We start from the raw sequence: 42,526 nt of genomic DNA, 5'->3' as shown, positions 1-42,526 counted from the left end.
CCTCCTGCGAAAAGGACCACGCCGTCGTCGCGGTGCAGGGCGATCAGGTCGTGGGGGGGGGGGGGGGGCGCGCCCCCCCCCCCCCCCCCGGGGGGGGGGGGGGGGGCGCCCCCCCCCCCCCCCCCCCCCCCCCCCCGCGCCCCCCCCCCCCCCCCCCCCCGGCCCCCCCCCCGGCTCGTGGTCTGTGGGGGCGCTGAGCCCGCGGTCTCAGCCGAAGTACCAGCCCGGCGGTACCCAGGTGGCAGGCACGGCGTGCGCGGAGAAGTCGTCGCAGCCGGAGCAGAAGTACGTCACTTCTCCCAGGCGGTTGATGGAACCGTCCCGGTGGTGCGTGGCGGGCACAAAAGTCTCAAGGTAAATGAACTCGTCCGTCCCGCAACGTTCGCAGTACGGGTTTCCGACGTATTCGGCCTCAGTCAGGGTTGTCGGGTGCGGATCGAGGCGTCCGCGGCTGGGGTGGTGCGCGGCAGGGCCGCGTTGCACGACTTGGGAGAGCGGGGCCACCGGTTTATGGCTCCGGGAAGCCGATGCTGCGGGAAGATGTGGTCGGTTCATGGCTGGCGTCACTGTCGGCCTATCCCGAACGCTTCCGGTGAGTCGCCGTACGGCAGACACGTAGGACAGCGTTCGTAGTTTGAATCGTTGTCGCAGGCCTCTGCTTGACCTTCAACACACTCAGGATAAGCCACGAATACGGGTGGATCAATGGTATGCGTAAGTACGCAACCCAAGTAGGTACAGCTGGGAGTACTCAGACGCCGCTAGCTCGTTAGGGGCTGGTGCGGGTACTCCGGCATCCGCTGCTGGAATTGCAGCACCTCGGGGTTGAGGACGACGCCGTCGCGGATTTCGATCGCGCGGCGGATGGTCTCGTTCGACGTCCAGGCTTCGGGACCGGTGATGACGGTTTCCAGGAAAGGCAGCAGCGCCTCACTGATTTCCCAGCTGGCGGAATTCCACAGATAGGACGGGCTGTGGTCCACGGCGTAGTAGTCGATCTCGTCGCCGACCTTGAACATCGGTTCGGCGAAGGTCGTGGTTTTCGCCCAGCTGAAGCCCATGCCCTCGTCGCAGGAGACATCCACGATCAGGCTGCCGGGCCGGAACGCGTCGAGGTCCTCGGTGCGCAGATACGTCAGCGGCGCGTTCGGGTCCTGCAGGGTGCAGTTCACCACGATGTCACTCCCGGCCAAGAACGGGGCGAGGGGCACCCGGCCACGCTCGGTGATGACCTCGCTGAGGAACGGCGCTTTGTCGTCATGGTCGAACTGGGCGATCCGCACCGAATGGATGGGGGAGCCAACTGCGGCAACACCGCGGTTGGTCAGCACCTGGACATCATGGATGCCGTGGGCGTTGAGCGCCGTGACCGCACCGCGTGCCGTGGCCCCGAAGCCGATGACGACGGCGCTCAACCGGCGGCCGTAGTCCCCGGTGGATCCGGTCAGGGCCAAGGCGTGCAGCACTGAGCAGTAGCCGGCCAGCTCGTTGTTTTTGTGGAAGACGTGGAGGCCGAAGCCGCCGTCGCTGGCCCAGTGGTTCATCGCCTCAAAGGCGATCAGCGTCAGCTTCTTGTCGATCGCCAGCTGGGTGATCGCACGGTCCTGGACGCAGTGCGGCCAGCCCCACAGGACCTGCCCGTCCCGGAGTTCGGCGAGGTCGTCGGGCTGCGGCTTGGGCAGGAGAACGACGTCGGCCTCGGCCAGCAGCTGTGCGCGCGGAACGATGTGCCCCACCAGCGGTGCGAGGTGGGCGTCCGATACGCCGAAACGCTCGCCATAGCCCTGCTCCAGGATCAGCTGCTGCCGGAGTGCCGGGGCAATGCGGTCCACATGGAGGGGATGGATCGGGAGGCGGCGCTCGTCGGGTTTCCGGGTGCCGGCAAGGATTCCGAGGGTCAAGAGGTTCGCGCCGGATGCTGCTTGACGGGGGGATTTGTCGGCCATGATCGCTCCTGTAGCGGAACCGAGAGGTTCCTGACTCCGAACGATACAGGCAGCGGCCCAAGGCCGGGGACGGCCGATGAGCGGAGGTGGGCAGGAAATTGGAGCGGCTGACGGGAATCGAACCCGCGTATCAAGCTTGGGAAGCTAGCGCTCTACCATTGAGCTACAGCCGCAGTGGGACCGTCCGAAAAGCCGGACCTGGTCCCGGGGAACAACGAGATTTACCTTACCCCAGTCGGAAGCCATCCCAGAACACCCGAACCAGTTTCTGATCGCGTCCATGGCACACAGCAGGTGAGCTCGGGGCAGAAGATCGAGGGAGGAGCGCGGGACGGGTCACGCCCCTCCCGGCGCCGTCAGCCGCCCCGGCGTGCCATGTGGCGCGCACCGCGGAGACCGAACACGACGGCGGGTCCGATGGTCGAGCCCGGACCAGGGTAAGTCCGCCCCATGACGGACGCGGAGTTGTTGCCCGCCGAGTAGAGGCCCTCGATGACGGTGCCGTCCTCCCGCAACGCCCGGGCCTCGGCATCGGTGACGACGCCGCCCTTGGTGCCGAGGTCTCCGATCACGACCTTGAAGGCGGTGAACGGGCCCTTCTCGAGCGGGCCGAGGCAGGCGTTGGGGTGGACCGTCGGGTCGCCGTAGTAGCGGTCGTAGGCCGAGTTGCCGCGGCCGAAGTCGCCGTCGACGCCGGCCCGTGCGAAGCCGTTGAATCGGTGGATGGTTGCCTCCAGCCGGGCGGGATCCATGTCGAGCTTCGCGGCGAGTTCGGCGAGCGTGTCCGCCTTGACCATGATCCCCGCCTTCCTCATGGCCGTGTTGTTCTTCGGATCAATCGCGAAAGTGCGCAGGTAGCGGCGGGCATGCCGCACGTCGCCGACCATCCAGTACGGGCCGTCCTTGTCGTGCTCGAGCATGTGGTGACCGAGATCGACGTAGGACTCGGACTCGTTCGCGAACCGGTCACCCTTGGCGTCGAGGATGACCGAGTAGGGCAGGGAGCGCTCTCCGACGATGAACGCGGGGCCGTGACCGGGCGCGGCGGCGATCGATCCGCCCCACCACGCGTCATCCATAAGCTCGAGCGCGGCGCCGTTGTCCTGCGCGATCTCGATGGGGCGGCCCAGGTTGCCCGGAGCGCCCGACGGGTCGCCGTCGATCCCGTGGTGCTTCTGGCGGAGGTCCTTGTTGTGGTCGAAGCCGCCGCCGGCGAGCATCACGCCCCGCGTCGCGCCGATGGTGACCGGCCTGCCGTCGCGCGTAATCCGCACCCCTACTATACGGCCGCCCTCGACGACGAGGTCCTGCAGCGGGGCATTCAGCCACAACTCAGCACCCTGCTTCTGCACGACGACATCGAGGAACGCCGCGGCAACCCGGCGCCGATGCCGCCCAGCTTCTTGCCGGTGACCGCGCCGCCGAGGGCGCGGAAGACGAGCTGTGCCCCGCGGACGAGGCCGGCCGGCGTCGACCAGGCGCGGCCCAGGAGCCACACGTCGTCGGTCTTGACCGGCAGCGCGGCGGGCGCCTGGCACGTCTGCCACCAGCCGCCGATCTTCTTGATGTCGAACGGCTTCACCTCGAGGCCGCGGCCGATCTTGCCGCCTGGGAGCTCGGGGTAGTAGTCGGGGTAGTCCGCCGCACGCACGAAGGTCACACCGTACTTCTCGGCGGTGGTGACGAAGTCGGCGACGCCGTCGACGAATGCCTCCTTGCGGGCCCGCATCGTGGCGCGCCCCTCGTCGCCGACCGTCGCCTCCAGGTAGGTCAGCGCCTCCTCGCGGGAGTCACCGGCGCCGTCGCGCTGCATGAGCGGGTTGCTGGGCATCCACATTCCGCCCCCGGACATGGACGTGTTACCGCCCCATCGGCCAGTGCTTTCCAGCAGGAGGACCCGCAGGCCCTCGTCTGAAGCGCCCATGGCTGTCGCCAGTCCCGCGGCACCGGTGCCGACGACGACGACGTCATAGCTGTGGTCAAAAAACTTCGACTCTGACATGCCTTGCTCCTTCGCTTCCCGGACCCCTATGTCCGCGTGGAACGCTGCCGGACAGCTGCCGACTGCTTTGCGTCACTCTATGACATAAAGAGCTTTGCGACTAGGGTGCTGAGATGACCAACGCCAGGACAACGCGGGCAGCCGACGCCGGGACACCGCAGGCAACCCGCGGGCGCCCGATCGTGGTCACGGCTGAACACATCGAGGCCGTCGCCCTGCGCCTGTGGTCCGAGCGCGGATTCCACGAGGTCTCCGTTGCCGAGGTCGCCGCCGAAGTGGGCGTCACCGCGCGAACGATTTTCCGCCGGTACCCGACGAAGGCGGACATCGTGTGGGGCCCGCTCACGGCCTCGTTCCAGATCCTCACGGAAGCGCTCGAGCAGACCTCGCCGCGGGCGCCTCTGCTTGGGCGCGCGCGCACGGCCCTCGTCGGCATGATCCGCGACGGTGACACCGACCCGACCGCCCGCCACCGGATCCGCATCGTCGGGCGGACCCCCGAGCTGCAGAGCAGCACCTCGGCCCCGTTCCTGCTGTGGCGGCAGAGCCTCTATGACTTCGCCGTCGCACAACCGGGAGTCGACGACCTCCGCGCCCAGGTGTTCGCCTGGTCGGCGCAGAGCACGGCCCTGGCCGGGCTCATCTGGTGGGTCACACAGGATCCGGGAACGGCTCCCTGGCAGGCCGTGGACGAGGCATTCGCACACCTTATGGACTGAGTGCGAGCCCGCCGGATGCGGTATGGCGGCAGGTCGCGGAGCGTCCTGGCCGTGGCGGCGCGCGGACCTCTATAGCCTAGAACCATGACTGTTTTGCTGAGGGAAGACCGACGGTGCTAGAAAACCCCGCGCCGCCGCTGGGCGACGGACTGGACTCCGATCCGGCCGCCGGAAACGCCGTTCCCCGGCCGACCCCGCGGCACCAGCAGCTCATTGTGACGATCTACGGCCTGTACGGGCGCTCCAACGGTGGCGCCCTGCCGGTCTCGGTGCTGATTTCCATGCTGGATGACCTTGGCGTCGAGTCCTCCGGGGTGCGCTCGTCCGTGTCCCGGCTCAAGCGTCGCGGCGTGCTGGAAAGCGTCCGCCAGGGCGGAGTGGCCGCCTACCGGCTGGCCCCCAACCTCGAGGATGTCTTCCAGGAAGGCGACCGCCGCATCTTTTCGCCGCGGCGGGCGACGGCGGCCGACCGCTGGCTCCTCATCGCCTTCTCCGTCCCGGAATCCCAGCGGCACCTCCGACACCAGCTGCGCAGCATGCTGACCCGGATGGGTTTCGGTTCCGTGACCCCGGGGCTTTGGATTGCCCCGGGCAACACCTATGAGGACATCAGCCACCAGCTGGAGCGGGCGGGGCTGACGGAATACGTGGAGTTCTTCAAGGCCGAGCACCTGACTGCCGGCGACGTCAAGGACAAGGTCTCCCGGTGGTGGGACCTGCCCGCCCTGGAATCGCTCTACGCGGAATTCATCGAGCGCTTCGCGCCGGTGCTGGCGCGCTGGGAGGCGGAGGCGGCGGCGCCCGGGCCCGACGCCGACCGGGCGGCCTTCGCGGACTACGTCCAGCTGCTCACCCAGTGGCGCCGGCTGCCGTATCTGGATCCGGGACTGCCGGCGGAGTTCCTGCCGGCCGGCTGGCACGGGCTCACCGCGGAGCGGATCTTCGCGGAACTGCACCGCCTCCTGAACGGCCCGGCCCGCCAGCACGCCGAGCGGCTGCTGGCGGCCACGGGCACGTCCGGTACTGCATAAGCCGGACCGGACCGGGCCCCTGTCCTAGCCCTGGCCCGAGACGACGGCGACGGCCTGGATCTCGATCAGCGCCTCGGCCTGCCAGAGCCGCGTGACGCCGACGCCGGCCATCGCGGGATAGTCTGTGCCCGCCATTTCGCGCCAGATCCGCCCGATTTCGCGGCCGTTCTTCTGGTAATCCTCGACGTCGGTCAGGTAAATGGTGACGTTGACCAGGTCCGACGGCATGCCGCCGGCTTCAGCCAGCGTGGTGAGGACGTTGGAGAAGCACTGGCGGAACTGCTCCACGATGCCGCCGGGGACGATGTCGCCGTTGCTGTCCATGGCTGTCTGGCCGCCGAGGTACACGGTGTTGCCGGCCAGGACGCCGTGGGCGAAGCCCGAGGGTTGGGCCAGGGCTGCGGGGTTGATGACCTTGTGGTTCATGGTGGCTCCTCAGTGAGTCGGCGGTGCTGGGTAAATGCGAAGGTACACGCGGGCGGATTCGGGACAGCTGCCGGCCTACCCAAACCGGTGAATTCGTGTTAACTTGAGCATATGTGACGACCGTAAAAATGTCGACATATCCCCTCGGGGAATGGCACAGTGGTCACGTCACCGGAACCGGCAAAGGGGCCGGCTCCGCCGTCGAAACGGAAGTGGAAGAATCATGCGCCTTGCGACCCTCATTACGGCAGCCAGCGACGCCGCGGGCGACCCCGCCACCCGCGCCGCCGTGCAGTCGGGGGACCGTTACGTGCTCCTGGCAGCGCAGGACCTCAGTGAACTGCTGGGACGTCCCGGCTGGCGTGAAGAGGCAAAAGCCGCCGCGGAAGCGGCGGGCAGCCAGTCCGAAGACCCCATCGCGGTTGGCGACGCCCGGTTCGCCACTGTGCTGCCGCGCCCGTCCAAAGTCATTTGCTGCGGCCTGAATTACGCCGACCACATTGCGGAAATGGGCCGGGAGGTGCCGGAGTACCCCACGCTGTTCGCCAAGTTCGCGGACACCCTGATCGGCGACGGCGACGTCATCGACGCCGCCGGGAACGGCGCCCGGCTGGACTGGGAAGCGGAACTGGCGGTCGTCGTCGGCGCCCCGCTCAAGAATGCCTCGCCGGAGGAAGCCTCCGCCGCGATCGCCGGCTACACCGTGGCGAACGACATCTCCCTGCGCGACTGGCAGAGCCGCACCCTGCAGTGGTTCCAGGGCAAGGCCTTCGACCGCACCACCCCGCTTGGCCCGGTGCTCGTCACCCCGAACGAATGCGATCCCGAGGCCGGCGTCCGGGTCCGCGGCCTGGTCAACGGCGACGTCGTCACCACCGAGGTCGAGAGCATCGGCACACTCACCAACACGGTCCGTCTCTAAGCCACGCACCGCCACACCGACCCGCAAATACAGAGAGGCATCACCATGACAGAGCAGATCAGCCGGCAGTTGACCCCCCAGATGACGCACCAGGGTGTCCCCGTCGTGACCCGCAAGGGCGCGGAGCACCGCGACACCGGCCAGTCAGGCGGAGCCGTCCGGATCTCAGGCGTCAGCACGCAGCACACCCCTGCTACAAAGATTTGGTACGGCCAGGTCAGCAACGAACCCGGCTACCGATCCTTCCCGCACCACCACGGCGAGGCCGAGACCGGCGGCTACGTGCTGCGCGGCCACGGCCGGATCTACTTCGGCGAGGACTACAAGGAATTCATCGACATGACCGAGGGGGACTGGGTCTTCGTCCCGCCCTACATGCCGCACGTAGAGGCCAACATGAGCATCACCGAGGAACTCGTCTGGCTTACGGCGCGCACCCCGGAGAACATCGTGGTGAACCTCGATGACGTCGAGGACTCCACCCTCGAAGGGTACCGCCGGGCATGAATCCCACCTCGGAGATCCTCCTGTCCGCCCTCGAGCTGACGCCGGTCGAGCCGGACTTCCTCGACGAGGCCTACACCGCCACGACGCAGTATGTCCCGTGGCCCAAGGCCTACGGCGGCGACATGGTGGCCCAGGCCGCCGCCGCCGCGATGCGCTCGGTGGGGGATGACCGTTCGCTGCACTCGATGCACAGCTACTTCATGCGTCCGGCGGACATCGGTGCCGAGGTCCGCTATGAGGTGGAGCGGCTCCGCGACGGGCGGGGATACTCCACCCGGCAGGTCCGCGCCTACCAGGGCGGCAGGACCGTCTACGTGGCCATGGCGTCCTTCCATGCGGAGGAAGCAGGCGAGGAATTCGCCCGTGCCATGCCGGCCGGAGTCCCGGAACCGGAGTCGCTGCCGTCCTCCGCCGACGTGCTCGACGGCGTCGAGGGCGACGCCGCGGCCTACTGGTCCGGCGGCCGCAGCTTCGACATGCGGCACGTTCCGGGATCCGTGTACCTCAGCGTCGAGGGGGAGCAGGTGCCGCACCAGGCGGTCTGGGTGAAGGCCTTCGACCGGCTGCCGGACGACCCGGACCTGCAGCGTGCTGCCCTGGCCTACGTCTGTGACTACACCATCCTCGAACCGGTGCTCCGGGTGCACGGCTACGCCTGGGGCGACCCGGGCCTGGTCACGGCCAGCCTTGACCACGCCATGTGGTTCCACCGGGAAGGCCGGGTGGACGACTGGCTGCTCTACGTGCAGGAAGCCGTCTCGGCCCAGGCCAGCCGCGGCCTCGCGCAGGGGCACTTCTACGACCGGCAGGGCCGGCTTCTGGCCACCGTGGTCCAGGAAGGCATGATCCGGATGTCGACTGCTCCGTAACTGCCCTTTTGGGGTGCCAAAACGGCCGATTCGGAGCACTCGATGGCCCGCACCACCTCCTATCAATGACGATACGAAAGGCTTGCAATGGAACTGACGCCCTCGGCGCACCAGGACACCTTTGCGCGTGACAACCTGCCCCCGGCAGCGCAATGGCCGAAACTTGAGTTCACGCTCCCGGAACTGCAGTACCCGCAGCAGCTCAACGCCGCCACCGCACTGATTGACGACGCCGTCCGCAGCTTTGGTGCCGAACGCCCGGCCCTGCTCACACCCGGCGGCAGCGTCTGGAGCTACGGGGAGCTGCAGCGCCGCGCCAACCAGGTGGCCCAGGTCCTCGTGGAGGACTGCGGGATCGTCCCCGGCAACCGCGTGATGCTGCGGTCGCCGAACAACCCGTGGCTCGTCGCGGCCTGGCTCGGGGTGCTCAAGGCCGGCGCCGTGGTGGTCACGATCATGCCGGCTTTGCGTGCCAACGAGATCCGGACCCTGATGGAGCTGACCCGGCCCGCAGCCGCCCTGTGCGACAGCCGTTTCCTGGACGATCTGGCCGAGGCAGCCGGAGACGGGGTGCCGGTGCTGGCCATTGGGGGCAGCACCCGCACGGACCTCGTTGCACGCTGCGCCGCCAAAAGCGGCGAGTTCACCGACGTCCCGACGGCGGCGGACGACGTCGCGCTGCTCGGACCGACCTCGGGCACCACCGGGACGCCGAAGATCACCATGCACTTCCACCGCGACATCCTCGCGAACGCGGACACCTTTGCACGGCACATCCTCCAGCCGACGCCTCAGGACGTCTTCGCTGGGTCCCCGCCGCTGGCCTTCACCTTCGGGCTGGGCGGCCTGGTGGTTTTCCCGCTGCGCTTCGGGGCCGCCGCGCTGCTGACTGAACGCGCCACCCCGCTCGAGCTGGCGCAGGCCGTGCATGCGGCGAAAGCCACCATTCTGTTCACCGCTCCGACGGCGTACAAGGCCATCCTCAAGGAAAGCGCAGAGGGGCTGCTCACCAGCCTCCGGACCGCCGTGTCGGCGGGGGAGCACCTGCCGCCGGAGACCTGGCGGGCCGTCCACGAACGCACCGGCCTGAAGCTGGTCAACGGCATCGGCGCCACCGAAATGCTGCACGTCTTCATCTCCGCGGCAGGGGAGGACATCCGTTCCGGCGCCACCGGCACCGCTGTCCCCGGCTACCGGGCCACGATCCTTGACGAGGACGGCCGGGAACTGGGCCCGAACGCCGTTGGGCGCCTCGCCGTGATTGGCCCCACCGGTTGCCGCTACCTCAACGACTCCCGCCAGGCGGACTACGTCGTCGACGGCTGGAACGTCACCGGCGACACCTTCAGCCGGGACGAGGACGGCTACTTTTACTACCAGGCGCGTTCCGACAACATGATCGTGTCCTCCGGGTACAACATCGGCGCACCCGAGGTCGAGGCCGCGATTGACCAGCACCCGGACGTGATGGAAAACGCCGTCGTCGGCCGGCCTGATGAGGACCGCGGCAGCGTGGTCTGCGCCTTCATCGTGCTGCGCGAGGGCGTCGCGGCCGACGACGCGAAGCGCAAGGAAATCCAGGATTTCGTCAAGCAGACCATCGCCCCGTACAAGTACCCGCGCCAGGTCAACTTCGTCGACGCACTGCCCCGCAATCCGAGCGGCAAACTCCAGCATTTCCGGCTGCGCGCGCAGCTGGCCGCTGACACCGCCACCCCCGAACACCAGAACGCTTGAGAGGCACCACATGAAAATCGCAATCATCGGCGGCGGTCCGGGCGGACTCTACTTCGCCGCCCTCATGAAGCAGCTGGACCCGAACCACGAGGTCACCGTCTGGGAACGCAACGCCGCGAGCGACACCTTCGGCTTCGGCGTCGTCTTCAGCGACGAGACCCTCGGCGGCATCGGCAACGCGGACACCGTGACCGCCGAGTACATGTCCGAGCGCTTTGCCCGCTGGACCGACATCGACATCCACTTCCAGGCTCAGCAGCACACTGTCGGCGGCCAGGGCTTCGCCGCGATGAGCCGCAAGGAGCTGCTCGAGCTGCTGCAGCGGCGGTGCGCCGAACTCGGCGTCGACCTGCGCTTCAACACCCTGGCGCCGGACGTCGAGGAACTCAGCCGGGACTACGACCTGGTCCTCGCCGCGGACGGCCTGAACTCCGCCGTCCGGTCGCGCTTCGCCGAGGTTTTCCGGCCCAGCCTGGACGTCCGCAAGTCCAAGTACATGTGGCTCGGCACCGACTTGGTCTTCGAGGCGTTCAAGTTCTTCGTCAAGGACACCGAGCACGGCGTCATGCAGATCCACGGCTACCCCTATTCGGACGAGGGCAGCACCTTCATCGTGGAAATGCACGAGGACGTCTGGCGCAGCGCCGGATTCGACGCCACCGAACACCAGGCCTTCCGGCCGGGCGAAAGCGACGAAGCGGCCGTGGACGCGATCCGTGCCCTCTTCGCCGCGGAACTTGAGGGCCACGAGGTCCTGGTCAACAACTCCAAGTGGCTCAACTTCACCACGGTCCGCAACGAGTCCTGGCGGCACGGCAACATCGTGCTCCTCGGCGACGCAGCCCACACCGCGCACTTCTCCATCGGCTCCGGCACCAAACTGGCCATGGAGGACTCCCTCGCCCTGGCGGCCTGCCTGCACGAACACGCCGAGCTCGGGGCCGCGCTGGAAGCCTACGAAACTGAACGCCGGCCCGTCGTCGAATCCACCCAGCGCGCCGCCCAGGCCTCGCTGGAATGGTTCGAGAACATCGGCATGTACAAGGACCAGAACCCGGTCCAGTTCTGCTTCAACCTGCTCACGCGCAGCCGCCGTATCACCTACGACAACCTCAAGCTGCGGGATCCCGAGTTCGCCGCCCGCGTGGACGAGGAGTTCGCGCGCACGCAGGGGATCGCGGGCAGTGCCCCGGCCATGTTCCAGCCCTACCGGATCGGCGGGCTGGAACTGAAAAACCGGATCGTCGTCTCACCGATGGACATGTACTCCGCCACCGACGGTGTGCCGGGCAACTTCCACCTGGTCCACCTGGGCAGCAAGGCCCTCGGCGGCGCCGGCCTGGTCATGACCGAGATGGTCTGCGTTTCGGAGACCGGCCGCATCACGCCGGGCTGCAGCGGCCTCTACAACGAGGCCCAGCAGGAGAGCTGGCGCGAGATCGTCGAATTCGTGCACAGCCGTTCGACGGCTGCCATCGGCGCCCAGTTGGGGCACTCCGGCCGCAAGGGCTCCACCAAACTCATGTGGGAAGGCATCGACGAGCCACTGCCCGAGGGCGGCTGGGAGCCGGTGGGCCCCTCGGCGATCCCCTACGGCCCGGGCAGCCCGGCGCCGCGCGAGATCAGCCGCGCCGAGATGGATCAGGTCCGGGACGAGTTCGTCGCCGCGACCGTCCGTGCGGCCGCCGCCGGTTTCGACCTGCTGGAGCTGCACTGCGCGCACGGCTACCTGCTCTCCTCCTTCCTCTCGCCGCTGGCCAACCGCCGCTCCGACGACTACGGCGGATCGCTGGAGAACCGGCTGCGGTATCCGCTGGAGGTGTTCGACGCCGTCCGTGCAGCCTGGCCGGCGGACAAACCGCTGACGGTCCGGCTCTCGGCCACGGACTGGTCACCCGGCGGCAACGACGAGCACGACGCCGTTGCCATCGCCAGGGCCTTCGTGGAGCACGGCGCCGACGGCGTGGACGTCTCCTCCGGACAGGTGGTCAAGGAGGAGAATCCGGCGTACGGCCGGAGCTACCAGACGCCGTTCGCGGACCGGATCCGGCAGGAAGTGGCGCACAAGGCCGGTGTGGCGGTGATCGCGGTCGGCGCGGTGTCCTCCTACGACGACGTCAACTCGATCCTGCTGGCAGGCCGAGCGGACCTCTGCGCCCTCGGCCGCACGCACCTGTTTGATCCGCAGTGGACCCTGCACGCGGCGATCGAGCAGGACTACCGCGGGCCCGGCGCCGACTGGCCGCAGCAGTTCAGGGCCGGCAGCCGGAAGCCGCCGGCGGCCCGCACTGACGCGGTCCGGCCCCGCCTGGCCCTGGTGCGAGAGCCCGAGATCGCCGACCTGCCGACCCACCTGCGCTGGACGCCGGCCAAAGTGCCGGCGTCGGTCTAGCACCGGCAAGGAATCGCTGCCCGGCGCCTCAACGGCGCGGTGCCGGGCAGCGTCCGGGGCGGGACTAGTTCGGGCCGTTGGCCTCGCGGGCGGTGACTTTGGCCGCCAGCTCCGCTGGCCACGGGGTGGCGGCCGTGCCGCCCTGGGCGACATGGGCCGTCACGAAGGACCCGTGGGCGGCAAGGGCGCGGGGTTCGCCCCGGAACTCCTCGCCCCACACCTCAAAGCTGAACGTCATGGACGTGCGGCCGATTTTCTCCACCACTACGGTGGTGGTGACCTGCTGGCCGAAGTACAACTTCGCCCGGTAGTTGAGCTCGTGGCGAACCCGCGGAGCCGACGGGAAATACTCCGGCAGATCCAGGTCCCGGAACAACTTGGCCTCGCATGCCTCGACAAAGCGGAGCACCGCCGAATTGTGCTGGTGCCCCGCGGCATCCGTATCCACCCATTCAATGGTCCGTTCCAGAGTTGCCATCGTGGCGGTGTTGGGGAGGGACTTTACGGGGTTCATGGAGGCCGCCTGGAAGGTCGAAGAGCAGTCAGCAACAGCGCAGGACCCAACCGCTGCAGTACTCAATGGAAGGTATGTCCATGGTAGTAGCTTCACACGTTTCCCCCGGCGCCCCCGGCGCCACAGAGGTTCCCCGCGGGACCGCCGACGCGGCCAGGGAGGCCCCCGGCGGCCCGGTGCAGCGGCCCCCCGCGACCGTCGCCCAGCTCGTGGGCCGGACCCTGGCGGAGCTTGGCGTCGGGCACGTCTTCGGCGTCGTCGGCAGCGGGAACTTCGAGGTGACCAATGCCCTGCGCCTGGCCGGCGTGCCCTACACCGCCGCCCGGCACGAGGGCGGCGCCGCCACGATGGCCGACGCCTACTCCCGGATGTCCGGCCGGGTGGGCGTCGTGAGCACCCACCAGGGCTGCGGGCTGAGCAACGCCGTCACCGGGATCGCGGAAGCGGCCAAGAGCCGCACGCCGCTGATCGTGCTGACGGCCGACACCCAGGGCTCCGCTGTCCGGTCCAACTTCAAAATCGACCAGGACGCCCTCGCCCGCAGCGTCGGAGCCGTGAGCGAACGGATCCATTCCCCGGCCACGGCCGTCGCCGACACCCTCCGGGCCTTCCGCACCGCCCGGAACGAACGCCGCACCGTGGTGCTGAACCTGCCCCTCGACGTCCAGTCGGCCCCGGCTGCCACCCAGGAAGCAGCGGCCCGGACAGCCGCCGTCGCAGACCCCCAGCCGGTCCGTCCTGCCGCCGCCAGCGTCCGCCGCCTCGCGCACCTGATCAACGCCGCGGAGCGCCCGGTCTTCGTGGCAGGCCGCGGGGCACGGAAAGCGCGGGCGGAATTGCTCAGCCTGGCCGCGCACGCCGGGGCGCTCGTGGCCACGTCCGCCGTGGCGAACGGCCTGTTCCATGACGAGGAATTCGCCCTCGGGATCTCCGGCGGATTCTCCTCACCGCTCAGCGCCGAGCTGATCCAGGGCGCCGACCTCATTGTCGGCTGGGGCTGCGCCCTGAACATGTGGACCATGCGGCACGGGCACTTGATCTCGGCCGGCACGGCCGTGGTCCAGGTCGACGTCGAGGACGCCGCGCTCGGTGCCAACCGGCCCGTCGACCTGGGCGTGGTGGGGGACTCGGCGCTGACCGCGGCGGACGTGCTCGCGGAGCTGCGGACGCTCCAGCCGGCACCGGCGGCGAGGTACCGCACCGCGCAGAACGGGGCGGCCATCGCAGAACGCTCGCGCTGGAACGACGTCGAAACGCCGGATCTCTCCGGCGGCGGGCGGATCGATCCGCGCGTGCTAAGCCGCGAGCTGGACACCATCCTGCCCGCAGACCGGATCGTCTCGATCGACTCCGGCAACTTCATGGGCTACCCCAGCACCTACCTGAAAGTCCCGGATGAGTTCGGCTTCTGCTTCACCCAGGCCTTCCAGTCGATCGGTCTGGGTCTCTACACCGCGATCGGAGCCGCGCTGGCCCGGCCGGACCGGCTGCCGGTCCTCGGAGCCGGGGACGGGGGCTTCCTGATGGGCATCAGCGAACTGGAGACCGCCGTCCGGCTGGAGCTTCCGCTGGTCTGCATCATCTACAACGACGCCGGCTACGGGGCGGAGGTCCACCACTTCGGCGCGGGCGCCGAGTCCCAGGGCCGTCCGGCCGACGGGGATCCCGCCGTCGACCTCAGTACCGTCACCTTCCCGGACACGGACATCGCCGCGATCGCCCGGGGCTTCGGTGCGGACGCGGTGACAGTCCGGAGCGCGGGGGATCTTGCGGCGGTCCGCACCTGGCTGCAGGGGAGCCCCAACCGGCCGCTGGTCATCGATGCCAAGATCGCGTCCGACGGCGGCGCCTGGTGGCTCGCCGAGGCCTTCAAAGGCCACTGATTCACCCGCCTACTGCTGACGATCGTTACACAAACAAAATATGCTGATTTGTTTACTGTCGGAATCAATGCGTGACACAGTGGGCACAGCATGTGAGCTGTCACACAAATCTCAATGAAATCCCAACGAGAGGTACATCCATGACGCAGTCAATGCCGACTGAGTTACGCACCGAGGCCACACCTCGCTGGAAGGGCCACGCGGTCCTGATCCTGTGCTTTGTGGCCATCGTCTTCGATGGTTATGACCTGGTGGTCTACGGGTCCACCGTTCCCACGATCCTTAAGTTCCAGGAGTGGGGCGTCACGCCCGCGCAGGCCGGGCTGATCGGCAGCCTCGCCCTGGTCGGCATGCTGATCGGCACACTCTCGGTCGGCATCCTGACGGACAAGCTGGGCCGCCGACGCATCATGCTGGCCTGCATAGCGTGGTTCTCCACCTGCATGCTGCTCACGGCGTTCTCGCCGTCCGCCGAGGTTTTCGGCTTCCTGCGCTTCCTGACGGGCCTCGGCCTGGGCGGCATCGTGCCCACCTGCATTGCGCTGACGGTCGAATTTGCCCGCAAGGAGCGGCGCCAGATCGCCAATGCCGTGATGTTCAGCGGCTATTCCGTGGGCGGGGTCGGCGCCTCCCTCCTCGCCATCAACCTGCTGCAGCACATCGACTTCCGCTGGATGTACGCGATCGGCGCGCTGCCCCTCGTCACCCTTCTGCCGATCGCCTGGAAGCTCCTGCCCGAATCGGTGGCGTACCTCGCCCGCAAGCAGCGCATCGAAGAGGCCAAGTCCACAGCAGCCCGCTACGGCCTGGTCTACTCGGACATCGTCACCGCGGAGGACGTCAAGACCGGCGCCGACGCGCCGAAATCGGCCATGAAGACGCTGTTCACCCGCAAGTGGGTCCGCTCTACGGTCCTGTTCGCGATGGCGAACTTCTGCGGACTGCTGCTGGTTTACGGCCTGAACACGTGGCTGCCGCAGATCATGCGGCAGGCCGGCTTCCAGCTCGGCGACGCCCTGACCTTCCTGCTGGTGCTCAACGCCGGTGCGATCGTCGGCTCCATCAGCGCCTCGGTCCTGGCGGACAGGATCGGCATCCGCAAGGTCGTGACGGCGTCGTTCCTCCTGGCGTTCGTGGCCATCCTCATGCTGAGCCTGCAGCTCCCGCTGGCGATGCTGCTCGTCATCGTCGCCTTCGCCGGGCTCGGCTCGGTGGGAACGCAGATCCTGGTGGGCGGCTACTGCGCCACCCATTACCCCCAGTCCCTCAGCGCGACCGCCCTGAGCTGGTCGCTCGGCATTGGACGCATCGGCGCCATCTGCGGTCCGCTGATCGGCGGGCTGATCGCCGGAATGGCCTTCGGCTGGCAGCTCAACTTCTACATGTTCGCGGCCTTCGCCGTGGTCGGCGCCATTGTGGTTTTCTCCGTGCCGAAACTGACCGAAAAGTAGGCTCAGGACAGTAGTCACAGAGCAGTACACAATCCGGGGAGTCCCATAACTCTTCGATAAAGGCCCGTCCCGCAGCCGCGCGGGACGGGCCCTGCTGTTTATCCTGAAGGAGTTAGCTGCAGTTCCGGGGAAGCGGGCTACGCCCATCAGCCGTCCGCCGAGCAAGGATTTCCGTGGCCATCGCAGAGTACGACGTCGTCATCCAACGGGATGCCAGGAGCGTGTATGACTTCCTGATCGACCCCCGCAACCTGCCGAGCTGGCGTGCCGGTGTCCGCAGTATCGAACTGGAATCGGGCGCCGCCGGGACCAAGGGAGCCGTATACCGCCAGACCTCCGCGGGGCCGGGCGGGCGGACGGTGTACGGAGATTTCGAGATCACCGAGGCACGGCCCGGAGCGGAGATCCAGTACCGGGTCCTTTCCGGACCGGAGCGGACGCGCGGCGGCTACTACCTGAGCACGGAAGGCGGGAGCACCCGCGTCCGCTTCGCCCTGGAATGCGAGCCCCGGGGGCTCCTGGCCCGGCTGAAGTCCCCCTTCGGCCGGCGGATGAAGGCGGAAGTCTGCCAGCTCGAGCAGCTCAAGTCGGTATTGGAAGAGCAGGCAGGACCGTAACAGCAGGGCTGTAACAGAGGCCCCGGGCACGGCCGACCCCGCCAAGTACGGTAATTTTGAGACTGTGCTGATCTCCGACCGCGACATTCGTGCCGAAATCGACTCCCAACGGATAGTTCTGGAGCCGTTCGACCCTGCCATGGTGCAGCCATCGTCAGTGGACGTCCGGATCGACAGGTTCTTCCGGCTCTTCGACAACCACAAGTACGCCCACATCGACCCGGCGGAGGAACAGCCTGAGCTGACCCGGCTGGTGGAGGTTGAGACCGGCGAGCCGTTCATTCTGCACCCCGGGGAATTCGTGCTGGGCTCCACCTATGAGACAGTGACGCTCCCCGACGACATCGCCGCCCGGCTCGAGGGCAAGTCCTCGCTGGGCCGGCTGGGCCTGCTCACCCATTCCACCGCGGGATTCATCGATCCCGGCTTCTCCGGCCACGTGACCCTGGAGCTGTCCAACATGGCGACGCTGCCGATCAAACTCTGGCCCGGCATGAAGATCGGCCAACTGTGTTTCTTCCGGCTCACCTCGGCCGCCGAGCACCCGTACGGCTCCGGCCAGTACGGCAACCGCTACCAGGGCCAGCGCGGCCCGACGGCGAGCAGAAGCCACTTGAACTTCCACCGCACGGTCGTCTAAATTCCGTCCGCGGTCCGCACCCTCGGCGGTTTCGCCGGGCGGCGCAGCATCGCCACCACCGGTTCCACGAACCGGGCGGCGAGCGGGCCGGTCACGGCCATGATCAGCACGTAGGCGGTGGCCAGGGCGGCCAGCTCCGCGGGCACCACCCCCGACGCGACCGCCAGGCCGGCAATGACGATCGAGAACTCCCCGCGGGCGATCAGCGCGGCGCCGGCCCGGAAACGCCCCGGCACGCCGATCCCGGCGCGCTTCGCTGCCCAGATCCCCGTGAGCATCTTGGTGACCGCCGTGACAAAGGCCAGCACAAGGGCCCAGCCGAGCACCGGCGGGATAGTCGCAGGGTCGGTATTGAGGCCGAAGACCACGAAGAATATGGCTGCGAAGAGATCCCGCAACGGCTCGAGGATCCTGGTGGCGCTGTGCGCGGTGGCACCGGAAATGGCGATTCCGAGCATAAAGGCCCCGACGGCCGCTGACACCTGCATGGCCGCGGCCAGTCCGGCCACCAGCAGCGCCGCCCCGAGCAGATTGAGCAGGAACACCTCGGAGTTTTCGCTGTGCACAGCTTTGGACACATGGTGCCCGTGCCGCAGGGCCACGAGCAGGACCACGGTCACCACGGCGAGCGAGATCCCCACAGTCTGCAGACCCATGACGAAACTGACGCCGGCCAGGGTTGCCGTGAGGACCGGCAGATAGACCGCCATCGCGAGATCCTCGAACACGAGGATCGAGAGCACCACCGGGGTTTCGCGGTTACCGATCCGCCCCAGGTCCGTGATCACCTTTGCGGCAATGCCCGAGGACGAAATGTAGGTGACCCCGCCCATCACCATTGCACCGACGCCCCCCCAGCCGAGCAGGACCGCCAGGAGGGCGCCGGGCAGGAAGTTCAGGACCAGGTCCAGGACACCGGCCTGCCAGGAGCGGCGCAGCCCCGTGACCAGCTCGGCAGCCGTATATTCCAATCCGAGCATAAGCAGGAGGAGGATGACGCCGATCTCGCTCGAGAGGTGGGTAAATTCGTGCATACCTTCGAGTTTTACGAGACCCCCCGCGCCAAAGAACAGGCCGCCGATGAGGTACAGCGGGATGGGGGACATCCCGATCCGCCCGGCCAGCCTCGCCAGGATGCCGAGGCAAAAGACGACGGCCCCGAGTTCAATCAGGGTCAGTGCGAGCGGATCCATGCCGTCAGCCGTTGCGCAGGATGCCGGCCGCCGTGTCCAGGCCTTCTTGCGTCCCCACTGCAACGAGGAGATCGCCGGGGTGCAGGACGACGTCGGGTCCCGGTGAGGGAACCACCTCGCCTTCCCGCATGATGGCGACGATCGAGACGCCGCTCCGGGTCCGGATGGCGGCCTTGCCCATCGGCTGGTTGTGGAACGGGGAATCGGCCGCGATAGAGAACTGCCGGGTGACGATTCCCGGAACCTCGCGGTGCGCCTCGGAGAGCTGCATGGCCAGCCGCTGGCCACCGAGCAGGTTGCCCAGCGCGGCGGCTTCATCGGCGGTCAGCGGGATGGACGCCTGGCAGGTGTCCGGATCATCCCACGTGGAGACGATCAGTTCGGTTTGGCCTTCGCGGTATTCCACCACACCAATCCGCCGCCCTGAGGCGGTCATGAAGTCCTTGCGCCGGCCCAGTCCCGGGAGGTCTGTTTCATCCACGTTCATTCCTCCAGCGTAGTGCGCCGCAGGAGTTTTCGGGTCGCTTCAGGCGGCGGGGACGACGGCGATTTCGGTCTCGTCCGGCGCCTTGACCGGGAGCAGGAGCAGCAGCCCGGCCAGCAGCACGGCCATGATGCCGAGGATTCCCCAGCGCTGCGCCTCGCCGGGTTCCGACAGCGGGGCAGCTATCGCGATGCACAGCGTAAACAGGGCGGGGGCGAGGAAACTGACGGCCCGCCCGGTCGTGGCGTAGAGGCCGAAAAGCTCGCCGGTTTCGCCGTGCGGGGCAAGCCGGGCGAGGTAGGCCCGCGAGGAGGACTGCGCGGGCCCCACAAACAGGCACAGGAACAAGCCGAAGATCCAGAACGTGGTGCTTCCGGCCCAGTCCATTCCGAAGAAGGAATATCTCCCGTTGCCAAGGACCAAAATCACCGTGCCGGCAATCAGCAGGCCGAGGAGCGACCCGGTGATGACCCCTTTCGGCCCGATCCGGTCGTCGAGGAAGCCGCCCACGATGGCGCCCACCGCGGCGACGACGTTCCCGAAGATCGCGAAAACGATGACGTCCTTGAGTTCGAATCCGAACGTGCCCGCAGCGATGATGCCGCCGAACGTGAACACCGCGGCCAGCCCGTCCCGGTAGACGGCGCTGGCGAGCAGGAAGTAAATGGTGTGCGGGCTGGTCCGGTAGATCGCCTTGATCCGGTGCACCAGCAGACGGTAGGAAGCCAGGAATCCCGGGCCGGCGCCCTGCCTGGTTCTGGGGAGTTCCGGAACGGCAAACAGTACCGGCAGGGCGAAGATGAAGAACCACAGGGCGGAGAACACCGCGACCAGGCGGATGTTCAGGCCCTCCGCCGTGGAGGCGCCGAACCACTCAAAGCGGGGCTGGACGAACAGCTGGAGCACCAGCAGCAGTGCCACGATCCCGCCGAGGTATCCCATGCCCCAGCCGAAGCCGCTGACCTTGCCGATGTTCTGCGGCGTGGAGATCTGGGTCAGCATGGCGTTGTAGTTCACGCCGGCAAACTCGAAGAACACATTCGCCAGCGCAATCAGGGTCACGCCGAGCAGCAGGAACTCCGGACGCGGAAAGACGAAGAAACACAGGGCGGTCAGGAGTGCGACGGCAGCGGTGTTGACCCCCAGCCAGAGCTTCCGGCGCCCGCCGGCATCGGAGCGCTGCCCGGTCACCGGGGCCAGCAGCGCGACGGCGACGCCGGCGATGGCCAGTGCGCCGCCCAGGACAGCGGAGGCCCGGTCCTCCCCGCCGAAGGCGTTGGAGGTCAGGTACACGGTGAACACGAACGTGGTCATGACCGCGTTGAAGGCCGCCGAGCCCCAATCCCAGGCAGCCCACGCGAGGATGCGTCCCTTGTGCGAGGCCGGGTCGCCGGATTCCAGTTCCGAGGCGGGACGCATGGCCTCTGGGGCAGCAGCGGAGTTCATAGCTCGAATATTATCCGCAGTCGCCGCGGGGCTCGACGCACCGTTCGAAAAGAATTTGTCAACGCTTGGTAAACTGTCCGGACTGAACCTAACGAATGCCCCGCCTGCTCCAACTTTTGACCATACGAATTCCAGACGTTGCGGAGATACCAGTGATCACAGTCCTTGCCGTGCACTTCGCGGTGGCTGCTGTGGCGCCATTTCTGTTCCGCAGGTTCGGCCGGAATTCGTTCTACGCCCTCGCCGCGGTGCCTGCGGGCTCGTTCGCCTGGCTGATCCTGCAGCATGGCGCCGTGTATTCCGACGCAGGGACAACCAGCACCGGCGCCACGGTGGGTCCCGGAGTGGCTGAAGTCCTGCCCTGGATCCCCGAGCTGAGGATTGAGCTCGCCTTCCGGATGGACGCCCTGGCCTGGGTGATGTCCCTGCTGGTTCTCGGCGTGGGTGCGCTGGTCCTCGTCTACTGCGCCCGGTACTTCAAGGACAAGGACGACTACCTCGGCGGATTTGGCGCCCAGCTGCTGGCCTTCGCGGGAGCCATGTTCGGCCTGGTTACGGCCGATGACCTGCTCCTGCTGTTTATCTTCTGGGAACTGACCACGGTCTTGTCCTACCTGCTGATCGGCTACGCGCGGACCAGGCTGTCGGCGCGGCGCTCCGCGTTGCAGGCCCTCGTGGTGACCACCGCCGGCGGCCTGAGCATGCTGGTTGGCCTGATCATCCTGGGCTTCAACGCCGGGACCTACCGGATTTCGGCCATCCTCGAGCTGGCACCCGCCCTCGTCACCGGTCCCGCCGCCGGGCCGGTGGCCGCCGCCGTCGTTCTCATCCTGATTGGTGCGATCACCAAATCGGCGCTCGTCCCCTTCCACTTCTGGCTCCCCGGCGCGATGGCTGCGCCCACGCCGGTGAGCGCCTATCTGCACGCCGCCGCCATGGTCAAGGCCGGCATCTACCTCGTAGCGCGGCTGGCGCCCGGATTTGCGGAAACCGCGCCCTGGCTGCCGATGGTGCTCGGCCTTGGCCTGGCCACCATGCTCGTCGGCGGCTGGCGGGCGCTGCGGCAAACGGACATCAAACTTATCTTGGCCTACGGCACGGTCAGCCAGCTCGGCTTCCTGACCATGATCGTGGGGCTCGGCCAGCCCGATGCGGCGCTCGCCGGGCTCGCCTTGCTGCTGGCTCACGGACTCTTCAAGGCAACCCTCTTCCTGGTCGTGGGCATCATTGACCACCAGGCGGGCACCCGCGACATCCGCAAGCTCTCCGGCGTCTACCGTTCCTCCCGCGCACTGGCGGTCGTGGCCGCGATCGGAGCCGCCTCGATGGCCGGCATCCCGCCGCTGGCCGGCTTCGTCGCGAAGGAATCGGTCTTCGAAGCGTTCGTGCACTACAGCACCGACGCCGCCAGCCCATGGGGGCTGGTGATCCTGGTGGGCGTGGTGCTGGGATCCATCCTGACCTTTGCCTACAGCGCACGGTTCATGTGGGGCGCCTTCGCCGTCAAACCCGGCGTCGAGACCACCCCCTTCAAACCGATCCAGCCGGCCTTCCTGGCCGCCCCCGCCGTCCTGAGCCTGCTGACCATCGTCTACGGACTGTGGCCGGCGCCGGTGGACGCGTGGATCCAGCCATACGCGGCGCTGTTCGTGCCCGCCGGCGAGGACCCGGCGGCCGCCACCGGGCACCTGGCGCTGTGGCACGGACTGACCCCGGCCCTGGGGCTGACCGCGATCACCTTCGCCCTCGGCCTGGTCATGTTCTACACCCGCGACGCCGTCGCCCGGCTCCAAGGCCTGGTGCCCGCCTGGATCGACGGCGACCGAAGCTACCAGTTGACGATCGGCGCGCTCGACGACACCGCCGTCTGGATCACCGGACGGACCCAGCGGGGTTCGCTGTACTTCTACCTGTCCGTCATCCTCACCGTGGCGTTCGTCCTGCCGCTGACCGCGCTGGTGCTGGCGGACCAGCCGCTGCCCGCAGATCTCTACTTCATCGACCCCAACGCCCCGCTGCAGATCGTCGTGGGCGCCGGGATCGTGATCGGCGCCCTGGCCGCCGTGCGTGCCAACAAACGCTTCCTGGCCGTGCTGATGGTGTCCGTTACCGGCTACGGCATCGCCTTGATGTTCGCGCTGCAGGGCGCCCCGGACCTGGCGCTGACCCAGATGCTGGTGGAAACCATCATCCTGGTGGCGTTCGTCCTGGCCATGCGGAGCCTCCCCGCGGAACTGCGTGACCGCACCGGCGGGAAATATCGGGTGATCCGCGTGATCATCGGCGCCGGGTTCGGCATCACCATGGTGTTCGTCGCCATCTACGCCCTGGGCGCCCGGGTGGCGGCCCCCGTCTCGCTCGAATTTCCGAAGCTGGCCTATGAAGGCGGCGGCGGGCTGAACATCGTCAACGTCACCCTGGTGGATATCCGCGCCTGGGACACCTTCGGGGAAATTTCTGTGCTGGCGCTGGCAGCCACCGGCGTCGCCAGCCTCATTTTCGTCCGGGGCAGGGGGGACCGGATCCAGACTTCCGCCACTGTGGAAGAAGGCTCCGTCGGGCGCCGGCAGCCGAGCCGCAACGCCGGCCGTGGCCATACCCGCGACGCCGCCGCGCTGGCCATGAGCCGCCGCTTTGCCGCCTCCAGCCGCGACGAGTGGCTGGTGGCGGGGCGGACCCTGGCGCCGGAACGCCGATCGATCATCTTCGAGGTGGTCACCCGGCTGATTTTCCACTCCATGATTGTCTTCTCGATCTACCTCCTGCTGGCCGGCCACAACCTCCCCGGCGGAGGCTTCGCCGGCGGGCTCACCGCCGGCCTGGCCCTCACCATCCGCTACCTGGCCGGCGGCCGTTTCGAGTTGCGCGAAGCCACCCCGGTCAGTGCCGGCGCCCTGCTGGGCATTGGCCTCGCCACCGCTGCAGCCTCCGGCGTGGCGCCGCTGCTGCTGGGCGGCCAGGTCTTCCAGACCGCCATTCTGGAGTTCTGGCTGCCGGTTTTTGGTGACGTCAAGTTCGTCACCTCCACCATCTTCGACATCGGGGTGTACATCGTCGTCGTCGGCCTGGTGCTGGATGTGCTGCGCAGCCTGGGGGCCGAAATCGACGAGCACTTCGAGGAACACCCGGCAGAACCGTCCGACGAACAGGAAGCCGGCGGAATCGCGGCCGAAACCACAGCCAAGGGGAAGGCATGAGCGTCAATCTGACACTGCTGACCGTGATGGGTGCACTATATGCCTGCGGCATCTACTTGATCCTGGAACGCAGCCTCACCCGGGTCCTGCTGGGCCTGATGGTGCTCGCCAATGCCACCAACCTGCTGATCCTCGCCACCGGGGGGTACGCGGGCCTGGCACCGTTGTTCAACAAGGACACCGATCCCGGGGAGTACAGCGATCCGCTGCCGCAGGCCCTGATCCTCACGTCGATCGTGATCTCCTTCGCCGTCACCGCGTTTATGCTCGGCATCATCTACCGCACCTGGGTGCTGGCCCGCCAGGACGAAATCCAGGACGACGCCGAAGACCGCCGCGTTGCGAAGACCCCCAGCTTCGACGCCGAGGACGACTCCGTGATTCCGGTGGAGACCTCCGAATTCCCGTTGACCATGCTCGGCACGGACGGCCAAACGGTCTCCGACATTCCTGCCGGGGCCGGCGCCACTGTGAAGGTTGCCGACCGCACGCTCGACGCCGAGGCGGCCTCCTCGGAGGAACAGCCCGGATCCCTGAAGGTCACGCCCCCCAGCAAGGAAGGAGGCGGACAGTGAATATTGCCAGTTTCGCCCCGCTCGCCGTCATCCTTCCGCTGCTCGGCGCCGCCCTGACGTTCCTGCTGGTCCGGAATTCCCACGCCCAGCGGATCGTCAGCATCGTGCTACTTGCGCTGACCCTGCTGCTCGAGTGCTGGCTGCTGGCCTCCGTCTGGGAGGGCGGCACCGCCGCGGTGAACATCGGCGGATGGCTCCCGCCGTGGGGGATCGTCATGGTGGTGGACCAGTTTTCCTCACTCATGCTTGTGGTGTCATCCTCGGTGAGCCTTGCCGTGCTGATCTACGCCACCGGGCAGGGCATGGCCGACGGCGACCAGGACGCCCCGGTTTCGATCTTCCACCCCACCTACCTGATCCTGGTGGCCGGCGTGTCCAACGCCTTCCTGTCCGGGGACCTGTTCAACCTCTATGTGGGCTTCGAGATCCTGCTGACCGCCAGCTATGTCCTGATGACCCTCGGCGGGACGGGGCCGAGGATCCGGGCCGGTGTGACCTACCTGGTGGTCTCGGTTGTGTCCTCAGTCCTGTTCCTGATCGCGATCGCGATGATCTACGGGGCCACGGGAACCATCAACATGGCCGATCTCGCCATCAAGCTCGCGGACCTGGACCAGGGCACGCAGAACCTGCTGCACGTGATGCTGCTGGTGGCCTTCGGGATCAAGGCCGCCGTGTTCCCGCTCTCCTTCTGGCTGCCTGACTCCTACCCGACGGCGCCGGCCCCGGTCACTGCCGTGTTCGCCGGCCTGCTGACCAAGGTGGGCGTCTACGCCATGGTCCGGACCGAAACGCTGCTGTTCCCCGGAGACACGTTCAACTCCCCGCTGATGGTCGCCGCCCTGCTGACCATGCTGGTGGGAATCCTGGGTGCGCTGGCCCAGAGCGACATCAAACGATTGCTGTCCTTCACCCTGGTCAGCCACATCGGCTACATGGTGTTCGGCCTGGCGATGTCCTCGGTGGCCGGGCTGGGTGCCGCGGTTTTCTACGTCGCCCACCACATTACGATCCAGACCAGCCTGTTCCTGGTGACCGGCCTGATTGAACGCCGCGGCGGCAGTTCCTCGGTGGACCGCGTCGCCGGCCTGGCAAAGCTCTCACCGCTGCTGGCAGTGCTGTTCTTCATCCCGGCGATGAACCTTGCCGGCATCCCGCCGTTCTCCGGCTTCCTCGGCAAGGTCGGCCTGCTGCAGGCCGGCGTCCAACTCGGAACCCCGCTGGCCTATGCGCTGGTGATCGGCGGCGTCCTGACCAGCCTGCTGACCCTGCTGGCCATTGCCAGGGTCTGGAACCGCGCCTTCTGGCGCAAGCCCGAGGACGCCGAACACCCCGATCCGGTGCTGCTGGCGGACCCGGAGGACTCGGCCAGGGGCGATCGGGCCGGCAAGACGAATGTCACCCTGCTGCCGCGCACCATGGTGGGGTCCACACTGGGCCTGGTCATCTTCGGTATCGGCTTAACGGTCTTCGCCGGGCCGCTGTTCAAGGTGGCGGACCAGTCCGCCGTCGAGATGCTGGACCGGACCTCGTACATCCGCGCGGTCCTCGGCGTGGAGGCGCCGGTTCCTGCGATCTCCCAGCCTGATCCGGACACCGGCGGCGTTCCGCCGGCCAGCGGGCAGGAGCGCAAATGAGCCGGAAACGGATCTCCCTGCGCCAGGAACTCCCGCTTCTGGTCTGGCTGGTGATGGTCTGGGGCGCGCTGTGGCAGAACTTCAGCCCGGGGAACCTGCTCTTCGGCGCGCTGATCGCCGTCGTGGTGGCCCGGCTGTTCTACCTGCCGCCGGTGGAGCTCGGCGGCCGCTTCAACGTCCTCCGGGCGCTCCTGTTCGCACTGTCCTTCCTGGCCAAGGTCGTGACCGCCAGCTTCCAGGTCCTGTTCCTGGCCCTCTCCAAAGGCCCCAGGGTGATCAGCGCCGTCGTCGCCGTCCCGCTGCGGAGCCACTCCGACCTGCTGGTGACGGCGACGGGGCATGTGACCGCGCTGATCCCGGGGTCGCTGGTGGTGGAAGTGGACCGTTCCACCTCCACCCTCTACATCCACGGCATCAATGTCCGCAACGCGGAAGATGCGGCTCAGCTGCGCAGCAACGTCCGCGCGACGGAGGCCGGGCTGATCCGGATCATGGGCACCAAGGCCGAACTGTCCGCTCTCAAGCAGGAGGTGGGGTCATGATGCAGCTTGTCCTGACCGTGACGACGGTTGTGCTGTCCCTGGCTGCCGGGGGAGCGATCATCCGGATCGCCCGGGGCCCGTCGCTGCTGGACCGGGTGCTTGCCGCGGACGTGCTGCTGGCGATCGTGGGAGCGGCACTGTGCATCGACATGGCCGTCAACCGGCACCTGAACAACCTCATGCTGCTGGTGGCGGTATCCCTGATCGGGTTCGTCGGCTCCGTCACGGTGGCCCGCTTCGTAGCCGACCGTCGGGAGAAACCGCGTGAATCCTGAGACATTTTCCGGTGATGCCGTGATCGACGCCGTCTCGGCGGTCTTTCTGGTCGTCGGCGCCCTGATGTCGCTCGCCGCGGCGGTGGGACTGCTCCGCTTTCCGGACCTGATGACCCGGATGCACGCAGCCACCAAGCCGCAAGTGCTAGGGCTGTTCCTGCTGCTCGTCGCGCTGGGCCTGCAGATGCGCACCTGGTGGGTCTGGCCGGTTCTGGTGCTGGCCTGGATCTTCCAGCTGCTCACCGTGCCCGTGTCGGCCCACATGGTGGGCCGGGCCGGGTACCGCACCAAGCACCTGCACCCGGAGCTGCTCAGCACGGACGAGCTGGAGGCCGTGGTGCAGCAGGCGGCGGGTACGCGCGGCTTCACCGACGACGACGACGGCGTCACCGACGGGCGGTGAACGCTAGACGATGTCCTGGGACTTGGCGTAACGCGTGATCGCGCGCTGGGTGCCGCGGTTGGCGAGGACCTGGATGATGGCATTGACGGAAGCCGAGATCAGCGCGAAGGTCAGGGCCGAGCGCAGCGTGGTGGGCACATCGTCGTCGTCGCCCTTGGGCGGCCTGGTGCCCGTGGATTTCTCCCAGACCGTGTCAACGACTTTGGTGCCGACATAGCCGGCGAGCAGGCTGACGCCGGTGCCGAGCAGTTTGATGAGAATGTTCATTCTTCGGACTCCTTGCGGGAGGAACAGGGCTGCCCCTAGCCTAGCGCCCGACAGGCTGGCCTAGCGTCCCGGCGTCCCGGGGCGGCCGAGGATTTCGGAGAGGGCTTCCACCACCAGCTCATGGTCGGCTTTTTGCGGCAACCCCGATACCGTGACGGTGGCTACCATGCCGGTCCCGCGCACGTAGATGGGGAAGGCGCCGCCGTGGGCGGCAAACTCTGTCTGGTCGAACCAGGCGTTGTCCTCGATCCGCCCGCCGGCAGCCCGGGCACGAAGGCCCACCAGTAGCGACGGGACTTCGTAGCGCACGGCCGTGCGCTGTTTGGCCCTGATCCAGCGTTCGTTGTCCGGGGTGGCGCCCGCCAGCGCCGCGTGGAAGAGCACCTGCTCACCTTTGGTGATGTCGATGGCAATCGGGTGGGAGCGCTGCCTGCCGAGTTCGACCAGGCGGAGGCCGAGGTCCAGGGCGTCGTCCTTGCTGAAAGACGGGAACTGCAGCTCGTCGATTTCAGCCAGGATGCGGCCGATGAGCGCCGCCAGGGATCCGTGCGGCTGCTCGTCGGCGGAGTCCGGGTCGTAGCCGGGGGAAGGCGCTGCTGAATCGGTCAAGGTTTTCGGCTTCCGTTAGTCGGCCGCCGGGAGGCGGCGTCCGGTGTTCCCATTGCCTAGCCGACTCTACCAAGCAGTGCGTTCTCCGGTCACCGGCTCCGCAGCCCGCGGATTGTGACGGCTGCCCCGGAAATCACGGCCTGACAGGTGTAAACTGGGCCACGCCCATAAGGGCGATATTAAATACGACAGGGGAGCGCCGCCGTCGGGCATCACCGGAGGAATCCGGGGAAACCGCAGGTGGGCGCTGAGAGTGCGGACAGCCGCAGACCCTCGAACCTGATCCGGTTAGTACCGGCGCAAGGGAGTCGAGTTCTCAGAGGGCCCGGAGTGGCGGCGGAAGCCGCGGACCCGGGGCACTCTCCCCTCCTGTTCCTCAGGAGGACGACATGACTGATACATCTGCACGGCAGACGCTCACCGGACGCAGCTACAACTGGCGTGTGGTGGACATAGTGGTGGCCGCGTTGATCGCGGTGGCCGGTGGCGTGATCTTCTGGGCCTGGTCCCAGGGCGCCAACCTCATTTCCGCCCCGGTCAACGCGTTCTATCCGCCGTTGACCGGGCTCTATGCCGGCGGCTGGATGATTCCGGCGGTGCTGGGCATGCTCATCATCCGCAAGCCGGGCGCCGCGCTGTTCTGCGAAACCGTGGCAGCTACCGGTGAGCTGATCATGGGCTCGCAGTACGGCACCACGGTGCTCATTTCCGGCGTTCTGCAGGGCCTTGGCGCCGAACTGGTCTTCGCCGCGTTCATGTACAAGAAGTTCAACCTGCCTGTATCGCTGCTGGCCGGGGCTGGTGCAGGACTGTTCTGCGGGCTGAATGATTCGTTCCTGCCGTGGGGCTGGAACATCGCGTACGCCGGCGGCGACAAGTTGGCGTACATCATCTTCACCGCCATCTCGGGCGCCGTGATCGCCGGCGGACTGTCCTGGCTCGCCACCCGGGGCCTGGCCAGGACCGGGGTGCTGAGTTCCTTCGCCTCCCGCAAGGCGGCCACGGAGCCCGTTTTCTCCTGATGCCCGCCGACCACGGAGTGCGCCCAGCCACGGTCACCGCGCGGGGCTGGGGCTGGCGGCACGCCGGCAGGCCCAGGCCCGCCGTCAGCGGCTTGGACCTGGACATCCGGCCCGGGGAGCGGGTCCTGCTGCTGGGCCCCTCCGGCGCCGGTAAGTCCACGCTGCTTCATGCCCTCGCCGGGGTGCTCGGCGACAGCTCCGCCGGGGCCGCTGGCAGTGCACCGGCGGACGCCGAGGACGCGGACGAGACGGGCAGCCTGCTGATCGACGGCGCCCCGCCCCGGGCCCAGCGCGGCCGGGCCGGACTGATGCAGCAGGACCCGGAGACCCAGGTGGTGCTCTCGCGCCTGGGCGACGACGTCGCCTTCGGCGCCGAAAACCTGACCGTGCCCCCGGCTGACATCTGGATGCGGGTGGCCGAAGCGCTGGAGGACGTCGGGCTGGGCAGGCTGCCGCTGGACCACCCGACGTCGTCGCTCTCCGGGGGCCAAAAGCAGCGGCTGGCGCTCGCCGGCATCCTGGCGATGCGCCCGGGGTTGATCCTGCTCGACGAACCCACCGCCAACCTGGACCCGGCCGGTGTCCTGGAAGTCCGCGACGCGGTCGGCCGCTGCCTGGCCAAGACCGGGGCCACCCTGGTGGTGGTGGAGCACAGGGTCTCCATCTGGAAGGACCTCGTGGACCGGATTGTGGTGCTGCAGCCCGGATCGGCCACGCACTCGGCCGTGCTGATCGATGGGCCGCCGGACCGGGTTTTGGCTCAGGCACGGGACATGCTCACCGCGGCCGGGGTCTGGGTTCCCGGGTACGTGCCGCAGACCCGGCCCCGGGGCACCCGGACCGGCACCCCGGCCGCCGGCCCCGGCGGTGCCGCATCTGCGGGGCAGCTGCTCTTGGCGGCTGAGGACCTGGCCGTGTCACGCGAACGGCCGCGGCGGGCGGGACTCCGCGGAGGTTTCCGCCCGGTCCCGCCGGAGCCCGTGCAGTCCGCCATCACCGCCCAGGTCCGCGCCGGGGAGGCGCTGACCATCACGGGCCCCAACGGCTCGGGGAAGTCCACTTTCGCGCTGACCCTCGCCGGCCTGCTCGCACCGGTATCCGGCCGGGTTTCCGCCACCCTGGACCTCAGCGCCGGCGCCGGAATCGATCCCTACAAGTGGAAGGCGCAACAGCTGATCGCCAGGATCGGGACCGTCTTCCAGGAACCCGAGCACCAGTTCGTCACCGGCCGGGTGCTCGACGAACTGATGTTCGGGCCCCGGCACCTGGGCCGCGGCGGGGACCGCGTGGACGAACTGCTGGAGCGGCTTCGGCTGACGGAGCTGGTGGATGCCAACCCCTACACGCTCTCCGGCGGGGAAAAGCGGCGCCTGTCGGTCGCGACTGTCCTCGCCGCCCATCCCCGCGTGCTCGTCCTGGACGAACCCACTTTCGGCCAGGACGCCAACACCTGGGCCGAACTCGCCTCGTTCCTCTCCGAACTGCTCGACGACGGCACCGCCGTCGTGTCCGTGACGCACGATGCCGAATTCAGCCAGGTCCTTGGCGGCACCGAGCTGAGCCTCCGGGCCCCCGAACACCGGGAACCGGAAGGTCTGGAACCGGGCCGCGAAGAAGGGAAGATCAAGGCATCATGAGGCAGGAACTGACCTTGCGCGGCAACCATGCCGTGCTGACCCGGGCCAACCCGCTGGCGAAGTTTGCCGCCGTTATGCTCGTCACGATGGTCTTGGCGCTGTCCATCGACTGGGTGTCCGCCTCGGTGGCGCTGACCTTCGAACTGGCGCTGCTTCCGCTGGCCGGGCTGACCGTCGGCTTGCTCTGGCAGCGCGGCTGGCCGCTGATCCTGGCCGCGGCGCTGGGCGGCTGGAGCACCACGATCCTGGCGCCGGACAGCGGCAGTATCCTGCTCGACGCCCGGATCTGGTCGATCAGCGAGGGATCCCTCGAACTCGGCCTGGGCTTTATGCTCCGCGGCCTGGCCATCGCGCTGCCGGCCGTATTGCTGATGAGCTGCACCGACCCCACGGATCTGGCGGACGCCCTCGCGCAGAAGGCGAAACTGCCGCACCGCTTCGTCCTCGGGACACTGGCCGCGATGCGGCTGGTGGGGCTGATGGCCGAAGAATGGCAGACCATCGGGATGGCGCGCCGCGCCCGCGGCGTGGGCTCGCACGGGAATCCCCTGCAGCGGCTGCGCGCCACCCTGGGTCAGAGCTTTGGGCTGCTGGTGCAGGCCGTCCGGCGCGCCTCCAGGCTCGCCGTCACCATGGAGGCCCGGGGCTTCGGCGACGCACCACGGACCTGGGCCCGGAAGTCGGCCTTCAGCGGACTGGATGCGTGGGTCTTCCTGGGCGGGCTGCTGATTGCGGGCGCCGCCGTCGCCTCGGCCCTGGCGGCGGGGACCTGGAATATGGTCTTCCTCGCGCGGCAGTAGCGCGGGTTATCGCACGGCGCGGGTATTCCTGTGAGACTGGCGGCACTCCGGCGGAAATGTCGGGGGTTAATAACTCATGCGTGATATTTTCGTCGGATGACTCAAGAGACTGCTGAACACGTTGGCGCCCTGCTCCGCGCCGCCCGCGGCGAGAAGGGCTGGACCCAGGGGCGGCTCGCTGCCGAGCTGGGAACCAGCCAGAGTGCCATTGCCCGAATGGAGCAGGGCAAGCAGAACCTGAGCCTGAAGATGATCCAGCGGCTAGAGGCGATCTTCGGCCGGAGCATTGTCAAGGTGGGACGGCCCGCCATGACGCACCTCCGGGTGGAGGGCGGCCGCACACTGTCCGGCTCCGTCGACGTCAACAGCAGCAAGAACGCCGGCGTCGCCCTGCTGTGCGCCAGCCTGATCAACCGCGGCACCACCACACTGCGCAGGCTGGCCCGGATCGAAGAAGTCAACCGGATCGTCGAGGTGCTGACCAGCATCGGCGTCGAATGCACCTGGCTCAACGCCAACGATCTGCAGATCCGCCGCCCCGCGGCCCTGGACCTCGACTCGATGGACGTCGAGGCAGCCCGCCGGACCCGGAGCGTCATCATGCTGCTGGGCCCGCTCCTGGACGAAGCCGGTGAATACCGGCTGCCCTACGCGGGCGGGTGCGACCTTGGCACCCGCACCGTGCAGCCACACATGCAGGCGCTGCGCCAGTTCGGCCTCAGCGTTGATGCCAAGTCCGGCTTCTACGCCGTGCAGGCGCCGCCATCGGACGGGCACGACCGCTCCTTCGTGCTGAGCGAACGCGGCGACACTGTTACCGAAAACGCCATCATGGCCGCCGCCCACCGCAGCGGCACGACGATCATCCGCAACGCCAGCCCCAACTACATGGTGCAGGACCTCTGCTTCTACCTGCAGATGCTCGGCGTCGAGATCGAGGGTGTGGGAACCACCACGCTGAAAATCACCGGCCGCCCCGCAGTCGACGCCGACATCGAGTACTTCCCCTCCGAAGACCCGATCGAGGCGATGAGCCTGATCACCGCCGGCATCGTCACGAACTCGGAAGTCACCATCCGCCGCGTCCCGATCGAATTCATGGAAATCGAGCTCGCGACGCTGGAGCAGATGGGCCAGCGGCTGGAAGTCTCCGACGAGTACCTGGCCCGCAACGGGCGCACGCGGTTGGTGGACGTCACCACCAGGACCTCGGAACTGCGCGCCCCCGAGGATAAAATCCACCCGATGCCTTTTCCCGGGCTGAACATCGACAACCTGCCGTTCTTCGCGGTCATCGCCGCGAATGCCCACGGCCAGACCCTGATCCACGACTGGGTCTACGACAACCGCGCGATCTACCTGACCGAGCTGAACAAACTCGGCGCCCAGGTACAGCTGCTGGACCCGCACCGGATCTATGTCAACGGGCCCACGAAATGGCGCGCGGCCGAAGTGGGCTGCCCGCCGGCCCTCCGCCCCGCGGCGTGCCTGCTGCTGGCGATGCTCGCGGCCCGTGGTGTCTCGGAACTGCGAAACATCTACGTGATCGAGCGCGGCTACGAGGACCTTGCGGAGCGGCTCAACACCATCGGCGCGAAAATCGAGTATTTCCAGGACTGAATCCTCTCCGAGCCTTTCGGCGGTTCCTGTCGCACAATAGAAACATGCGGACCTTCGGCGTGGAGGAAGAACTGCTCATAGTGGATCCCGAAACGGGGATGCTGCTGGCCCTTGCCGACCTCATGTTGCCCGGGCTGGTGCCGCCGAAGCTGGACGACGCCCAGGTTCTCGCGGGGCAGCAACCGGTCCACGACGGCGGTGCGGACTTCAGTTACGAGCTCAAGCTCGAGCAAATCGAAACCCAGACCCGGCCATGCCTGGACTACCAGGAACTTCTCCGGCAGCTCAGGCAGGCCCGGGCACTGGCGGACCACGCCGCCCGCGAGCACGGCGGCCGCGTCGCGGCCCTGGCCACCTCTCCCCAGGGCGCCGCCACGCACCTGACACCGAATCAGCGCTATCTGACGATGCAGCAGCGCTTCGGGCTCACGGTCCGGAACCAGCTGACCTGCGGCCTGCATGTCCACACCTTCGTGGAGTCCCCGGAGGAAGGCGTGGCCGTGATGGACCGGATCCGGGACAAGCTGGCCGTCCTGATCGCCCTCAGCGCAAATTCCCCGTACTGGAACGGTGCGGAGACCGGATTCGAAAGCTACCGCACCCAGGCGTGGAACCGCTGGCCCGGTTCGGGTCCCACCATGATCTTCGGCAGCCTGCCGGTCTACCGGCGGCTGGTGACCAGGTTGGTGGAAAGCGGCGTCCTGATGGATGAGGGGATGGTCTATTTCGATGCCCGGCTGGCCAGGCTCCATCCCACCGTGGAGGTCAGGGTTGCAGACGTCTGCCTGCGGGCCGAGGACGCGGCCCTGATCGCCGTAATCGTGCGCGCCCTGGTCGAATCGGCGTCGCGGGAATGGGACGACGGCGTCGACCCCGCCCCCGTGCCCACGCTGCTGCTGCGGATGGCCGCCTGGCAGGCCAGCAACTGCGGACTGCGCGGGGAGCTGCTGGACTTCGGAACCTTCACCCCTGCCCCGGCCGCCGATGTGGTCCATGCCCTGGTGGACTTCGTGGCCCCCGTGCTTCAGGAGCAGGGCGAGCTGGAGCTGGTGCGGGAGGGCGTCGACAGGATCCTGGCGGAGGGCACCGGCTCGCAGCTGCAGCGGGGGCCGTTCCGGTCGGGCGGGCTGGCCGCCGTCGTCGAAGAGGCCGTCGAAGTGACCACGCGGGGGGGCGCCACCGGGAACCCGGCTCAGGAGGTCCCGCTGCTGGGTCGGGTCCGCCGCGGCTGAGCCTCACAGCACCATGCGGCAACTGAATTGACTACGCCGCCGGAACCGCCGGCGGACCATATCGGGCCCGCAGCGGAACGGCGGCCTCCACCAGGATCCCGCGCAGCCAGTCCTTGAACGGATCCTCCGCGAGCCACGGGTTCCAGACCATGTCGATGCCCAGGGTCTGGATCGGGAAGGGAAACTCCTCCATCCGCAGGTCGAAGCGGCCCTCGAATTCCAAGCCGACCTGATACCGGTGGACCGCCACCCCGCCCGCCCGGGCGATCAGGTGCGGAATGAACAGGTAGTCGGACACGCGCTGGCCGACCGTGTACGGCACCTTGTGTTGGTCGAGGATCTCATACGGCCGCAAACGTTCCGGGGACGCGTCCAGAACCACGTGAGGTACGATTTCCAGCAGCTCCAGCGCATTGGCATCCCGCGGTGAGTCCCACGACGTGACGACGACCCAGCGGTCGTCGTACAGGCGCTCGCGCGGGTGCGGCGTAGCGAACGTCTCGGGAAGCAGGATGACGTCCGCCGCATCCTCGGCAAACACCGCGATGGTCGCGGAGGACGTAGTGCGCAACCGCAGGACCGTGTTCGGCGCACGCTCCGCCAGCAGCCGGGTGATGGTGCTGCCGATGACGAACGCGGTGCTGTTCGTCATCGCCACGGTGATCAGCCGGCTGTCGGTTGCGGGGTCAAACGGCGCGGCATTGACGAGCCGGGCCGTCTGCGTGAGCGTCTGCCGCAAGGCCGGCAGGAGCTCCGCGGCACGCGGCGTCAGGACCATTCCGCGCCCCTGCCGCACGAGGAGTTCGTCATTGAACATGCGCCGCATGCGCGTCAGCCCGTGGCTCATGGCCGGCTGCGACAAGCCGATCCGGCTCGCCGCGTTCGTCACCGACCGCTCGTCCAGCAGCGCCAGGAGCGGCACCAGCAGGTTGAGGTCGACTGAAGCCAGCCGGGCCAACTCACCGTCCATCCCCGACCCTTCCTCGTTGCTAGGCATAACTCGCAGTTTAGCAATTCATTCATGCGGTGCATATGAACGATGAGCATTATTCATTTGTCGAACGTCCCGCCTGCTGGAAAACTCGTTTACACCCTGGTTGTGACCCCCGCCACCCGCTGCATTCAGTATTCAAAGGAGAAAGCCATGAAGATTGTCCTAGATCGACCGCGCTGCGAAGGCCACGGGCTCTGCGAGGAAGCCGCACCACAGCTGATGCACCTCGACGACCAGGGCGAACTGGTGCTGGACATCGAGACGGTCGGTGACGATCTTGAACCGGCGAAGGCCGCGGTTCGCGTCTGCCCGGTTGCCGCGCTGCGGCTGGTGTGACCATGCGGCTGAAACGCATCGTCGTCGTCGGAAATGGCATCGCCGGGCTCACCGCGGGCGACTCCCTGCGGGCAGCCGGTTTCGACGGCGAACTGACCATCGTCGGCGATGAGCACCATGCGCCGTACAGTCGTCCCGCCCTGTCCAAGGCTGCCCTCCTGGACCCCGAAGACATGACCTCCCATCAGCTGCCTGCATCGACCCACGAGGCGCAGGAGATGCTGGGCCTCAGCGCGACTCGGCTCGATGCCGACCGGAAGGTGGTGCACCTCGAGGACGGCAGCGGCCTCCCGTTCGACGCCGTGGTCATCGCCACCGGCTCCCGGGCACGCCGCCTGGGCAGCGGCGCAAATGCCAACCCCTGCGCCGACGAACTGACACTGCGCAACCTTGAGGATGCGCTGGCGCTGCGCCGCCGGCTGGTGCATAAGCCGTCCGTCGTCGTCATTGGCGGCGGTGCCCTGGGGATGGAGATTGCCTCCGGCTGCCTGTCCGTGGGCTGCGAGGTGACCCTCGTGGCGCGTGATCGTCCGCTGACCAAAGCGCTGGGTCCGTACCTGTCCGACGTATTCCTGGCCGCTGCCCGCGGCCAGGGGCTCAGGCTGGCGCCGTCCCACGCGGTCGAACTGCGCAGTACCGGTGGACTCACGGCCGGCGGGCAGACGCTGGTTGTGCTCGCCGACGGTTCAACCATCGCGGCCCAACTCGTGGTCAGTGCTGTCGGGGATGCCCCCAACATCGAGTGGCTGGCCTCAAGCGGTCTGCTGGCCAACGGCCGGCTCGAAGTCGACAGCCGCGGGCGGGTCCGGCCCGACATCATCGCCGCGGGGGATGTGGCCGCGTTCCCGACCAGGCGCGGCCTGCACCGTGTTCCGCTGTGGACCAGCGCCATCGAGCAGAGCAAGGCCGCGGCGCTGGCGCTGGTGCGGGGCGATGACGCGCCGCAGCTGGACTTCCAGCCCTACTTCTGGACCGAACAGTTCGGGCTCAGCCTGAAGGCGAGCGGTTTCCTGCCCCTGGCCGGTGCACCCGAATTCCTCGACGGCGATCCCCGCCACGGACCTGCCATCATGCGCTGGTCCCACCGGGACGGTTCGGGCACCGCCGTCGCGGTCAACAAACGGATCCCAATTCCTAAGCTGCGGCGTCTGAGCGAATCCGCTGCCGCACTGGCATCGCCCGCTGCCTGACGTCAGCGGGAGGGGGAATGGCGCCGGCCGCCTTAGACCTGTTTGAGCGACTGGTCGAGGTCGCGGATCAAATCATCGAGGTCCTCCAGGCCCACGGAGAGACGCACCACGCCGTCGCTCAGCCCGATCGCCGCCCGGCCCTCCGGGCCCATGGCGCGGTGCGTCGTGGTCGCGGGGTGGGTGATGAGGGACTTCGTATCACCCAGATTGTTGGAGATGTCAATGATCCGCAGCGCATCCAGCAGCGCAAAGGCGGCCTCTTTCGCGGAACGCCCGGCGGACGGGGACAGCTCGAAGGTCAGCACCGTGCCGCCGGCCTTCATCTGCCGGGCGGCCAGCTCGAACTGCGGATGGGAGCGCAGCAGCGGGTACTTGACCCAGTTGACCGCGGGCTGTTCCTCGAGCCATTCGGCCAGCCGCAGCGCCGAGGCGGAGGCGTGGTTCACCCGCAGGGCCATGGTCTCCAGCCCCTTGGTCAGCACCCACGCGTTGAAGGCCGAGAGCGCGGGGCCGGTGTGTCGCATAAGCTGCTTGACCGGGCCCTCGATGAACTCCCTGGTGCCCAGGATCGCGCCGCCGAGCACGCGGCCCTGGCCGTCGATGTGTTTGGTCCCGGAATACACGATCACATCCGCGCCGAGCTCCCCGCAGCGCTGCAGCAGGGGAGTGGCAAAGACATTGTCGACGACGACGCTCGCCCCGGCCGCGTGCGCCAGTTCGCTCACGGCCGCGACGTCCACGATTTCCTGCATCGGGTTCGACGGCGACTCGAAGAAGACTGCCGTCGTCGGTTCCGAGAGCGCAGACCGCCACTGCGCCAGGTCCGGGCCGTCCACGAAGACCGTCTCCACACCCCAGCGGGGAAGGATCTCGTTGAGGATTACGAAGCACGAACCGAACAGCGAACGGGCCGCGACCACCCGGTCGCCGGCGGCCAGCAGGGCGCCGAGCGCGGTGAAGACCGCGGACATGCCTGAGGCGGTCGCAAAGCAGGCCTCGGTGCCTTCGAGCAGCCGGAGCCGTTCCTGGAAAGTGGCCACCGAGGGGTTGCCGTAGCGGGAGTACACGAACCGCTCGTCCTCGCCGGTGAAGGCGCGCTCCGCGGCGGCCGCGGATTCGTACACGAAACCGGAGTTCAGGAAGATCGGCTCGGACGTTTCCTGGAAGCCGGTGCGGTCCAGCCCGCCGCGGACCGCCTGGGTGTCGGCGCCCCAGCCGGCGGCGTCAGGGTTGAAGCCCACTTAGTGCTTCCCGGGGTTGGCGGGCAGGCCGCGGTTCTTCCACCCGTTGACAGTGCGTTCGCCGTACCGGTCCGGTTCGCCTTCAAAGCCTTCCAGGACGTTGAAGGAGGTGAATCCGGCCTCCGTCGCGGCGGTCGCTGCGGCGATGGACCTTGCGCCCGAACGGCACAGGAACACCAGCTCGGTGCCGTCCCCTTCGGGGACTTGGAGTTTCAGCTGTTCAACGAACCGCGCGTTGGGGATGCCGCCGGCAAGATTCCACTGGATGAAGAGCGGATCGTTCCGCTTGCCGCCCGCGGATGTGGTGTCCGGGATGCCGATGTGGGCCCATTCGCCCTCGGTGCGGACGTCCACCAGGATGGCGCCCTCCGCAAGCTTCGCCCAGGCCTCGTGCGGGCTGAGGTCCCCGGCGTAGCTCACGCGTGGCCCTCGCCGTCGAACTCAAGGTCATCCACTGCGTTAGCGACGGCGGCATCGGCGCTGGCGATGGCTGCCGGCAGGACAACGGCCTGGGACACGATGACGCTGCTGCCGTTGAACGTCGCGGCCGGGCTGCCGTGCAGCACATAGCCGTCGGCCAGGGCGGCCGAGACGCGCTCGCAGAAGGCGCGGTCATCGGGGCCGGTGAACAGGCGGTACGCCAGTTTCTCCTCGGCGGCACCGGGGGTTACGAGGGACGGGACTGGCGCTGTAACGGGGACAGCGGGGGCGGACGCGTCAGGCACGACGGATCTCCTTCTTTCACGCTTGCAGCTCGAATGGTCGATATGCCGAGTATTCACCTGAGGCACCCCGCCGCGAAAGGGAGGGTTGCCGACCGGCCAGTCAGGGCTTGGCGCCGGGTCTCATTACTCACAAAAAACGTAACACCTGGGACGCCGGCCCGCAGAGCAGCAGCCGTCATGCTAAGTAACGCTCCGCCAGGCAACGCGGGTGGTTACTCGATCGTGGCGTAGAGCGCGTTGAGCTCCGCCGTGAGTTGCCGGCGCAGCTCCGGGGTGCCGATCTCCTTGCCGTCGATGTGATTGACGGGCGCCAGCAGCCGGATGCTGGAGATCAGCCAGACCGCGTCGGCGTCGTACAGGTCCCGGGGCTCCAGCGGGCCGTAGCCCAGCTCCCAGCCGGCGGCCTTGGCCGCGGCGAACAGGGCACCCTGCGAGGTGCCGGGCAGGATCCCGCTGTCGAGCTGGGGGGTAATGAGCCGCCGAACAGTACGGACCCCGCCGCTCCCGTCGTCGGACGTCTCCAGGTGCGCGAGCAAAACGGTCGACGTCGGGCCCTCCAGCACGCGGCCGTCCGCGGAGGTGAAGATGACGTCGTCTGCGCCCTGGGCATGCGCGTAGCGGAGTGCGGCCATGTTGACGGCATAGGAGAGTGTCTTGGCGCCCATCAGCAGCCACGGGGCCCGTTCCCCGACTTCGCTGTCGTAGCCGCGGTCCAGCAGGATGACGTCGACTCCCGTTTCGCGCTGCCGCCTGCCGGCCGGTCCGGGGGCCGAGGCCTGGACCCAGCAGGTGGGTGTGGCCGCCCCTTCCACGCCACGGGTCACGAGGAGCTTGACGACGAGCTCGTCGTCATCGCTGGTCGCGGCGCCCGGCACGTGCCCGCGCCGGTATTCGCTGACCGCCGTCGTGATCGCCCGGCGCCAGGCTTCCTCCGCCGGGATGTCCAGTTCCAGCAGCCGGGCGGACCCGGCCAGCCGGTTCAGGTGCGCCTGGAGCTTGCGGGGGCTCCCGCCCACGGCCAGCAGCGATTCGAAGACACCGTCCCCGCGGGTGGCACCCTGGTCCGTCGCCATCAGCTGCGGCTTGGTGGCGTCGGCCAGCCGGCCGTCGTGGAAGGCGGGATCGAGGAAGACCAGCACCGGTACGGGCGCGGCGGCAGGAGAAGTCATGGCTTCAGCTTAGTGCGGCGTGCCGCGGGTTAGGATTTGACGGGTGCCCGTTCCGGAACTGTTCCGCGGGTCTGGAGCTTGAGGGGTTCGCCTGTGCTGTGGCCATTTTCGCTGGCGGAATCGCTTCCGTCCTGGGTGATCCTGATTCTGACCGTGGTTGACCTCGCGATCCGTGTGCTGGCCCTCGGCATCATCCCCGGAAACCGCCGCCCCACCACCGCCATGGCCTGGCTTTTGATCATCTTCTTCGTCCCGGCCCTGGGCCTGGTCCTGTTCCTGCTGTTTGGCAACTTCCGGCTCTCCCGCAAGCGGCGGGCGCAGCAGGACGCCGTCAACACCCGGGTGCGCGCCGGCACCTCCGAACTGGCGATGGTGGAAAGCCGCTACGACGGCCCGGAATGGGTGGCCTCCGCGGCCGAGCTGAACAAGACCCTGGGCTCGCTGCCGATGGTGGACGGCAACCACGTCGAGCTCCTGCCCGGCTACCCGGACTCGATCAAGGCAATGGCCGCCGCCGTCCGTGAGGCCGAGTCCTTCGTCAACGCCGAGTTCTACATCCTGAGTTCGGACCACATCACGGACGATCTGTTGACCGCGATGGAAGAGGCCGCCGAGCGCGGCGTCGAAGTCCGCCTCCTGTTCGACCACCTGGGGACCCTGCGCATCAAGGGCTACCGCAAGCTGATCGCCCGGCTTAAGGCCGGCAAGATCCGTTGGCGGCCGATGCTGCCGCTGAACCCGCTGCAGGGGCAGTGGCGCCGGCCGGACCTGCGCAACCACCGCAAGATCATGGTGATCGACGGCGAGGTCGCGTTCACCGGTTCGCAGAACCTGATCGAGCCCTCCTACAACAACCCGCGGCACCGCAAGATCGGCCGGGAATGGGTCGAGCTGATGGCCTGCCTGCGCGGGCCGATCGTCACCACACTCAACGTCGTGTTCGCCACCGACTGGCTCGGCGAGACCGACGAATCGCTGGAGGACCAGCTGGCGCACCGGCCCGAGCTGCACGCCGGCAGCGTCACGGCCCAGGTGGTGCCCAGCGGCCCCGGCTTCATCACCGAAAACAACCTGCGGCTCTTCAACACGCTCATCTACTCGGCGCAGCACAAGCTCTCGATCTGCAGCCCCTACTTCGTCCCGGATGATTCGCTGCTGTATGCGGTGACGACGGCGGCGCAGCGCGGCGTCGACGTCGAACTCTTTGTCTCGGAAAAGGGCGACCAGTTCCTGGTCCACCACGCCCAGCAGTCCTACTACGAGGCGCTGCTGGAGGCCGGGGTGCGGATCTACCTGTACAAGGCCCCGTTCGTGCTGCACGCCAAGCACTTCACGATCGACAACGAGGTGGCCGTGCTGGGCTCCAGCAACATGGACATGCGCTCCTTCTCGCTGAACCTGGAGGTCTCGGTGATGCTCCTCGGTGAGGACATCGTGGAACGGATCAGCGCCGTGGAGGACACCTACCGGGGCATTTCGCGCGAACTGACGCTCGATGACTGGATGAAGCGGCCGATGGGCGTCAAATACGTGGACAACGTCGCGCGGCTGACGGCCACCCTGCAGTAGCCACCGGGACGGCGTGCCGGTGTCAGCCGGTCGGGAACTCCGCGCCGAGGGCGGAGAGGACACCGAAGGCCTTGGTCCGGATCTCCTCGTACTCCTCCTGCGGCGAGGAATCCGCCGTGATCGCGCCGCCGACGCCGAGGCTGAGCCCGGTGCCGCCTCCGGCCAGTTCGGTGAGAACGAGGGTCCGGATGGCGACGGCGAGATCTGTCGCGCCGTTGAGGGAGAAGTAGCCGATCGCGCCGGAGTAGACCCCCCGGGGTGCGCCCTCGAGCCGGTCCAGGATGGCCATGGTGCTGACCTTGGGGGCGCCGGTCATGGAGCCGGCGGGGAAACAGGCGGCGACGGCCTCGGCCCGGGGCATCCCGGGCCTGAGCCGGGCATCGATCGTGCTCACCATCTGGTGCACCGTGGCATAGCTTTCGATCGCGCAAAGCCGGCTGACCGACACCGAACCGGGCACGGCGAAGTGGCTGAGATCGTTGCGCAGCAGGTCCACGATCATGATGTTCTCGGCCCGGTCCTTCGGCGAGGACTCAAGCTCCTGCCGCAGCAGCGCGTCCCGGGCAGGGTCCTGGTCCCGGTGCCGGGTGCCCTTGATCGGCTCGGCGCGCATCCCGCCGTCGGCCGCGATCCGCAGGAAACGCTCCGGCGAGGTGCTCGCCACGGTCAGGTTCCCGAAGTGCAGATAGCTGGCGAACGGCGCCGGG

41 protein-coding genes, 1 tRNA gene, 1 pseudogene and 2 riboswitches (1 of these 45 running past the window's edge) are annotated in these 42,526 nt (G+C 67.9%); of the genes and pseudogenes, 25 read left to right on the top strand and 18 right to left on the bottom strand.

Annotated features, from left to right (window positions below):
- Window positions 1–207 precede the first annotated feature (207 nt).
- The 5 genes and pseudogenes from J2X01_RS14100 to J2X01_RS14080 all read right to left on the bottom strand — a co-directional run.
- Entirely contained in the window at window positions 208–555 is a 348-nt protein-coding gene (locus tag J2X01_RS14100; protein WP_310058468.1) for a hypothetical protein, read from the bottom strand.
- A 206-nt stretch (window positions 556–761) separates the two neighbouring features.
- Complete coding sequence (locus J2X01_RS14095) at window positions 762–1,946, bottom strand: N(5)-(carboxyethyl)ornithine synthase (RefSeq protein WP_310058465.1); 1,185 nt, start codon at window positions 1,944–1,946, stop codon at window positions 762–764.
- A 99-nt stretch (window positions 1,947–2,045) separates the two neighbouring features.
- Window positions 2,046–2,119 (bottom strand) — tRNA-Gly (locus J2X01_RS14090).
- Between the two features lie 183 nt (window positions 2,120–2,302).
- The gene (locus tag J2X01_RS14085; protein ID WP_310058461.1) at window positions 2,303–3,442 is read right to left on the bottom strand and encodes an FAD-binding protein; all 1,140 of its coding nucleotides are present in this window, start codon (window positions 3,440–3,442) and stop codon (window positions 2,303–2,305) included.
- A 98-nt stretch (window positions 3,443–3,540) separates the two neighbouring features.
- A pseudogene (locus J2X01_RS14080) lies at window positions 3,541–3,870 on the bottom strand (FAD-binding protein); the annotation flags it as partial.
- A gap of 191 nt (window positions 3,871–4,061) precedes the next feature.
- On the opposite strand from J2X01_RS14080, the gene J2X01_RS14075 reads away from it, so the two are divergent.
- Together J2X01_RS14075 and J2X01_RS14070 are read left to right on the top strand one after the other, a co-directional pair.
- The gene (locus tag J2X01_RS14075) at window positions 4,062–4,667 is read left to right on the top strand and encodes a TetR family transcriptional regulator (RefSeq protein ID WP_310058458.1); all 606 of its coding nucleotides are present in this window, start codon (window positions 4,062–4,064) and stop codon (window positions 4,665–4,667) included.
- Window positions 4,668–4,780: 113 nt separating this feature from the next.
- Complete coding sequence (locus J2X01_RS14070; RefSeq protein WP_310058455.1) at window positions 4,781–5,698, top strand: PaaX family transcriptional regulator; 918 nt, start codon at window positions 4,781–4,783, stop codon at window positions 5,696–5,698.
- Window positions 5,699–5,722: 24 nt separating this feature from the next.
- On the opposite strand, the gene J2X01_RS14065 is transcribed toward J2X01_RS14070, so the two are convergent.
- Entirely contained in the window at window positions 5,723–6,124 is a 402-nt protein-coding gene (locus tag J2X01_RS14065; protein ID WP_310058452.1) for a RidA family protein, read from the bottom strand.
- Between the two features lie 223 nt (window positions 6,125–6,347).
- Between J2X01_RS14065 and J2X01_RS14060 the strand changes: the two genes are divergently transcribed.
- From J2X01_RS14060 to J2X01_RS14040, 5 genes are all read left to right on the top strand, one after another.
- Window positions 6,348–7,046, top strand: a complete 699-nt coding sequence (locus tag J2X01_RS14060; RefSeq protein WP_310058449.1) for a fumarylacetoacetate hydrolase family protein — start codon at window positions 6,348–6,350, stop codon at window positions 7,044–7,046.
- Window positions 7,047–7,091: 45 nt separating this feature from the next.
- Window positions 7,092–7,553: a cupin domain-containing protein gene (locus tag J2X01_RS14055; protein ID WP_310058446.1), complete on the top strand. Its 462-nt coding sequence runs from the start codon at window positions 7,092–7,094 to the stop codon at window positions 7,551–7,553.
- A complete protein-coding gene (locus tag J2X01_RS14050; protein WP_310058442.1) occupies window positions 7,550–8,422 on the top strand; it encodes an acyl-CoA thioesterase in 873 nt (290 codons plus the stop codon). Before J2X01_RS14055 ends, J2X01_RS14050 begins: the two co-directional genes overlap by 4 nt.
- Before the next feature lie 87 nt (window positions 8,423–8,509).
- Entirely contained in the window at window positions 8,510–10,159 is a 1,650-nt protein-coding gene (locus J2X01_RS14045) for an AMP-binding protein (RefSeq protein ID WP_310058439.1), read from the top strand.
- 10 nt (window positions 10,160–10,169) lie between these two features.
- Window positions 10,170–12,551, top strand: coding sequence for a bifunctional salicylyl-CoA 5-hydroxylase/oxidoreductase (locus J2X01_RS14040; RefSeq protein ID WP_310058437.1), 2,382 nt, complete (start codon window positions 10,170–10,172; stop codon window positions 12,549–12,551).
- Window positions 12,552–12,615: 64 nt separating this feature from the next.
- Here J2X01_RS14040 and J2X01_RS14035 read toward each other — a convergent pair whose 3' ends face one another.
- Window positions 12,616–13,065, bottom strand: a complete 450-nt coding sequence (locus J2X01_RS14035) for an acyl-CoA thioesterase (RefSeq protein ID WP_310058430.1) — start codon at window positions 13,063–13,065, stop codon at window positions 12,616–12,618.
- 80 nt (window positions 13,066–13,145) lie between these two features.
- On the opposite strand from J2X01_RS14035, the gene J2X01_RS14030 reads away from it, so the two are divergent.
- The 4 genes from J2X01_RS14030 (at window position 13,146) to dcd (ending at window position 17,656) form a co-directional block, all read left to right on the top strand.
- Window positions 13,146–14,948 (top strand): thiamine pyrophosphate-binding protein, encoded by a 1,803-nt coding sequence (locus J2X01_RS14030; protein WP_310058427.1) that lies wholly within the window; start codon window positions 13,146–13,148, stop codon window positions 14,946–14,948.
- 152 nt (window positions 14,949–15,100) lie between these two features.
- Window positions 15,101–16,399, top strand: coding sequence for an MFS transporter (locus J2X01_RS14025; RefSeq protein WP_310058424.1), 1,299 nt, complete (start codon window positions 15,101–15,103; stop codon window positions 16,397–16,399).
- Between the two features lie 173 nt (window positions 16,400–16,572).
- Window positions 16,573–17,016 carry an SRPBCC family protein gene (locus J2X01_RS14020; RefSeq protein WP_310058421.1) on the top strand — a complete coding sequence of 148 codons (444 nt, stop codon included), beginning with the start codon at window positions 16,573–16,575 and terminating at the stop codon, window positions 17,014–17,016.
- A gap of 64 nt (window positions 17,017–17,080) precedes the next feature.
- A complete protein-coding gene (gene dcd, locus J2X01_RS14015) occupies window positions 17,081–17,656 on the top strand; it encodes a dCTP deaminase (RefSeq protein WP_310058418.1) in 576 nt (191 codons plus the stop codon).
- On the opposite strand, the gene J2X01_RS14010 is transcribed toward dcd, so the two are convergent.
- From J2X01_RS14010 to J2X01_RS14000, 3 genes are read right to left on the bottom strand one after another with little or no spacing between them, the layout of a single operon-like run.
- Complete coding sequence (locus tag J2X01_RS14010) at window positions 17,653–18,849, bottom strand: cation:proton antiporter (RefSeq protein ID WP_310058414.1); 1,197 nt, start codon at window positions 18,847–18,849, stop codon at window positions 17,653–17,655. The genes dcd and J2X01_RS14010 overlap by 4 nt on opposite strands.
- A gap of 4 nt (window positions 18,850–18,853) precedes the next feature.
- Window positions 18,854–19,336 carry a cation:proton antiporter regulatory subunit gene (locus tag J2X01_RS14005; RefSeq protein WP_310058411.1) on the bottom strand — a complete coding sequence of 161 codons (483 nt, stop codon included), beginning with the start codon at window positions 19,334–19,336 and terminating at the stop codon, window positions 18,854–18,856.
- 39 nt (window positions 19,337–19,375) lie between these two features.
- On the bottom strand, window positions 19,376–20,779 hold the full coding sequence (locus tag J2X01_RS14000; RefSeq protein WP_310058408.1) for an MFS transporter: 1,404 nt from the start codon (window positions 20,777–20,779) through the stop codon (window positions 19,376–19,378).
- 152 nt (window positions 20,780–20,931) lie between these two features.
- On the opposite strand from J2X01_RS14000, the gene J2X01_RS13995 reads away from it, so the two are divergent.
- Genes J2X01_RS13995 through mnhG form a run of 6 tightly spaced genes read left to right on the top strand, consistent with a single transcriptional unit; the run spans window position 20,932 to window position 27,408 of the window.
- On the top strand, window positions 20,932–23,976 hold the full coding sequence (locus J2X01_RS13995) for a Na+/H+ antiporter subunit A (protein ID WP_310058405.1): 3,045 nt from the start codon (window positions 20,932–20,934) through the stop codon (window positions 23,974–23,976).
- On the top strand, window positions 23,973–24,551 hold the full coding sequence (locus tag J2X01_RS13990) for a Na(+)/H(+) antiporter subunit C (protein WP_310058402.1): 579 nt from the start codon (window positions 23,973–23,975) through the stop codon (window positions 24,549–24,551). The genes J2X01_RS13995 and J2X01_RS13990 overlap by 4 nt, the downstream gene beginning before the upstream one ends.
- Window positions 24,548–26,188, top strand: a complete 1,641-nt coding sequence (locus tag J2X01_RS13985) for a Na+/H+ antiporter subunit D (RefSeq protein ID WP_310058399.1) — start codon at window positions 24,548–24,550, stop codon at window positions 26,186–26,188. Before J2X01_RS13990 ends, J2X01_RS13985 begins: the two co-directional genes overlap by 4 nt.
- Complete coding sequence (locus tag J2X01_RS13980) at window positions 26,185–26,730, top strand: Na+/H+ antiporter subunit E (protein WP_310058397.1); 546 nt, start codon at window positions 26,185–26,187, stop codon at window positions 26,728–26,730. Before J2X01_RS13985 ends, J2X01_RS13980 begins: the two co-directional genes overlap by 4 nt.
- Window positions 26,727–27,005 (top strand): MrpF/PhaF family protein, encoded by a 279-nt coding sequence (locus J2X01_RS13975; RefSeq protein ID WP_310058394.1) that lies wholly within the window; start codon window positions 26,727–26,729, stop codon window positions 27,003–27,005. Before J2X01_RS13980 ends, J2X01_RS13975 begins: the two co-directional genes overlap by 4 nt.
- Complete coding sequence (gene mnhG / locus J2X01_RS13970; protein WP_310058391.1) at window positions 26,995–27,408, top strand: monovalent cation/H(+) antiporter subunit G; 414 nt, start codon at window positions 26,995–26,997, stop codon at window positions 27,406–27,408. Before J2X01_RS13975 ends, mnhG begins: the two co-directional genes overlap by 11 nt.
- Window positions 27,409–27,411: 3 nt before the next feature.
- Here the strand turns inward: mnhG and J2X01_RS13965 are convergent, their stop codons facing one another.
- The gene (locus J2X01_RS13965; protein ID WP_310058388.1) at window positions 27,412–27,675 is read right to left on the bottom strand and encodes a DUF4235 domain-containing protein; all 264 of its coding nucleotides are present in this window, start codon (window positions 27,673–27,675) and stop codon (window positions 27,412–27,414) included.
- Window positions 27,676–27,735: 60 nt separating this feature from the next.
- Window positions 27,736–28,284: a heme-degrading domain-containing protein gene (locus tag J2X01_RS13960; protein ID WP_310058386.1), complete on the bottom strand. Its 549-nt coding sequence runs from the start codon at window positions 28,282–28,284 to the stop codon at window positions 27,736–27,738.
- Window positions 28,285–28,464: 180 nt separating this feature from the next.
- Window positions 28,465–28,608, top strand: a riboswitch (TPP riboswitch).
- Window positions 28,609–28,673: 65 nt separating this feature from the next.
- Here J2X01_RS13960 and J2X01_RS13955 point away from each other — a divergent pair.
- From J2X01_RS13955 to J2X01_RS13935, 5 genes are all read left to right on the top strand, one after another.
- A complete protein-coding gene (locus J2X01_RS13955) occupies window positions 28,674–29,306 on the top strand; it encodes an ECF transporter S component (protein ID WP_310058384.1) in 633 nt (210 codons plus the stop codon).
- A complete protein-coding gene (locus J2X01_RS13950; RefSeq protein ID WP_310058381.1) occupies window positions 29,306–30,943 on the top strand; it encodes an ABC transporter ATP-binding protein in 1,638 nt (545 codons plus the stop codon). The genes J2X01_RS13955 and J2X01_RS13950 overlap by 1 nt, the downstream gene beginning before the upstream one ends.
- Window positions 30,940–31,743, top strand: a complete 804-nt coding sequence (locus J2X01_RS13945; protein WP_310058379.1) for an energy-coupling factor transporter transmembrane component T family protein — start codon at window positions 30,940–30,942, stop codon at window positions 31,741–31,743. The genes J2X01_RS13950 and J2X01_RS13945 overlap by 4 nt, the downstream gene beginning before the upstream one ends.
- Window positions 31,744–31,839: 96 nt before the next feature.
- Window positions 31,840–33,363 (top strand): UDP-N-acetylglucosamine 1-carboxyvinyltransferase, encoded by a 1,524-nt coding sequence (locus J2X01_RS13940; RefSeq protein WP_310058378.1) that lies wholly within the window; start codon window positions 31,840–31,842, stop codon window positions 33,361–33,363.
- 44 nt (window positions 33,364–33,407) lie between these two features.
- Window positions 33,408–34,595: a glutamate--cysteine ligase gene (locus tag J2X01_RS13935; protein ID WP_310058376.1), complete on the top strand. Its 1,188-nt coding sequence runs from the start codon at window positions 33,408–33,410 to the stop codon at window positions 34,593–34,595.
- A gap of 31 nt (window positions 34,596–34,626) precedes the next feature.
- Here J2X01_RS13935 and J2X01_RS13930 read toward each other — a convergent pair whose 3' ends face one another.
- On the bottom strand, window positions 34,627–35,592 hold the full coding sequence (locus tag J2X01_RS13930) for a LysR family transcriptional regulator (protein ID WP_310058374.1): 966 nt from the start codon (window positions 35,590–35,592) through the stop codon (window positions 34,627–34,629).
- A 147-nt stretch (window positions 35,593–35,739) separates the two neighbouring features.
- Here J2X01_RS13930 and J2X01_RS13925 point away from each other — a divergent pair, with 147 nt between their 5' ends.
- Window positions 35,740–35,925: a ferredoxin gene (locus J2X01_RS13925; protein WP_310058372.1), complete on the top strand. Its 186-nt coding sequence runs from the start codon at window positions 35,740–35,742 to the stop codon at window positions 35,923–35,925.
- Between the two features lie 2 nt (window positions 35,926–35,927).
- Window positions 35,928–37,115 carry an NAD(P)/FAD-dependent oxidoreductase gene (locus J2X01_RS13920; RefSeq protein ID WP_310058369.1) on the top strand — a complete coding sequence of 396 codons (1,188 nt, stop codon included), beginning with the start codon at window positions 35,928–35,930 and terminating at the stop codon, window positions 37,113–37,115.
- Window positions 37,116–37,147: 32 nt separating this feature from the next.
- On the opposite strand, the gene J2X01_RS13915 is transcribed toward J2X01_RS13920, so the two are convergent.
- From J2X01_RS13915 to J2X01_RS13900, 4 genes are all read right to left on the bottom strand, one after another.
- Entirely contained in the window at window positions 37,148–38,356 is a 1,209-nt protein-coding gene (locus tag J2X01_RS13915) for an O-succinylhomoserine sulfhydrylase (RefSeq protein WP_310058367.1), read from the bottom strand.
- The gene (locus J2X01_RS13910; RefSeq protein WP_310058365.1) at window positions 38,357–38,776 is read right to left on the bottom strand and encodes a rhodanese-like domain-containing protein; all 420 of its coding nucleotides are present in this window, start codon (window positions 38,774–38,776) and stop codon (window positions 38,357–38,359) included.
- A complete protein-coding gene (locus tag J2X01_RS13905; protein ID WP_310058485.1) occupies window positions 38,773–39,000 on the bottom strand; it encodes a DUF1737 domain-containing protein in 228 nt (75 codons plus the stop codon). Before J2X01_RS13905 ends, J2X01_RS13910 begins: the two co-directional genes overlap by 4 nt.
- Window positions 39,001–39,094: 94 nt before the next feature.
- Window positions 39,095–39,209: riboswitch (SAM riboswitch) on the bottom strand.
- 84 nt (window positions 39,210–39,293) lie between these two features.
- Complete coding sequence (locus tag J2X01_RS13900; RefSeq protein ID WP_310058363.1) at window positions 39,294–40,250, bottom strand: aminodeoxychorismate lyase; 957 nt, start codon at window positions 40,248–40,250, stop codon at window positions 39,294–39,296.
- Between the two features lie 93 nt (window positions 40,251–40,343).
- Here J2X01_RS13900 and cls point away from each other — a divergent pair, with 93 nt between their 5' ends.
- The gene (cls, locus tag J2X01_RS13895; protein ID WP_310058361.1) at window positions 40,344–41,819 is read left to right on the top strand and encodes a cardiolipin synthase; all 1,476 of its coding nucleotides are present in this window, start codon (window positions 40,344–40,346) and stop codon (window positions 41,817–41,819) included.
- A gap of 22 nt (window positions 41,820–41,841) precedes the next feature.
- Here the strand turns inward: cls and pabB are convergent, their stop codons facing one another.
- Window positions 41,842–42,526, bottom strand: the 3' end of a protein-coding gene (gene pabB, locus J2X01_RS13890; protein ID WP_310058358.1) for an aminodeoxychorismate synthase component I. Its footprint extends 1,385 nt past the window's final position; 685 of the gene's 2,070 nt are visible here — the last part of the coding sequence; its start codon lies beyond the right edge, outside the window; its stop codon occupies window positions 41,842–41,844.

Source organism: Arthrobacter ginsengisoli, from assembly GCF_031456935.1.
GTDB lineage: Bacteria > Actinomycetota > Actinomycetes > Actinomycetales > Micrococcaceae > Arthrobacter > Arthrobacter ginsengisoli.
This window is presented reverse-complemented; position numbering and strand designations above follow the sequence as displayed.

Coding starts and splice junctions, on each gene's coding strand:
- J2X01_RS14100 (WP_310058468.1), bottom strand. CDS start 555: ATGAACCGACCACATCTTCCCGCAGCATCGGCTTCCCGGAGCCATAAA.
- J2X01_RS14095 (WP_310058465.1), bottom strand. CDS start 1,946: ATGGCCGACAAATCCCCCCGTCAAGCAGCATCCGGCGCGAACCTCTTG.
- J2X01_RS14075 (WP_310058458.1), top strand. CDS start 4,062: ATGACCAACGCCAGGACAACGCGGGCAGCCGACGCCGGGACACCGCAG.
- J2X01_RS14065 (WP_310058452.1), bottom strand. CDS start 6,124: ATGAACCACAAGGTCATCAACCCCGCAGCCCTGGCCCAACCCTCGGGC.
- J2X01_RS14060 (WP_310058449.1), top strand. CDS start 6,348: ATGCGCCTTGCGACCCTCATTACGGCAGCCAGCGACGCCGCGGGCGAC.
- J2X01_RS14055 (WP_310058446.1), top strand. CDS start 7,092: ATGACAGAGCAGATCAGCCGGCAGTTGACCCCCCAGATGACGCACCAG.
- J2X01_RS14050 (WP_310058442.1), top strand. CDS start 7,550: ATGAATCCCACCTCGGAGATCCTCCTGTCCGCCCTCGAGCTGACGCCG.
- J2X01_RS14045 (WP_310058439.1), top strand. CDS start 8,510: ATGGAACTGACGCCCTCGGCGCACCAGGACACCTTTGCGCGTGACAAC.
- J2X01_RS14040 (WP_310058437.1), top strand. CDS start 10,170: ATGAAAATCGCAATCATCGGCGGCGGTCCGGGCGGACTCTACTTCGCC.
- J2X01_RS14035 (WP_310058430.1), bottom strand. CDS start 13,065: ATGAACCCCGTAAAGTCCCTCCCCAACACCGCCACGATGGCAACTCTG.
- J2X01_RS14030 (WP_310058427.1), top strand. CDS start 13,146: ATGGTAGTAGCTTCACACGTTTCCCCCGGCGCCCCCGGCGCCACAGAG.
- J2X01_RS14025 (WP_310058424.1), top strand. CDS start 15,101: ATGCCGACTGAGTTACGCACCGAGGCCACACCTCGCTGGAAGGGCCAC.
- J2X01_RS14010 (WP_310058414.1), bottom strand. CDS start 18,849: ATGGATCCGCTCGCACTGACCCTGATTGAACTCGGGGCCGTCGTCTTT.
- J2X01_RS14005 (WP_310058411.1), bottom strand. CDS start 19,336: ATGAACGTGGATGAAACAGACCTCCCGGGACTGGGCCGGCGCAAGGAC.
- J2X01_RS14000 (WP_310058408.1), bottom strand. CDS start 20,779: ATGAACTCCGCTGCTGCCCCAGAGGCCATGCGTCCCGCCTCGGAACTG.
- J2X01_RS13990 (WP_310058402.1), top strand. CDS start 23,973: ATGAGCGTCAATCTGACACTGCTGACCGTGATGGGTGCACTATATGCC.
- J2X01_RS13980 (WP_310058397.1), top strand. CDS start 26,185: ATGAGCCGGAAACGGATCTCCCTGCGCCAGGAACTCCCGCTTCTGGTC.
- J2X01_RS13975 (WP_310058394.1), top strand. CDS start 26,727: ATGATGCAGCTTGTCCTGACCGTGACGACGGTTGTGCTGTCCCTGGCT.
- J2X01_RS13965 (WP_310058388.1), bottom strand. CDS start 27,675: ATGAACATTCTCATCAAACTGCTCGGCACCGGCGTCAGCCTGCTCGCC.
- J2X01_RS13955 (WP_310058384.1), top strand. CDS start 28,674: ATGACTGATACATCTGCACGGCAGACGCTCACCGGACGCAGCTACAAC.
- J2X01_RS13950 (WP_310058381.1), top strand. CDS start 29,306: ATGCCCGCCGACCACGGAGTGCGCCCAGCCACGGTCACCGCGCGGGGC.
- J2X01_RS13945 (WP_310058379.1), top strand. CDS start 30,940: ATGAGGCAGGAACTGACCTTGCGCGGCAACCATGCCGTGCTGACCCGG.
- J2X01_RS13940 (WP_310058378.1), top strand. CDS start 31,840: ATGACTCAAGAGACTGCTGAACACGTTGGCGCCCTGCTCCGCGCCGCC.
- J2X01_RS13935 (WP_310058376.1), top strand. CDS start 33,408: ATGCGGACCTTCGGCGTGGAGGAAGAACTGCTCATAGTGGATCCCGAA.
- J2X01_RS13930 (WP_310058374.1), bottom strand. CDS start 35,592: ATGCCTAGCAACGAGGAAGGGTCGGGGATGGACGGTGAGTTGGCCCGG.
- J2X01_RS13925 (WP_310058372.1), top strand. CDS start 35,740: ATGAAGATTGTCCTAGATCGACCGCGCTGCGAAGGCCACGGGCTCTGC.
- J2X01_RS13920 (WP_310058369.1), top strand. CDS start 35,928: ATGCGGCTGAAACGCATCGTCGTCGTCGGAAATGGCATCGCCGGGCTC.
- J2X01_RS13900 (WP_310058363.1), bottom strand. CDS start 40,250: ATGACTTCTCCTGCCGCCGCGCCCGTACCGGTGCTGGTCTTCCTCGAT.